We start from the raw sequence: 55,693 nt of genomic DNA, 5'->3' as shown, positions 1-55,693 counted from the left end.
ATAATGCTTCGTCTTTTATTAGTCATCGCGCCCCCCCCCTCTCAGACCTCCTCTTTGTTTTACCCGCCGCCAGCGGAAGTGTTTAAAAAAACACGCCCCCCTCCCGGCCGCCCGCCAGGGCGGGCGCGGCGCCCCCGGCGGGCAGGCCCGCCGCCAGCTTCAGCAGGGTTCTGCGTTGCATCATCGCCATCGTCACACCTGCGCCAGGGCCTGGTCCAGATCGGCGATCAGGTCGTCGATGTGTTCGATGCCGATCGACAGGCGCACGGTTTCCTCGCGCACGCCGGCCTTTTGCAGCTCTTCGGGATTGAGCTGGCGGTGCGTGGTGGACGCCGGGTGCGTGGCCAGCGACTTGGCGTCGCCGATGTTGACCAGGCGGGTGAACAGCTGCAGCGCGTCCTGGAAGCGCGCGCCGGCCTCGCGGCCGCCCTTCACGCCGAAGGTGAACAGGCCCGGCGCCTTACCGCCCAGGTACTTCTGCACCAGGGCGTGGTCGGCGTGGTCCGGCAGGCCGGCGTAGTTGACCCATTCGACCTTGGGATGCTCGCGCAGGAAGCCGGCGACCTTGACCGCGTTCTCGACGATGCGGTCCACCCGCAGCGCCAGCGTCTCGATGCCCTGCAGGATCTGGAAGGAATTGAACGGCGAGATCGCCGCGCCGGTATTGCGCAGCGGCACCACGCGGGCGCGGCCGATATAGGCGGCCGGGCCGAAGGCCTCGGTATAGACCACGCCGTGATAGCTGATGTCGGGTTCGTTCAGGCGCTTGAAGCGGGCCTTGTGCTCGGCCCAGGGGAACTTGCCCGAGTCGATGATGGCGCCGCCCAGGCTGGTGCCATGGCCGCCCAGGTACTTGGTCAGCGACTGCACCACGATGTCCGCGCCGTGCTCGATCGGACGCAGCAGGTACGGCGATGGCACGGTGTTGTCGACGATCAGCGGCAGGCCGTGGCGGTGCGCCAGCTCGGCCAGCGCGGCGATGTCGGTGATGTTGCCCAGCGGGTTGCCGACGGACTCGGCGAAGATCGCCTTGGTGCGTTCGTTGATCTGCTTCTCGAACGAGCCGATATCGCGCGGATCGGCGAAGCGCGTGGTGATGCCGTACTGCGGTAGCGTGTGGGCGAACAGGTTGTAGGTGCCGCCGTACAGCGTGCTGGACGAGACGATGTTGTCGCCCGCCTCGGCGATGGTCAGGATCGCGTAGGTCACGGCGGCCTGGCCCGAGGCCAGCGCCAGCGCGGCGATGCCGCCTTCCAGCGCCGCGACGCGCTGTTCCAGCACGTCGGTGGTCGGGTTCATGATGCGGGTGTAGATATTGCCCGCGACCTTCAGGTCGAACAGGTCGGCGCCGTGCTGCGTGTCGTCGAACGCGTAGGCCACGGTCTGGTAGATCGGCACCGCCACCGCGCGGGTGGTGGGGTCGGGCCGGTAGCCGCCATGCACGGCCACGGTTTCCAGACGCCAATTGGGTTTCTTGCTGTCGCTCATCTGCTTCTCCTCGGAACGATTGCGTTGATGCGAAAGGTTTTCCTGGTGTGCTGTCCCGTAGGTACGTCCGCATGACGAAATTCATCCATAGACGTCAGGGCTAGGCGCAAACCGCAGTGATACCCGTAGGTATCACGAGGATTTGCAACGACGCCATGGCGGCTAGGGGTGGATTTCGTGCGGGCGTATCTGCGGGACAGCACACTAGACCCATCCGCGCGCGGCGCGCAGGATGCGGTCCACATCCTCGTGGTTGTTATAGGCGCCCAATGACAGGCGCACGTAACCATACTCCACAATGCTGGCCACCACCCCGGCCTCGGCCAGATGGGCCAGCGCGGCCGCCGGATCGGGCAGGCGCAGCGCCGTGGTGGTGCTGCGCATGGACGCGTCGGCCGGCGACACCACGTCCAGGCCCAGGCCGCGCAGGCCGTCGGCCAGCGCGCGCGACAATTCCAGCGCCCAGGGCTCGATGCGCGCCGGGTCGGCCTGCTCGATCAGGTCCAGCGCCCCGGCCCAGCCGGCGATGCCGGGGTAATTCAGATTGCCGGTCTCCAGCCGCCGCGCGTCCTGGCGGTCGGGCGCGGCGACGCACCACTCGGGTCCGGACTTGTCCAGCGACAGGCCGCCGGACGGCCCCAGGTACGGCGGATCCAGCGCGTCCAGCAGCGCCGGCGACAGATGCAGGAAGCCCACGCCCAGCGGGCCGAGCAGGCCCTTGTGCGCGCCGCAGGCGAACGCGTCCACGCCCCAGTCGTCGACCCGCGCGCGCAGCAGGCCGGCGCCCTGTATGCCGTCCACCACCAGCCAGATGTCCCGGGCCGCGCAGCGCCGGCCCAGTTCCGCGATGTCGCTGCGCAGGCCCGTGGCGTACTGCACCCAGGACAGCGCGACCAGCCGCGTGCGCGCATCCACGCGCGCCCAGATATCGTCCACGGTATAGCGATGTCCGCCCGACGAGGCCACGCGCACGTCCACGCCGCGCCGGCGCAGGCTCAGCCACGGCAGCGCGTTCGAAGGATGCTCCTGGTCGTCCACGACCAGGTTGTCGCCTTCCCGCCAGGGCAGGCCCTGGGCCACGGTGTTCAGCCCCTCCGTCGTGTTCTTGGTAAAGGCCAGCCGGCGCGCGTCGCCGCCGATCAGCCGGGCCAGGCGCGCGCGCAGCGCGTCGGCATCGGCCAGCCAGCCCGGCTTGTCGCTGCGCGCATGGGCGATGCCGTCGAAGAAATCGGCCACCGCCGAGGCCACCTTGGGCGACAGCGGACTGGTGTAGGCGATGTTGGCGTAGACGCGGTCCCGCGTGATGGGAAAGAACTGCCTGAACTCATCCTGCCAACGCATGCGCCATCTGCTCCACAACAAGAAAGGACCGGCGCCAGCGCCGGCGGGCCCGCCACGGGGAACGAGCCTCGGATGCTGGGAATTGTAGGGACGTGAACACGATAACGATAAGGCTTAGTGCTCATATCCATATGACGAGACAGTCGCTCGGTTCCCGCGTGGCCACACCTAGAATGCATGCCTTTCTTGCATACGACGAATACAGGGCAGGCATGAAGGCACGACGCATCGGCATCAATTTCCTCATCAAGGCCACCACGGGCGCGGCGGCGGCGCTGGCCATGGCCGGCGCGGCGCAGGCCGGCCCCACGGTGGACGCCATCAAGAAGCGTGGCGAGCTGGTCTGCGGCGTGAGCCAGGGCTCGGCCGGCCTGTCCATCGCCGACGCGCAGGGCCGCTGGACCGGCCTGGACGCCGACCTGTGCCGCGCGCTGGCCGCCGCCGTGCTGGGCGACGCGTCCAAGACCCGCTTCGTGCCGCTCAGTTCGCAGCAACGCTTTCCGGCGCTGCAAAGCGGCGAGATCGACGTATTGAACCGCAACACCACCATCACCTCGGGCCGCGACGCCGGCCTGGGCATCGTCTCGGCGGGCATCGTGTTCTACGACGGCCAGGGCTTCATGGTGCCGAAGAAACTGGGCGTCAAGAGCGCCGCCGAACTGGACGGCGCACAGGTCTGCGTGCAGCCGGGCACCGTCAACGAACAGAACCTGGTCGATTACTTCAAGAAGCGCAAGCTGTCGTACCGGCCGGTGGTGATCGAGAACCTGGTGGAGCTGGAACAAGCGTTCTACGCGGGCCGCTGCGATGTCTACCTGTCGGACGCGTCCACGCTGGCCGCCAGCCGCGCCGCGCGCGCCGCCAATCCGGACGACTTCGTCATCCTGCCCGAGCGCATCAACAAGTCGCCGCTCGGCCCCTTCGTGCGCCAGGACGATCCGAACTGGAGCGCCATCGTGCGCTGGACCGTCAACGCGCTGGTGGCCGCCGAGGAACTGGGCGTCACCGCCGCCAACGCCGACAGCCAGGCGCAGGGCGCGGACGCGCAGGTGCGCCGCCTGCTGGGCGCGGAGCCCGGCATCGGCAAGAGCTTCGGCCTGGACGAGCAATGGGCGCGCAACGCCATCAAGGCCGTGGGCAACTACGGCGAGGTCTGGAACCGCAACCTGGGCGCGGCCACGCCGCTGAAGCTGGAGCGCGGGCTGAACGCGCAATGGAACCAGGGCGGCCTGCTGTACTCGCCGCCGTTCCAATGACGCGCGCTGGCGCCGTCCGGCGCGCGCCTTCGGCGCGAATCGGACGCGGCGCGCCATGAGCGCGCTCGCCCTGCCGGCCGCGCCGCGCCGCTGGCCCGCCGCGCTGGCCTGGATCCTGGGCCTGGGCGGGCTGGCCGCGCTGCTGGCCCTGCAGATCGAATCCGTGCAGGCCGCGCGCGGCGTGCACGGCGGCTTCGGCTTCCTGTTCCAGGCCTCGGGCTTTCGCATCTCGGAAAGCCTGCTCGATGTGCTGCCCGAGGATCCCTACTGGATGTCGCTGGCGGCCGGCCTGGTCAACACGCTGACGGTGGCGCTGGCCGCCCTGCCCCTGGCCACGCTGCTGGGCGTGGCGCTGGGCCTGGCGCGCCTGTCGCCCGATCCGGTGGCGTCGCGGCTGGCGGCCGTCCTCATCGCGCCGCTGCGCAACACCCCGGTGCTGTTGCAGCTCTTCGTCTGGTACGGCCTGCTGCTGCGCCTGCCCGACGCGCGCCAGGCCTGGGAGCCGCTGCCGTCGGTGCTGCTGTCCAATCGCGGACTGGCGCTGCCGGCGCTGCACGGCTGGCTGCCACAAGCGGCCTGCCTGCTCGTCGCCCTGTTGATCGCGGGCTGGGCGATTCGACGCCGGCGGCTCGCGACGGACGGCCCCCCGCATCGTGGACGCGTTCTGCTCGTCCGCGTCACGCCCTGGCTGGCGCTGGCCGGCCTGCTGCTCGCCTGGACCCTCCTGCCCGCGCCCATCGTCGAACTGCCAGTCCGGCGCGGACTGGGCCTGCAAGGCGGCTGGCAGCCCAGCATCGAATTCGCCACGCTGGTGATCGGCCTGTCGGTGTTCCATGCCGCCTATATCGCCGACATCGTGCGCGCATCGGTGCGCGCGGTGCCGGCGGGGCTGGTCGAGGCCGGACAGGCGCTGGCGCTGTCGCGCCTGGACATCCTGCGCCTGGTCGTCGCGCCCAACGCCGCGCGCGTGGCGCTGCCGCCTTACGCCAACCAGTGCCTGGCGCTGATCAAGAACAGCACGCTGGCCATCGCCATCGGCTACCAGGACCTGATGGCCGTCATCAACACCGCCATCACGCAGACCGGCCTGGCGCTGGAAGGCATCTCGCTGGCGCTGGCGGCCTATCTGGGCCTGGCCCTGGCGCTGGGCGGCGCGCTGTCCGCGTGGAACGCCCGCAGCGCCCGGCATGGTCCTGGCGATCTGCACGGCGCGCGCCTGGGCGAACGCCCCGCGCTGCTTGCCGCCCTGGCGGGGCAAGGCGGCGGGCCCTGGGCGCGCCGCCTGGCCAGGACGGCCGTGCTGCTGGCGGCGCTGCTCGCCGCCGGCTCGCTCGCCGACTGGGCCTTGCTCAACGCCGTCTGGCGCGGCGACGCGGCGGCCTGCGCGCAAGCCGCCGGCGCCTGCTGGGCCGCCGTGGGCGAGAGCCTGCCATTGCTGTTGTTCGGCGCGATGCAGCCGGCGCATCGCGGCCCCGCCCTGGTCGCCTGCGCCGCGCTGCTGCTGGCGGTCGCTGTGGCGCTGGGCGCGGGCCGGCTGTCCGGACGGGTACGCGCCGGCGTCGGCATCGCCGCGCTGGCGCTCGCCGCCGGCGCGCTGTCCGGCTGGCCCTGGGGCGGCGAGGCCATCGGCCCGCTGCGCTGGGGCGGCCTGCTGGTCACGCTGATCCTGGCGATCGCGGCGCTGCTGGCCGCCGTGCCGCTCGCGGCCGGTCTGGCGCTGCTGCGCCGCTCGTCCAGCCCCGCCGGCTCGTTCGCCGCCGCCACGCTGATCGAGACCGTGCGCGGCGTGCCGCTGGTGACGCAACTGCTGTTCGCGTCCTTCGTGCTGCCCATGCTGCTGGGCGGCGGCGTGTCCAAGTTCAGCATGGCGCTGGCCGCGCTGACGCTGCACACCGCCTGCCTGCTGGCCGAGGTGCTGCGCGGCGCGCTGCAGGCCATCCCGCCGGGCCAGATGGCGGCGGCGCGCGCGCTGGGCATGGGCTCCGCCCTGGCCTACCAGGCCGTGATCTGGCCGCAGGCCCGGCGCATCGCCGCGCCGGCCGCGCTGGGCGTGTTCGTGGGCGCGGTCAAGGATACCTCGCTGGTCAGCATCATCGGCGTGTTCGACGTGCTGGGTGCGGCCAAGGCCGTGGTGGCCGGCACGGCCTGGCGGCCCTATCACGTCGAGGTCTACCTGGCGGTGGCCGCGCTGTACTTCGCGGCCAGCCTGGCGCTGTCGCGGGTGGCGCGGGCGATGGAAACGGGACGGCTCTGAACGGCCGGCCTCAGAAGCGCTCGTCGAGGATCGCCGGCAACACCAGTTCCCGCACGAAAGAGGCATCGGACAGGCTGAGCAGCGCGCGCACCATCGCCACCACATCGTGCACCGGCGCCAGCGTGCCCTCGCCGCGCCGGCTGGCCTCATCGCGCGCCACCGCCAGCCCGTCCTCGGTGTTCAGGTAGCCCAGCTGCAGGCAGGTGACCGCCAGCCGCTGCGCCCGGAAACGCTCGCGCAGCGCGTCGGCGATACCCGACAGCGCCGCCTTGGACGCGCCGAACGCCACTTCGGGCCGGCCGCTGCGCGGCAGTCCCGAGGTCGAGCCGGTCAGCACCAGCTGCGGCTTGGCGCGCCCCAGCAGGCGCGGGATCAGCCGTTGCAGCAGCAGGATCGTGCCGGTGATGTTGATGTCCAGCAGCCGCGCGATCTGTTGCGGCGAATCGGCCAGGAAGTCGTAGTCGTCGGTGAAGGCCTTGTCTTCCCACACGCCGACGTTGTAGAGAATGGCATCCAGCTCGGCCGGCGCCTGCTCGGCGATGCGCGCGGCGGCGGCCTCGGGGTCGGACAGGTCGGCCTCGATCCAGCGCAGCGCGCAGGACGGCGCCACCGTCAGGTCCGTGGGCGTCTTGCGCGACACGCCGATGATCATTTCCGCATCCTGCCCCAGCCCTTCGGCCAGGGCGCGGCCCAGGCCCTTGCTGGCGCCCACGATCAATATCTTCATGCTGTGCTCCGTTGCTGTGTCGGCCCGAGGATATAGCACGACTGGCGGCGCGGACGCGTCAAGCCCCCGCGCCACTGTCGGTCATGCGAACCGACCGTCCCAGGCTCAGGCTTGCGGCCTCCCCAGCGCGCCCAGCTTGTCCAGCCAGGCCGGGCGCGGCGAGGCGTCCAGCCAGTTCTTCACGATCAGGCCGAGCTCGGTGTCGCCGGAGATCCGCAGGCGGCGCTGGAAGAACAAAGTGTCGGCGTCCATGTCCGCGCGCATCAGCGCCAGGAAGTCGGCCAGCCTGGCGCCCAGTTCCAGCTCGGCCGGCGCGCCGTCCCACACGGGCCGGAACGCGCCGCCGCGCACGGCGAAGCAGCTGCGCAGGCCAAGGTCCTCGACGGTGATGGCGAAGCGCCGGCCGTCCAGCTCGGCCGGCGGCGCCAGCCATCTGAGGCGACGCGCCAGCTCCAGCCCGGCGGTGAAATGCAGCGACACGAGCGGCGCCGGCAGCTTGCGGCCCAGCCGGGCCAGCAGCGCGGGCGGCGCGGGCAGGCTCAGGTTCATGCCGGCTCCCGCAACAGATCGATGCCCGCGTGGCCGTAGTAGTAGCCGTTGCAGCGCTCCATGCCGGCGGGCGGCGCGACCTCGGCCCGCTGCGCGCCGTGGCGCGTGGCATCCAGCGCCGCGATGGCGGCCTGCGTGCCGGTCGATTGCGGGCTGACGCGCAGCACGCCCGCGCCCATCACGGCCAGCTCCATCGCCTGGTCCAGCAGGTCCAGACAGGCCGCCGACTGCACCTGGATACCGTTGATGGCCAGGAAGTCGCGCGATTCGCGCGTGCGCAGGTCCAGGCCGTCGGGATGCTCGATGCAGCGGAAGCCGCAGTCGTCCTTCTTCAGCCGGAAATGGCGGGCGGTGAAGCAGCGCGCCGAGAAGGCCAGCGCCATGCGGCCCCACACCATGACCTCGCACTCCAGCGCGGCGGGTTTTTCCGCCAGCAGGCGCGCCAGCGTGGCGCTGTCCATTTCCAGCGGCGCGACGAAGCGTACCGCGCCTCGGCTGGCCAGCCAGTCCAGCGTGCCGCCGTGATAGGCATTCATGTGCGGCCCGGCCACGAAGGGACGGCCGGCCAGGTGGCGCATCGCGCCGACCTCGCCGGCCTCGATCAGGAAGTCCTGCTGTTCGCACAGCTTGCGCAGCGCGCTGGCCTCGGAGCCGGTCTCGATCAGGGTGCGGCCCGACAGCACCACGGTCTTGCCGGTGGCGCGCAGGTCGCGCGCCAGGTCCAGCCAGTCCTCGGCGCGCAATTCGCGGCGGCGGCTGCACACCGTCTCGCCCACGTAGATGATGTCGGCCGGGCCATCGGCCAGGTCGGCGTAGAAGTCCAGCGTCTGCTGGCGCGGCCAGTAATACAGCAAGGGGCCGACGGAGATGCCAAATGCCGGGGTTGCGTTCATTTCCATGGACGTTCGAATGCGCCTTGGGTGACTTGGGAGCCCTCGGCATGGCGCGCCAGCATGGCGTTCCATTCGGGGCGCGGAGAGAAGCGCGCGGCGTCGGCGTGCGCGCTGTCCAGCGCGGCGCGCAGCGTGGACACCACCTGCGTCACATAGGCCGGGCTGCGCTGCCGCCCTTCGATCTTGACGGCGGACACGCCCATCTCGGCCAGCCGGGGCAAGAGGCCGATGGCGTTCAGGCTGGTGGGTTCCTCCAGCGCGTGATCGTCGGCGCCATCGACCTTGAAGCGGCCCTTGCACAGCGTCGGATAGGCGGCCGGCTCGCCCGGCTCGTAGCGGTCGATCAGGATGCCGTTCAGGCGCGCGTCCATGCGGCCCTTTTCCTCCACCCAGCGCACCGCGTGCGCGGGCGAACAGACGCCCTTGTTGTTGGGGGAATCGCCGGTGGCGTAGGACGACAGCAGGCAGCGGCCCTCGGCCATCACGCACAGGCTGCCGAAGCCGAACACCTCGACCTCGACGCTGACCTGTCCGCAGATGCGGGCGATCTCGGCCAGCGTCAGCACACGCGGCAGCACCACGCGCTTGATGCCGAACTGCTCCTTCATCAGCTCAATGGCGTCGGCGTGCGTGGCCGAGCCCTGCACCGACAGGTGCAGCCGCAGGTCGGGATAGCGGTCGCTGGCATAGCCCAGCAGGCCCGCGTCGGCCATGATCACGGCGTCCGCGCCCAGCGAATGGGCCGCGTCCACGGCCGCGCGCCATTCCTCGCCGCGCCCGGCCTGCACGAACGTGTTGATGGCGAAAAGGACCTGTCGCCCGCGCGCATGGGCCAGCTCGACGCCGGCGCGGATGTCGTTTTCGGTGAAGTTCAGCCCGGCGAAGTTGCGGGCATTGGTGGCGTTCTTGAGGCCCAGGTAGACCGTGTCCGCGCCCGCCTCGATAGCGGATTTGAGCGCGGCCAGGCTGCCGGCCGGAGCCACCAGTTCCATGGGTGAGGTTCGCGTTTGCATGCCGGCCAGTCTAGGGGCCGGTGCCGGGCGCGGCCTTGTCGCAGATCAAACGGCGGCGGGCCGACGTTTGCGGCGGATCAGCCCGTCGGCGCGCGCGCGCGCCGCGCGCTCATTCCTCGACGTGCAGCCCGTGTTCCACCGCGTACACGGCGACCTGCACGCGGCTGGTGAGATTGAGCTTCTTCAGCACATTCTGCACATGGATCTTGACCGTGCTTTCGCTGACGTCCAGCTCGCGCGCGATGACCTTGTTGCTGGCGCCGCGCGCCAGGTACTGCACGATCTGCGTCTCGCGCGCGGTCAGCCTGTGGCGCTCGCCCTGCCCCGCCGGCTGCGCGCCAGCCTGGGCCTGGCCACGGAACTGCTCGACCAGCTTGGCGGTCATGCTCTGCGCGATGACCGGCTCGCCGCCCGCCGCGCGGCGGATCGCGCTGGTCAGCGCCTCGGCGTCGATGTTCTTGACCAGATAGCCGCGCGCGCCGTCGCGCAGCGCCTGCCCCAGCTCGTCGGCCTCTTCCGACACGGTCAGGATGATGACCGCACAGGACGGCAGGTCCTGCACCAGCAGTTGCAGCGTTTCCAGGCCGGACAGGCCCGGCAGGTTCAGGTCCAGCAGCACCACGTCGGGCTTGAGTTCCTTGGCCCGCTTCAGGCCCTCGACGCCGTCGCCGGCCTCGGCCACGATCTCGAAATCGGACTGGCGCTGCAACAGCAGGCGCAGGCCCGAGCGGAACAGCGTGTGGTCGTCGACAAGAAGGATTCGGATGGACATGGTATTGCGTCGTTCAGTTATGGAAAGCACCGGCGTGCAGCGCTTCGGGGGTGGGCTACCCCTCCCCTTAGGCGGCCTGGCGTTCGGCGCCGGGCAGGGTCAAGAGGACTCGCGTGCCCTGGCCGGGCCGCGATTCGAGTTTTATGACGGCGCGCAGGCGCGCCGCGCGTTCGCGCATGATGTGCAGGCCGACATGCGCCTCGCCGCACGCGGCCACTTCCTCGGCGTCATAGCCCTGCCCGTCGTCGCTGATGCTGAGCACGAAATCGCGCCCGTCCTCGACCTCGACGCGCACGCGCGCGGCCTCGGAATGCTTGCGCACGTTGGACAGCGCTTCCTGCAGGATGAACAGCACCTGCAGCTGCTGGTCCGGCGCCAGCGGCGCGCCCTGGCGCTCGCCCACGGCCAGCTCGGTATCCATGCCGGTCTGGCGGCGGAAGCGGTCCACGGTGTCCTCGATCGCCACGTATAGATCGCCCTGCGACAGCTTGCTGCGGAAATTGGTCAACAGCTCGCGCACGTCCTGGTAGCTTTCATCCACGCCGGTACGCAGCAGCGGCAGGATTTCCTCGACCTCGGCAGCGTCGCCGCGCTTGACCGCCCCGTCCAGCATCTGCAATTGCAGGTTCAGGAAATTCAGGCCCTGCGCCAGGCTGTCGTGCAGCCCCTGCGCCACCAGGCCGCGCTCCTGCACCACCGCCAGCTGCCGCGCCTGGGCGCTCAGGCGACGGTTGTCCAGCGCCACGCCCAGATGCTGTCCCAGCGTTTCAAGCAGCTGCGATTCGGAAGGCGCGAGCTTGCGCTGGCTGCGGAAATGCAGCGAATACGAGCCCAGCACCTCGTCGCGCGCCACGATGCGGAACACCGCCACGCTGGCAAAACCCTCGCGCTGGCAGTTCAGGTCCAGGCTGGGCGGCGCGTGGCGGAAGTCCTGGATCACGATCACCCCGGCCTTGCGGGTGGCGACGCCGCAATAACAGTCGTCCACGCGCATGCAGTGTTCGGATTCCACCAGCGCTTCCGACAGGCCCACCGACACCATCAGGTTGAGCTTTTCATTGTTCGGGTCGAGCGCGCGGATGCTGCCGCCCTCGGCGTCGAATTGCAGCATGACGCGCCGCAGGAAACCGTCGCACAGCGCCTCGATCTCGTTGGGCTGGTTGAGGAAGGCCGCCATGTCGTAGAGCGCGCCGATGTCGCGGTTCTGCGCCGCCAGCTGGGCCGTCTTCTGCTCCACCCGCTGCTCCAGGCCGGTGTACAGCCCTTGCAGCTCGTCGGCCATGCGGTTGAAGCCGCGCGCCAGCACGCCGAACTCGTCGCGGCTTTCCACCGGCAGCCGGGTGCTGAACTCGCGCGCCGCCATGCGCTGCAGGCCGTCGCGCAGGCGCAGCACGGGCGAGATGATCCACAGGTACAGCAGATAGATCATGGCCAGCGTGCCGGCGCTGGCGATCGCCGCCAGCACGCCCTGCGACAGCCGCAGCATCGTGGTCTTGCCGGCGTTGTCCTGCTCGATCATGCGCACCAGCGTGTCGGCCTTGGCCACGAACTCCGGCAGCGTCTCCAGGTAGTAGGCGGCGTCGGGCCTGCCCAGGGCGCGCATGGCCGAGGGCTTCATGATCTCGCGCCAGTAGCCGGCCACCTCGCTCCACTGCTTGCGGATGTCGGCATCGTTGGGAATGAACAGCGGCCTGGCCGGATTGCCCCTGGCCAGCCGCGCGATGGTCTCGTCCATGAGCAGGATCTGCTCATCGGTGCGCACCTTGCGGCCTTCCTGCGGCCGCATCAGCTCCACCGCCACGCGGTTGGCGCGCATGCGCAGGCTGCCGGTATCGTTGATGGCCGCGCCCGCGCCTTCCAGCTGCCAGGACAGCCACAGCGTCCAGCTGATCATGGACAGCACCACCACCAACGCGGCCAGCGAGGTGGCGATGATGCGCGTGGACAGGCGATGCCGGGGTGACGGCAGGCCGCCGGGGTCGGTTCTGGAATCGATAGGGGTCATGAATGTCTTGCTTGCCGGGCCGGCATGGCGCCAGTGTAGTCCTTCGGCGGCCGGTTACAGGTTGGCCCTGTTCCTGCCCCGGCGGGGGAAAAACCTAGGCTTTCCCCGGCGCCAGCCCCAGCGTGCTGCAAATGAACGCCGCCACCGCGTCCGGCTCGTTCAGCGGCAGGCATGGCAGCGTCGTATCTGGCGCCGCGTCCGTGACCACGGCCAGGAAACCGCCGTCCTCGGCGTGCAGCGCCGGCTTGCCCAGCGCCGGCCGGTAGACCTCGAGGCGCGGGATGGCGGCCTGCTTGAAGCCCTCCACCAGCACCAGGTCGGCCGGCGCCAGCCGTTCGAGCTGCTGCGCCAGCGTGGGCTCGGGCCCGCCGCGCAGCTCGTGCACGATGGCGTAGCGGTACGGCGAGGCCACCATCACCTCGTGCGCGCCGGCCTGGCGAAAACGCGCGCTGTCCTTGCCGGGCGGCTCCATCTCGAAATCGTGATGGCTGTGCTTGATCACGCTGACCGCCAGCCCGCGCGCACGCAGCAGCGGCAGCATGGCTTCGATCAGGGTGGTCTTGCCGCTGCCGGAACGGCCGGCGATGCCGAAGACTGGGGTCATGCAAGCTCCGTGAACAGGGGGCAGACGATGGGCAGGAAGCCGTCCGCGCGCTGCGAGTATGCCAGCAAAGCGCCCGCCACCAGGTCGAAATACCAGCCATGCAGGGTCAGCGTGCCGGCCTCCAGCGCCCGCCGCACGCAGGGCAGCGACTCCAGGTTGCGCAGCGAGATCAGGATGGACGCCTGTTCGCAGGCGCGCCGGCGGTCGGCGTCCGGGGCGTCCGGCATCTGGTTCAGCACGCGCTGGCGGGCCGGCTCGGCGATATCCATCCAGCGGTTCAGGTAGTCCGGCTCGCCGGCCGTGCCGGCGGGTCGCTCCATCAGCGCCCGGATGCCGCCGCAATGCGCGTGGCCCAGCACGATGATGCGGCCGACCTTGAGCTGGTCCACCGCGAACTGGATCGCGGCCAGCACGCCGTGATGGCCCTGGTCGCGGTCGGCCGGCGGCACCAGGTTGGCGACGTTGCGCACGGTGAAGATGTCGCCGGGATCGCAGCCCAGCAGCATGGCCGGGTCCACCCGCGAATCGCAGCAGCCGATCAGCAGCGTGCTGGGATGCTGGCCATCGCGCAGGTTGCGGTAGAGCGACGGCGCGGCCTCGTAGTACTGGTACTGGAAGCGCTGGAACCCGTCGATGAAGCGTTCGATATCGCGCATCTCAGCCTCCCGTCTGCGCCATGAAGCGCAGCACGCGCTCGGGCCGGGCGTTGAAGTCGTGCCGCTCCGGCTTGGCAGCGATGCCGGCCAACAGCGCGCCGCGCAGCTCGGCGTCGCTGGCGCCGGCGCGCAGCATGCGGCCCAGCGGGACCTGGTCTTCCTGGCCCAGGCACAGGTAGAGCGTGCCGTCCGCGCCCAGCCGCACGCGGTTGCAGGCGGCGCAGAAGTGGCGCGACATGGGCGTGATCACGCCCAGCACATGGGTCCGGCCATCGGCGGTCCAGTAGCGCGCCGGGCCGGCGCCGCCGGCCGCCAGCGCCGGCACCAGGCCATGACGGGCCGCCAGCCGCGCGCCCAGCGCGTTCAGGTCGACATGCTCATGGGCGCGGCCGCAGTCGCCCATGGGCATGGGCTCGATCAGGCGCAGCACGAAGCCTTGTTCGCGGGCATAGGCCAGCAACCGCTCGACCTCGTCCTCGGGCGTGGCGGCATGCACCACGCTGTTGAGCTTGACCGGCGCGAAGCCGGCCTCGCGCGCGGCGCGCAGCCCGTCCAGCACGTCGGCCAGGCAGTCGCGCCCGGTGATGGCCTGGAAGCCGGCGGCGTCCAGCGTGTCCAGGCTGACATTCAGGCGCTGCACGCCGGCCTGGCGCAGCGAGCGCGCATGGCGCGCCAGCCGCGTGCCGTTGGTGGACAGCGACAGGTCGCGCAGGCCCGGCATGGCCGCGATGGCCGCCGCCAGCCCGGCGACGCCGCCGCGCGTCAGCGGCTCGCCGCCAGTCAGGCGCACCTTGCGCACGCCGTTGTCGACGAACAGGCGCACCAGCCGCACCATTTCCTCGTGGCTGAGCCAGTTGGCCGGAATCTCGGCGCCCTTGTAGTCCTTGGGCAGGCAGTAGGTACAGCGCAAATCGCAGCGGTCGGTGACGGAGACGCGCAGATAGTCGATGCGGCGGCCATGGCCGTCGACCAGACCGGCGCCCGCGCGCGCCGACGCGGGCGAGGACGGGGCGCCGGGCGCGACGGCAGAGGCACTGACGGATGCAGCAGCGGATTCAGAAACAGACTCAAGAACAGACGGGGGCTTCATGGCGCGCTCCCGCCGCCGAACACGCGCTCGGGCTCGCCATCGTCCAGGTCGATGCCCTCGACGCTGGCGCGCCCCACCAGCAGCTTGAGGTACTGGCGCCAGGCCGTGTCCCGGCTCACCGAGGACAAGGCATGGGCGATCTGCTGCGCCACCTGCTCATAGGCCAGCATGCGCCCTTCGATGCGGCGCGTGACGCGCACGATGTGCAGGCCGTGGCGGGTTTCCAGCAGCTGCGGCAGCAGGCCGCCGGCGGGCAAGGCGAACACGGCGCGCTCGAACTCCGGCACCGTGTCGCCGCGCCCGAGCTGGCCCAGGCTGCCGCCGACCGCGGCCGACGGACAGTTGGACTGCTCGCGCGCCACCTCGGCGAAGCGCGACGGATCGGCCATCAGCTCGTCCAGCACCACCTTGGCGTGGGCGCGCAGCATGTCCAGGTTCACGCCGGGCGTGACCTGGAACAGGATATGGTCGGCCTCGATCAGCTCGCCCACCATGAAGCGCTCGGGATGGGTCTGGTAGAAGCGGCGGCAGGCGGCCTCGTCGGCCTCCGGCGCCCTCGCCTCGCTGGCCAGCAGCGCGCCGATGGCGACTTCCTCGTCCTCGGCGTCCAGCCCCTGCCGGCCGGCCTCGTCCAGCAGCACCCGGCGCAGCACCAGCGCGGTGATGGCGCTGCGCATCGGGTTGCTGGCGTCGGCGTGGCGCGGCAATTCGCGTTCAAGATCGGCGTCGTTCAGTTCGACGCCATTGACGATGACAGGCATGTTCGACTCCTTCGTGTTCCGGGACGCGGCTCAGCGCGGACGCACCAGCTGCCAGGCGCGGCCCAGGTAGCCCAGCGAGGCAAAGCCGCTCCAGACGTGCACCAGCCGGGTGAAGGGAAAGATCACGAACAGCGTGAGCCCCATGAACAGGTGCGCCTTGAACACCGGCGAGACGCCGGCGATGTGGCTGGCGGCGTCGCCCTGGAAGGTGACGATGTGCTGCGCCCAGGTCATCAGGCTGACCATCACCTCGCCGTCCATGTGGCCGGCGGACAGCGCGATGGTCGACAGGCCCAGCAGCAGCGTGACCAGGATCCAGAGCAGCAGCAGCTTGTCGCCCGGCTTGGTGGTGGCGGCGATGCGCGGATCGCTCATGCGGCGGTGGATCAGGATCAACAGGCCGATCAGGCAGAGCCCGCCCATCACGCCGCCGGCCACCATGGCGACCATCTGCTTGAGCGAATGCGACACGCCCAGCGTGTCCCAGACCACCACCGGCGTCAGCAGGCCGACGGCGTGGCCGAAGAACAGGCCCAGGATGCCGACGTGGAACAGGATGTTGCCCAGCCGCAGGCGGCCGTGGTGCAGCAGCTGCGAGCTGTCGGTCTTCCAGGTGTACTGCTCGCGCTCGAAGCGGACCAGGCTGCCCAGAAGAAAGACGGTCAAGGCAATGTAGGGATAGATGCCGAAGAAGAACTGGTTCAGGGTATTCATGATGCGTGTTCCTGGCAGCGGTCAGCGGGCGGCCGTCCCGCGGGGGTAGAAATGCACCGCGTGCGCGCCGCCCTGGGCGGCCGGGCGCAGCAGCGGCTCGATGCCGTCCGGGCCGGCGCCGAAGGTCTCCATGGCCTCGTCCATGTCGCGCACCGGCGCCTCGGTCTGCTCGCGCGGCGTCACGGCGGACAGGTCGCGCAGCACGGCGAAGATGCAGGCATAGGGGCTGTCGCCCCGCGCCAGCCGCGAACCGATGGCGGCCAGCACGTGGATGGCCTCGTCCAGCAGCGCCTGGGCCTGGTCGGCGTCGATCACGCCCAGGAACTCCAGGAACAGCGGCACGTGGTCCGGCAGTTCCGACACCACGGGTTCAAAGCCATGGTCGCGGTAGGTCTGCAGCAGGTCCACCATGGCCTGGCCCCGGTCGCGGCTTTCGCCGTGCACATGCTCGAACAGGTGCAGCGAGTGCGAGCGGTTGCGGTCGAAGGTGGCGACGTAGGTTTCCTGCAGCGGGATCAGGTCCTGCCCGCCCAGCCAGGCGGTCAGGGGCTCCAGCGTCTCGCCGGCCCAGGGGTGGTCGGCCAGCGCGGCGTCGATCTCGGGCAAGGCGTCCAGCAGTTCCTGCTCGGGGTAGCTGAGCAGCGCGGAAAGCAGTCGGTACAAGCTCATCGTGTTCTCCTTTGCTCAGGCCGCGGCGGCCTTCTTGCGGGACTTGGGCATGTCGATGAAGATCTCGCTGCCCTGCGGCTTCTTGCCGAACAGCGAGCCCTCGGACACGCCGCCGGAGCAGCCGTTGCCGAAGGTGAAGCCGCAGCTGCCCTTCTCGTTGAAGCTGTCCTCGACCATTTCCTTGTGGCTGCTCGGCACCACGAAGCGGTCCTCGTAGTCGGCGATGGCCATGATGCGGTACATGTCCTGCACGGTGGCGTCGTCCAGGCCGACCCGGGCCAGCAGCTCGCTGTCCAGTTCGCCGTGCACGGTCTCCGAGCGCTTGTAGGCGCGCATGGCCAGCATGCGCTCCAGCGCCAGCAGCACCGGCTCTTCCTTGCCCGCCGTCAGCAGGTTGGCCAGGTAGCGCACGGGGATGCGCAGGCTGGACACGTCCGGGATCATGGCGCTCTTGCCCACGGTGCGGGTCGGCATCTTGCCGGACTCGGCGGCCGTCTGGATCGGCGACAGCGGCGGGATGTACCAGACCATGGGCAGCGTGCGGTATTCCGGGTGCAGCGGGAAGGCCACGCGCCATTGCACGGCCATCTTGTAGACCGGCGACTTGCGGGCGGCCTCCAGCCAGGACTCGGGAATGCCCTGTTCGCGCGCGGCGGCGATCACCTCGGGCGAGTGCGGATCCAGGAACAGGTCCAGCTGCGACTGGTACAGGTCCTGCTCGCTGGCCACGGCGGCGGCGCGCTCGATCTGGTCGGCGTCGTACAGCATCACGCCCAGGTAGCGGATCCGGCCCACGCAGGTCTCGGAGCACACGGTCGGCTGGCCGGCCTCGATGCGCGGATAGCAGAAGGTGCACTTCTCGGCCTTGCCGCTCTGCCAGTTGTAGTAGATCTTCTTGTACGGGCAGCCGGAGATGCACATGCGCCAGCCCCGGCACTTGTCCTGGTCCACCAGCACGATGCCGTCGTCCTCGCGCTTGTAGATCGAGCCGGACGGGCAGCTGGCGACACAGGCCGGGTTCAGGCAGTGCTCGCACAGGCGCGGCAGGTACATCATGAAGGTGTTCTCGAAGGTCGAGTACATCTCCTTCTGCACGCCCTCGAACAGCTGGTCGCGGCTGCGCGCGCTGAATTCGCCGCCCAGGTCGTCTTCCCAGTTCGGGCCCCAATGGATCTTGTCCATCTTCTTGCCGGTCAGCACCGACACCGGACGCGCGGTCGGCGGCGTCTGCGACAGCGGCGCGTTCTTCAGGTGCTCGTAGTCGTAGGTGAAGGGCTCGTAGTAGTCGTCGATCTGCGGCAGGTTCGGGTTGGCGAACAGATTGGCCAGGATGCGCAGCTTGCCGCCCTGGCGCGGTTCCAGCTTGCCGCTGGCCGTGCGGTTCCAGCCGCCCTTCCACTTGCCCTGGTTCTCCCATTCCTTGGGATAGCCGATGCCGGGCTTGGTTTCCACGTTGTTGAACCAGGCGTACTCGACGCCGTCGCGGCTGGTCCAGACGTTCTTGCAGGTGACCGAGCAGGTATGGCAGCCGATGCACTTGTCCAGGTTCAGCACCATGCCGATTTGGGCGCGTATCCTCATGATTGCTTCTCTTCTTGTTGCGTTTCAACCAACGGGCCTTCCAGCCAGTCCACTTTCTTCATCTTGCGCAGCACCACGAATTCATCGCGGTTGGCGCCCACGGTGCCGTAGTAGTTGAAGCCGTAGGCCTGCTGCGCATAGCCGCCGATCATGTGGGTGGGCTTGAGCACGGTGCGGGTGACGGAGTTGTGGATGCCGCCGCGCTTGCCGCTGGTCTCCGCGCCCGGCACGTTCACGATCTTTTCCTGGGCGTGGTACATCAGGCACATGCCCACCGGCACGCGCTGGCTCACCACCACCCGCGCGGTCAGCGTGCCGTTGACGTTGAAGACCTCGACCCAGTCGTTGTCCACCAGGCCGGCCTGCTTGGCCTCGGCCTCGGAGATCCACACGTGGGGGCCGCCCCGGCTCAAGGTCAGCATGCGCAGGTTGTCCGAGTAGGTGCTGTGGATGCCCCACTTCTGGTGCGGCGTCAGCCAGTTCAGCACCAGCTCCTTCTCGCCGTTCGGATAGCGGCCCAGCATGGGCGCCACCGTCTTGGTGTCGATGGCCGGCTTGTAGACGCAGAAGCCCTCGCCGAAGTCCAGCATCCAGCGGTGATCCTGGTAGAACTGCTGGCGGCCGGTCAGGGTGCGCCATGGGATCAGCTCATGCACGTTGGTGTAGCCGGCGTTGTAGCTGACCTCCTCGCTTTCCAGGCCCGACCAGGTCGGCGCCGAAATGATCTTGCGCGGCTGCGCCTGGATATCGCGGAAGCGGATCTTGTCGTGCTCGCGGCCGATCGCCAGGTGGGCGTGCTCGCGGCCGGTGATCTTGCTCAACGCCTCCCAGGCCTTGACCGACACATGGCCGTTGGTCTCGGGCGCGAAGGTCAGGATCATCTCGGCGGCGTCGATGGCGGTGTCCAGGCGCGGACGCCCCTGGCTCACGCCCGGCTCGCTGACGCTGTCGTTGATGCCGGCCAGCTCGTGCACTTCGTGCTCGGTGTTCCAGTTGATGCCCTTGCCGCCGTTGCCCAGCTTGTCCAGCAAGGGGCCGACGGAGGTGAACTTGCGGTAGATGTCGTTGTAGTCGCGCTCGACCACGACCATGTTGGGCGCGGTCTTGCCCGGCACCAGGTCGCACTCGCCCAGCTTCCAGTCCTTGGGCTCGAAGGCCTGGCCCAGTTCTCCCGGGGTGTCGTGCATCAGGGGAGCCAGCACCAGGTCGCGGCGCTTGCCCAGGTAGGGGCCGCCGATCTCGCTGAAGCGCTTGGCCAGCAGCTTGTAGATCTCCCAGTCCGTCTTGCTTTCCCACAGCGGCTGCACCGCCTCGCTGAGCGGGTGGATGAACGGATGCATGTCGGACGTGTTGAGGTCGTCCTTCTCGTACCAGGTGGCGGTCGGCAGCACGATGTCGCCGTACAGGCAGGTCGTGCTCATGCGGAAGTCCAGCACCGTCAGCAGGTCCAGCTTGCCCTCGGCGGCGTCGTCCTCATAGGCGACCTCGACCGGCTTGATGGCGTCGGCCTCGTCGCCGAACACGGCGTTCTGCGTGCCCAGCAGGTACTTCAGGAAGTACTCGTGGCCCTTGCCGCTGGAGCCCAGGATGTTGGAGCGCCACACGAACATGTTGCGCGGGAAGTTGGCCGGATCGTCCGGGTTCTCGCAGGCCATCTGCAGCGCGCCCGACTTCAGGCCCTCGACGGCGTGCGCCACCGGGTCCTTGCCGGCGGCCTCGGCCTCGGCCACCAGGTCCAGCGGATTGGTGCGCAGCTGCGGCGCCGACGGCAGCCAGCCCATGCGCTCGGCGCGGGCGTTCAGGTCGATCATGCTGAGTTCGCCGTACTTGCCGCGGTCGGCGGTGGGGCCCAGCACTTCCTGCACGTTCAGCTTCTCATGGCGCCACTGGCTGGTGTGGGCGTAGAAGAACGAAGTGCCGTTCATCTGGCGCGGCGGGCGCGCCCAGTCCGAGGCGAAGGCCAGCGGCGCCCAGCCGAACTGCGGCCGCAGCTTTTCCTGGCCCACGTAGTGCGCCCAGCCGCCGCCGCTCTTGCCCACGCAGCCGCACATCATCAGCATGTTGATGATGCCGCGGTAGATCATGTCCATGTGGTACCAGTGGTTCAGGCCGGCGCCGACGATCACCATGGACTTGCCCTGGGTGTCGTGCGCGTTCTGCGCGAACTCGCGCGCCACCTGGATCACCTGGGCGCGCGGCACCGAGGTGTGCTTTTCCTGCCAGGCCGGGGTGTAGGGCACGTCGTCGTCATAGGACGTGGCGACATTGCCGCCGCCCAGGCCGCGATCCAGGCCGTAGTTGGCCATCTGCAGGTCGTACACGGTGGCGACCAGCGCGTCCGTGCCGTCGGCCAGGCGGATGCGGCGGGCCGGCACGTTGCGCGTCAGCAGCTCGTCGTGCTCGCCGCCGAAGTACGGGAAGCCCACGCCCACGACCGCGTCGGCCTGGTCGATCAGGGACAGGCGCGGCGTGATGTCGCGGCCGCTGCCGCCATCGCGCGCTTCCAGATTCCAGCGGCCGACCTTCTCGCCGCCGTTGACCGCGCCCTCGCCCCAGCGGAAACCGATGCTGCCGTTGGGCGCGACCAGGTCGCCGCTGTCCTCGTCATAGACCAGCGTCTTCCAGTCGGGATTGTTCTGCTCGCCCAGCGCGCCATCCAGGTGCGAGGCGCGCAGGAAATGGTCGGGCACATGGCGGCCGTCGCGCTCCTTGAGCAGCACCAGCATGGGCATGTCGGTGTAGCGGCGCACGTAGTCGCGGAAGTAGTCCGAGGCGCCGGACAGGTGGAATTCCTTCAGGATCACATGGCCCATGGCCATGGCCAGCGCGGCGTCGGTGCCCTGCTTGGGCGCCAGCCAGATGTCGCCGAACTTGACCATTTCGCCGAAGTCGCTGGACACGGCCACGGTCTTGGTGCCCTTGTAGCGGACCTCGGTGTAGAAGTGCGCGTCGGGCGTGCGGGTCTGCGGCACGTTCGAGCCCCAGACCATCAGGTAGGTGGAGTTGTACCAGTCGGCCGATTCCGGCACGTCGGTCTGCTCGCCCCAGACCTGGGGGCTGGCCGGCGGCAGGTCGCAGTACCAGTCGTAGAAGCTCAGGCAGGCGCCGCCCAGGAGGCTCAGGTAGCGCGCGCCGGCGGCGTAGCTGACCATGGACATGGCCGGGATCGGCGAGAAGCCGATCAGGCGGTCAGGGCCGAACTTCTTGATGGTGTAGGCGTTCGCGGCGGCGATGATCTCGGTGGCCGTGTCCCAGTCAGCGCGCACGAAGCCGCCCAGGCCGCGCACGGCCTTGTAGCGCTTGGCGCGGACCGGATCCTGGCTGATCCATTCCCAGGCCGCGATCGGGTCCATGGTCTTGCGGGCCTCGCGCCACATCTCGATCAGGCGGCCCCGGATCATCGGGTACTTCACGCGCTGGGCCGAGTAGACATACCAGCTGTAGGACGCGCCTCTCGGACAGCCGCGAGGCTCGTGGTTGGGCAGGTCCGGGCGCGTGCGCGGGTAGTCGGTCTGCTGCGTTTCCCAGGTGATCAGGCCGTTCTTGACGTAGACCTTCCACGAGCAGGAACCGGTGCAGTTCACGCCGTGGGTCGAGCGCACGACCTTGTCGTGCTGCCAGCGCGCGCGGTAGGCGTTCTCCCAGCGGCGGTCCTCGTTGACCGTCTCGCCGTGCCCGTCCGCGAAGGTGGACTTCACCCTGGACATGAACTTCAGGCGATCCAGAAAATGACTCATTGTTGCTCTCCAAGAGCGCCGGCCCGGCCGGCGCATGCTGCTTGCTCTGCTTACGAATCCACTTTAGGCCCGGGGCGCCGCGCCCGCCATTGCCCGCAGGCACAGGTCGGGCACGGCAGAATGACTAGTCACCCCGGTCATTGCTCAGCACGGCACCGGCGCGTTGCGGCGCGCGTACTGCCACCAGGTGATCAGCACGCAGGTGGCGTAGAAGGCGATGAAGCAATAGAGCGCCGCCTGCGCGCCGCCGGTCAGCTCCAGCGAGGTGCCGAAGCTGCGCGGGATGAAGAAGCCGCCATAGGCGCCGATCGCGCCCGAGAAGCCCAGCACCGCCGCCGATTCCTTGGCGGCCTCGGCCAGCGCCTGCTTGCGCCCGGCCTCGCCACGGCCTTCGGCGGCCAGGGTGCGTTCGCGCAGGAAGATGACCGGGATCATGCGGAAGGTCGAGCCGTTGCCCACGCCGGTCAGCGCGAACAGCACGATGAACATGGCCAGGAAGCCGTTGAAGTCGCCGCCCTGCCCGTTCACCGGCATGAACATCATCACGCCCAGCACCGCCGCGATCATGCCGACGAAGGTGAACAGCGTGACGCGCGCGCCGCCCAGCTTGTCGGACACCCAGCCGCCCAGCGGCCGCGTCAGCGAACCCACCAGCGGCCCCAGGAAGGCATAGGCGGTGGGATCGACCTGCGGGAACAGCGTCTTGGTCAGCATGGCGAAGCCGGCCGAGAAACCGATGAAGGAGCCGAAGGTGCCCACGTACAGCCAGCACATCAGCCAGTTGTGCTTGCGCTTGAAGATCACCGCCTGGTCGGCGAAGGACGCGCGCGCGTCGGCGATGTCGTTCATGCCGAACCAGGCCGCCAGCGAGGCCAGCGCGATCGGCAGGACCCAGATGAAGCCGGCGTTCTGCAGCCAGATGTTGGTCGCCGCGCCCTTGACCATCGCCTGCTGCGGATCGCCGCCCAGCGCGCCGAACATGCCGGCCGAGATCGCCACCGGCACGGCGAACTGCACCAGCGACACGCCCAGGTTGCCGATGCCGGCGTTCAGGCCGGTGGCCAGCCCCTTCTTTTCCTTGGGAAAGAAGAAGCTGATGTTGGCCATGCTGGAGCTGAAGTTGCCGCCGCCCAGGCCGCACAGCAGCGCCAGGATCAGCAGCGTCGGATAGGAGGTGGACGGATCGCGCAGCGCGAAGCCCATGCCCAGCGCCGGGATCAGCAGCGAGGCCGTCGAGATGGCGGTCCACTTGCGGCCGCCGAACACCGGCACCAGGAAGGAATAGAAGATGCGCAGCGTGGCGCCCGACAGCGCGGGCAGCGCCGTCAGCCAGAACATCTGGTTCTTGGACAGCATGAAGCCGGCGCGGTCCAGGTTGACCACCACCACGCTCCACAGCATCCAGATGCTGAAGGCCAGCATCAGCGCGGGGATGGAGATCCACAGGTTGCGGTTGGCGATGCGCGCGCCGGTCTGTTGCCAGAAGCCGGGATTCTCCGGCTCCCAGCGCTGCAGGACATGAGTGGACATAGGGTTCTCGCTAGAAGGGAGGAATCAGGCCGGCTGGCGCCGGGCGATGGCCGCGCTTTCGGGCCGGAAACTGAAGTGCATGAAGATGAGCGACACGCAGACCGTGCCGTACAGCAGCATGAAGGCGCTGGAGCGCACGCCGGTCAGGTCCAGCAGCACGCCGAACAGGATGGGCAGGATGAAGCCGCCCAGGCCGCCGGCCAGGCCGACGATGCCGGACACCGCGCCGATGTTCTGGCCGAACTCGTCCGAGATGAACTTGAAGACCGAGGCCTTGCCGACGGCCATGGCGATGCCGACCACGAACAGCAGCACGGTGAAGGGGATGGGACCGAGCGCGATCTCGAAGCTGCGCGGGCCGGCGGCGGTCATGATGGTGAACTGCGTCTGCGGGTAGCTGAGCAGGAAGAACGCGACCCAGCACACCCACATCACCCACCAGGTGGTCTTGTAGGCGCCGTAGCGGTCCGAGATCCAGCCCCCCACCGCGCGCAGCACGCCGCCCGGCAGCGAAAAGCAGGCCGCCAGCAGCGCCGCCAGCTTCATGTCGAAGCCGTATTCGCCGATGTAGTACTTGGTCATCCACAGCGCCAGCGCCACATAGCCGCCGAACACCACCGAGTAGTACTGGCAGTAGCGCCACACGCGCGGGTCCTTGAGCATGGCGAACTGGGCCTTCAGGCTGGCGCCGCCCGTGACGCGGTGCGCCGGATCGGACGACGAGAACAGCCAGAACAGCACCGCCGTCACCAGCAGCGCCACCGCGTACACCTGCGGCACGATGACCCAGGCGCCGCCGGCGGCCGCGATCAGCGCCGGCGCCACGAACTTGGTGATGGCCGAGCCGGAGTTGCCGGCGCCGAACACGCCCATGGCCAGGCCCTGCTTGTTGCGCGGAAACCAGCGCGCCACATAGGGCGTGCCGACCGAGAACGAGCCGCCCGTCAGGCCGACGAACAGCGCCAGCACCAGGAAGTGCCAGTACTCGGTGGCGTAGGACAGCAGCCAGATCGGCACCACGGCCAGCAGCATCAGCACGAAGAACACCGGACGGCCGCCGTAGCGGTCGGTCCAGATGCCCAGCGGCACGCGCACCAGCGAGCCGGTCAGCACCGGCATGGCGGCCAGCAGGCCGAATTCCGTCTCGGACAGGCCGAGCTGCTGCTTGATGGGGATGCCCAGCACCGCGAAGATCATCCATACCGCGAAGCAGATGGTGAAGGCGAAGGTGCTGGAGACCAGCACGCGCATGGGCGCGCCGGGCCGGGTATGACTGGGTGATGCTGTCATGGTCGTTCTCGCTTTGCTGACGGATCTATCCGACGAATACATGCGCTCAGACTAGGGACACCCCGCCGCGCGCGCCATTCGCCGGCCGACCATCCGGCCGCGCCGATGTGACTAGTCACCCCTTGCCCGGAAGTCAGGTTTGCGCCAGATCAAATCCACGCGCTGGCGCGGCTTGCGGGCCGGCATTAATATGCATTTGAAATACACCTTAAAAGCCGGCCCCGCCGGTTCCATGCACAGGGCGCCCCACGGCGCGTGTCCACCATGAGCAGCCTGCTTTCCATCGACGAACCTGTCCGCGCGCCCGCCCGGCCCCGCCCGCAATGGCGCGCCTTCACCGAAATGGGTTTCCGCCCGCTGTACCTGGCCGGCTGTGCCTGGGCCATGATCTCGGTGCTGCTCTGGGTCCACGCGCCTTCGCTGCTGCGCGGCGAATTGAACGGGCTGGCCTGGCACGCGCATGAGATGCTGTGGGGCTTCGTCGCCACCATCGCCGTGGGCTTCCTGCTCACGGCCGGCGCCAACTGGACCGGCCGCAATCCGCTGCGCGGCAACGCGCTGGCCGCGCTGTGCCTGGTGTGGCTGGCCGCGCGCGCGGGCTACCTGGTTCCCGGCCGTCCGGCCTTCCTGCTGGCGGGCATCGCCGACCTGGTCTTCTTTCTGTGGGGCGCGGCGGCGCTGGGGCGCTCGGTCTGGCTGACGCGCAACAAGCGCAACTACGGCGTGCCCTTGCTGCTGGCCGCGCTGGCATCCGCCCATGTGCTGTACCTGACGGCCGCCGTCTCCGGCGACTACCTGGGCCTGATGCGCTACTTCAATGCCGGCCTGCTCAGCATGGCCGTGCTGACCCTGCTGATCGCCCGCCGCGTGCTGCCCTTCTTCGCCAAGCGCGCCGTGGCCGGCCTGGATATTCCGCCGCATACCAGGAGCGGCCACTGGCAGCTCGCGGCCGGCGTGGCCGCCATCGTGCTGCTGCTGGCCGGCGCGCCCAAGGGCGCCGCGCTGGCGCTGGCCGCCAGCGGCCTGATCGCGCTGGTCCAGTGGCTGGCCTGGAAACCCTGGGCCGCGCGGCGCGTGCCGCTGCTGTGGATCCTGTACGCCGGCTACCTGGGCCTGAGCGTCGGGCTGCTGGTCGGCGCGGCGCAACTGGCCGGCCTGGTCGTGCGCGTGGCCTGGCCCGCGCATGTGATCGGCGTGGCCGGCTTCTCGGTCATGATCCTGGGCATGGTCACGCGCACCGCGCTGGGCCACCTGGGCCGTCCGCTGCAGACCGACCGCAGCATGGTGCTGAGCTACGCGCTCATCATCCTGGCCGCGCTGCTGCGGCTGGCGGCGCTGCTGCCGTCGAACGCCGTGACGGGTCTGCTGCACGCCTCGGCCACGGCCTGGGCGCTGGCCCTGGCGCTGTATTTGTGGCGTTTTTTCCCGATGATGATCCGGCCGCGCGCGGATGCGGGTGGGCAGGCGGCGCCGGTGTTGCGGATCAAGCCGGTGGTGGCGCCGCGCGGGTGAACGCAGGGGTTCGCGCCGCTACCCGCGCTTCAATCCAGGCCTCCCCCTTCGGCCGCTCAGCCGTCTCGCGCTCGACAGTACGCTACCGTCCCGCGCCGATGCCGGCAACGGCGGCCGCCCCGGCATCGGCCCGCGCCAGCGCCGGCAAAGGCAGGCCCCGCCCCCACCCCTGCGCCAGCGCCTGGATGCCTTGCAGCGGATCGCTGGCGCGCACGCGCGCGTCGCGCTCCCGGCAAGCCTGCGGGTCGGTGATGAACAGCTCGCGCGCGAAGTACCTTGCCTGCCGCGTGATGGCCTCCGTCTTCTCCCGCCGCAATCCGCCGAACCGTTCCAGCGTCTGCTCCAGTTCCGCGCCGGGCCCCATGGCCGGATCCTCCAGGCAGCGCGCCAGATGCCAGGCATCCTCCAGCGCCTGGCAGGCGCCCTGCCCCGACGTGGGCAAGGGCGCGTGCGCGGCATCGCCCACCAGCAGCACATTGCCGCGATGCCAGCGGGCCAGCGGCTCCAGGTCGTGCACCGCGATCAGGCGCAGGGCCCGAGGCGGCGTGGCATCGATGACCGCGCCGATGGGATCGGGCCAGCGCTCGAACAGTCGGCGCACCTTGCGCCACTCGCCGTCCCGCGCGGCGGCCGCCCAGGCCCGCGCCTGCTCCAGCGTCTGCGCCTGCGCGCCCGCCCAATAGGCCTTGCGCCGCCCCAGCGCCACGATGCCGACGCGCTCGCCATGCCCCCAGTAATCGTGGATCGAGGCGCCGTCCACCAGGTCGCGCGCGCTTTCGGCCACGCCGATCCAGTTGACGAAGCCTTGATAGACCGGCGCGTTGCCGCCCGCCACGTGGGCCCGCGCCACCGAGGACATGCGTCCGTCCGCGCCGATGACCAGGTCCGGGCTCAAGCGCCCGCCGTCCGCGAAGTGCACGACGGCCCGGCCATCCGGATCGTTGGCGATGGCCGTGGCCTCGCGGCCGAACGCCACCGCCACGCCCGCTTCTCGCGCCCGCCGGAGCAGCACCGCTTGCAGGTCCGTGCGCAGGATGGCGCAAGTGGGATACCCCATCAGGCGATCCAGCGGCCCGATCTCCTGGCCGCCCAGCGACCTGCCCTGGGCGTCGTAGCGATGCATGGCGGCGGGCGTGCCGCCCAGCGCCAGCGCCTCGTCCAGCAATCCCAGATCCGCCAGTACGAAGCCGGCATTCGGCCACAGCGTCACGCCCGCCCCCATCGTGGCCGGCGCCGGGCGGCGCTCGTAGACCCGGGGTTCATGTCCGCGGCGCGCCAGCGCCAGAGCCGAGGCCAACCCCGCCACGCCGCCACCCAGAATCGCGATATCCATGCTTGCCATCTCCCGTACAGACGCGCTCTTGCGCAAAGCCGTCATGCTAGATTGCGCCACCTGTGATAACCAGAGTGCGAAAATGCAGTTCTCAATGACCTGAAACGGGATAATCCATGCCCAGCAAGCTGGACCTGAACACGGTGCGCGTCTATGCGGCCGTGGTCGATGAACAGAGCTTCGCCGGCGCGGCGCGCCAGCTCCAGTTGCCGGCCTCCAACGTCAGCCGCCACGTCGCCGCGCTGGAACGCAGCCTGGGCGTGCGCCTGCTGGAACGCAGCACCCGCCACCTGCGCATGACCGAGGCCGGCCGCCTGCTCTATCAACGCGCCAAGCCCCTGCTGGACACGCTGGCCGCCACCGCCGAGGAACTGGGCGCCGGCGAACAGGCATTGCGCGGGCCGCTGCGCATGTGCATGCCCGGGGAAGCGCCGCTGTTGCTGGGCCAGATCATCGCGGAGTTCTGCGCCAGCCATCCCGGCGTCGAGCTGCAATGCGACACCCGCATGGCCGGCGAACAGGCGTTGCGCGAGGACATGGACCTGGCCATCGTGTTCCATCGCGGCGACCAGGAAGACAGCACGCTGGTCACGCGCGAATTGGCCAGCCTGCCCAGCCTGGTCGTCGCCGCGCCCGGGCTGATCGCCCGCAGCGGCATGCCCACGCGCACGGCGCAGCTCAAGACACTGCCCTGCATCACGACCTTGAGCGCCTTGCAAGGACAGCCCTGGCGGTTCGTCGACGCCGCGGGACGGATGGTGAAGGTGCCGGTGCGCAGCCGCTACCGCGTCAACAGCGGCGCGCTGGCGCTGGCGGGCGCGCGCCAGGGAATCGGATACGCGATCCTGGCGGCCGGTCCCTGCCAGGAGGATCTGGCGGCGGGCCGGCTGGTGGAAGTACCTCTGGAATTGCGGCCGGCGCCCTTGCAGCTGCTGGCCGTGTACGGCCATCGGCATTCGGCCAGCGCGCGTATTCGTACCCTGCTGGACCTGATCAAGCGGCGCTTGGATGAGATGGCGCCGGCCAAGGCCTGAGCGCCGCCCCGCCCTATTGCACCCGCACGGGCATGCTGCAATCCGAGAAAAAGACCTCGCAGGTGCCGCCGCTGTCACGGTTGCACTGATTGAGCGCCTGCTCCGTGGCTTGCTCCAGCGTGGCCGCGAACTTGGCGACCGCCCAGTTATTGCCCCAGACGATGACGCCGCATTGATTGGCGTAGGAGATTTCCAGCTTGCAGGCGCCGCCGCCCTTCTGCCGGCAGATCGCCACGGCATCGTCTTCCGCCTGCCGCCGGCCGGGCCGGCTGCCCGCGACCCCGGTCTTGCCCGAGACGGGATCGAAGGCGATCGCCCCCCAGCGCTCCTCCCAGCGAACGGGCGGGGGAGCCGGCTGCTGCGGCGGCTGGGCGCCGCCGGGAACTTGGTAGAGGCCGGGAATGGGAATGCACTGGGCGGTGCCCAGCGCGGCCATGGTGTATCCGTCGGGACAGCCTTGCTCGGCCGCCGCCGGACGCATGGCGGCCAGCGCAAGGGCGAAAACGGCGAATGCCAGGACGAGAAAACGCTTCATCGGGATGCCCTTGTGATGGTCGATGGGTCGTGCTGCGCGGATACTAGCAATCAGCGCGGCCAGCGGCAATATGCGCCGCCGGGCATCCCGGCCCGGCTGGACGGGCGGGTCCGTGGATCCGTCCTGGCGAGCGCGCCAAGCGTCGGCGCCTACCAGGGAAATGGCGGTTCGATCCTGAACTCCAGGCCGGCCTCGGCAAGCGTCTCCTGCATCGGCGCGACCTCGTAGGCGAGCCCGGTGAACACCAGCCCTTCCGGCGCTTGCAGCAGTGTTCGCGCCTGCGGCATCGCAACGCCCGCCAGGCTCGCCACCGCCCGCAGATGCGCGTTGTTGTCGACGTCGCCCGCGATCACGGTCACTCGGTAGGAAGTCGCATCGTTCAGGAAGTCCGGCAGGCAGGTGGTGACCACGGCCCAGGAGCATAGTGTGCAGAACATGCCCTGGCTGGCGCCTTCGCGCCGGACTTCCAGTTGTCCGCCGCAGTCCGGGCAGATGGAGTCGGAAATGCTCATCGTGCTGTCTTTCCTGGGAAGAACCTGCGCCAGGGGTCCGGGCTGGCCGCAACGCCGTCGTACGCCAGTGCGCCGACCCCCGACCTGGAACGAAAGACAACTATCCCTCATCTCCGAGCCTGATGCAAAGGCATCATGACTCCCCTTGCTGCCGCCCCCCTTTCCCGTGACAACCGCGCGCCATCACCCCATCACCCTCCCTCCCGCCACATCCAGCGTCACCCCGGTGATCCACCCCGACGCCGACGACAGCAGGAACAAGGCCGCCGCCGCCACATCATCCACTTCCCCCAACCTTCCCAACGGAAACGCCGGCAGCATGGCGCGACGCTGCGCATCCGGCATGCGCAAGGCCGTCCTCTCGGTCAGCACCGCCGACGGCGACAGGCAGTTGACCCGCACGCCGGCCGGCCCCGCCTCCACCGCGGCGTGCCGCGTCAGCATGATGACCCCAGCCTTGGCCGCGCCGTAGCCCGCCGGCGCGCCCGAGGCCACGCGGCCGCCGGCCGAGGCCATTGTCACCGCGCTGCCCGCGCCGCGCGCGATCATGCCCGGCAGGAAGCATTGCAGCGTGAAGAACGTGGACGTCAGGTTGTTGTCGAGGCTGGAGCGCCAGTCCTGCTCGCTGATCTCGCCCAGGGGCTGCGGCCGGCCCGTGCCGCCGCCGGCGAAGGCCGCCAGCAGGTCCGGCTCGCCCCAGGCCTGGCGCAGTTCCCCGGCCATGCGCCGCGTGTCCGCCAGGCTGGCGCAATCGGCGGGCGCCGCCATGGCCTGGCCGCCGGCGTCCCGGATCGAGGCGACCACGGCCTGGATCGCCGCCTCGTCGCGGCCGTTGACGGCCACCTTCGCGCCGCTGGCCGCCAGGGCCCGGCACGTCGCCGCGCCGATGCCGCGCGAGCCGCCGGTCACCAGCGCGACCTTGCCGCGCAGGTCGGGATAGTGGGTGATCGTGGATGGAAGGGTCGTCATGGCCTGCGCTCCGATGTAGGGAAAGACGCAGCGTAGAAGCCGCCATGGCTATACTCAATTCATCGTTTTTTCGCTGATCCATAAATTTATTTATGTCATATCTGCTCTATCTGCGCAGCTTCGTCAGCGTCTACCGGCACAGTTCCATCTCGCGCGCGGCGTCCACGCTATCGCTGACCCAGCCCGCCGTGTCGCGCCATGTGAAGCTGCTGGAAGCCCATCTGGGCGCGACGCTGTTCACCCGGCTGCCGCGCGGGCTGGCGCCCACGCCCGCCGCGATCGAGCTGGAACGGCAGGCCGGTCCGCACCTGGACGTGCTGGAAGGTATGCTCGACGCGCGGGGCGAAGGCGGCGCGCTGGCCGGCGTCGCGCATGTCGGCGCCACCAGCGGCTTCATCGCGCTGCTGCTGCCGGCGCTGGCCGGCCTGCACCGCCGCGGCCTGCGCGTGGACCTGCGCGCCATGCCGCCGCCCGCCCTGCTGTCGGCGCTGGCCGAGCGCGTGATCGACGTGGCGGTGACGCCCGCGCGCATTCCGCACAAGGGCGTGGAATACCAGCTGCTGCATGAATGCCCGCAACAGCTGGTGTGCGCGCCCCAGTGGAGCGGCAGGCTGCCGAAAAGCGCCGCGCCCCGGGGCCTGCCGCTGATCGACCAGCAAGGCCCCGCCGCGCCGCTGGCGCCCTACTGGAAGCAGGTCTACGGGCGCGATCCCGACGCGCCGGCGCTGGTCCTGCCCGACTATCAGGCGGCGCTGGACGCGGCCCGCGCCGGCGCCGGGCTGGCCGTGGCGCCCGAATGCCTGTGCCGCGACGCCTTGCAGGCCGGGCAACTGGTCGCCGCGCCGCAGGCCCGACGTCCGCCGTCCTTCGCGCTGTACGCCGCGCGCCCCAAGGGGCCGCTGTCCGAACGCGCGCGCTACTGCCTGGAACGGCTGGCCGAGGCGGCGGCGCGCTGGTAGCGCCGGTCTTGCTGACAGGTCGCTGATACGACAACGAGAATAATTATTATTAATATAGAATCACGCCTGTCAGCCATCCCGAGCACCGGCAGTCCAGATGTCTCCGCTTCCGGCCCAGCGCCGGCTTCCTCGCCCTTTTCCCCTTACCCGCCGCGCGGCCGTCGCGCTGTCCGCGCTGCTGCTGACGATCGCGCTTGCCCTTGTGTGGCTCACGAGCGCACGCCAGCCCGCCGCGCCGCGCCCCGGCTTCGGCTTCGGCAAGGAAGCCGTGCCGGTCAGCGTGGCGCCGGCCACCAGCGGCCCCTTGCGCCTGGACCTGCATGCGCTGGGCACGATCACGCCGCTGGCGCGGGTCGTGCTGCGCGCCCAGGTCGACGGTGAACTTCAGGCGCTGCATTTCACGGAAGGCCAGGAGGTCCGCCCCGGCCAGTTGCTGGCCCAGATCGATCCGCGTCCCTACCATGCCGCGCTGGCCGTCGCCGAAGGCGAGCTGGCCCGCAGCCAGGCGCTGCAGGCGAACGCCGACATGGACCTGCGCCGCTACCGCGCGCTGGCGCGCAACGACGCCGTGGCCGGACAGAAACTGGACGCCGCCGAGGCCCAGGCGCGCATGACGGCCGCCCAGGTCGCGCGCGACCAGGCACGCGTGGACGAGGCCCGCCGCCAGCTCGCATTGACGCGCATCACCGCGCCGCAAGGCGGCCGTATCGGCCTGCGGCGGGTGGACGCCGGCAACCATGTGCGCGCCTCGGACGCCGACGGCCTGACCACGCTGGTGCAGACCCGCCCTATATCCGCCGTTTTCAGCATCCCGGAAACCCGGCTCGACGCGCTGCGCCGGGCGCAGGCCGGCGGCGCCGCGCTGCGCGTGCAGGCCTGGGACGCGGACGAACGGCGCATCGTCGCCGAAGGCACGCTGCAGGCGCTGGACAACCGTATCCAGGCCGCGACCGGCACCGTCAAGCTGCGCGCCCATTTCGACAACGCGGACGAGGCGCTGTTTCCGAACCAGTTCGTCAACATCCGGCTGGCCGTGGTGCAGCGGGAGGACGTGGTCTCCATTCCCTCGGCGGCCGTGCAGCATGGCGCCGAGGGCGCCTTCGTCTTCGTCATCGGCCAGGACCTGCGCGCCGCGCGCCGCGTGCTGGCGCTGGGCGCGGCCAACGCCGGCCGGGTCGAAGTCGCCTCGGGCCTGGCGCCCGCCGAGCGCGTGGTGGTGGAAGGCATAGACCGCCTGCATGATGGCAGCGAAGTGCTGATCGTCGAACAGCCCGGCTGAGGACGGCAAGCGCCATCTCGCCGCCTGCCTTTTTTCGCCGCCCTTTTTCGCCGCCCCATTCCCTTGCCCGCATGAGCCTCTCCCGCCCCTTCATCCAGCGCCCGGTCGCCACGTCCTTCCTGATGATCGCCCTGCTGCTGTCGGGCATCCTGGCGTGGCGGCTGTTGCCGGTGGCGGCGCTGCCGCAGGTGGACTACCCCATCATCCAGGTCTCGACGCAGTATCCGGGCGCCAGTCCCGCGATCACCGCGCGCGCCGTGACCGCGCCGCTGGAGCGGCGCTTCGGCCAGATTCCGGGCCTGAAGCAGATGTCCTCGTCCAGCGGCGGCGGCGTGTCGGTGATCACGCTGCAATTCTCGCTGGACGTGTCGCTGGGCGTGGCCGAGCAGGAAGTGCAGGCCGCCATCAGCGCCAGCGGCGCGCTGCTGCCGTCGGACCTGCCCGCCCCGCCGGTCTACCGCAAGGTCAACCCGGCCGACGTGCCCATCCTGACGCTGGCCGTGACCTCGGAATCGCTGCCGCTGCCGGCGGTCTACGACCTGGTCGACACGCGCATGACCCAGCGGCTGGCGCAGCTGTCGGGCGTGGGCATGGTCAGCCTGGCGGGCGGCCAGCGCCCGGCGGTGCGGGTGCAGGCCAATCCCATGGCGCTGGCCGCGCGCGGGCTGCAGCTGTCCGACGTGCAGCAGGCGATCGCCAGGGCCAACTCCAACCAGCCCAAGGGCAGCTTCGACGGCCCGGTGCGCTCCGTCATCATGGACGCCAACGACCAATTGAAGAGCGCGGCCGAGTACCGCGAGCTGATCGTGGCCTGGCGCGACGGCGCGCCGCTGCGGCTGGGCGAGGTTGCCACCGTGGAGGACGGCGCCGAGGACCGCTACCTGGCCGCCTGGGTCGACCGCCAGCCGGCCGTGCTGGTCAACATCCAGCGCCAGCCCGGCGCCAACGTGATCGCGGTGGCCGACCAGGTCAAGGCGCTACTGCCGCAGCTCACGGCCAGCCTGCCGGCGGCGGTAAGCGTCAGCGTGCTGACCGACCGCACCGACAGCATCCGCGCCTCCGTGCGCGGGGTGCAGCGCGAGCTGGTCTTCGCCGTGGCGCTGGTGGTGCTGGTGACCTTCCTGTTCCTGCGCAACCTGCCGGCCACGCTGATCCCCAGCCTGGCGGTGCCGTTGTCGCTGATCGGCACCTTCGGCTTCATGCACCTGGCCGGCTTCTCGACCAACAACCTGACGCTGATGGCGCTGACCATCGGCGCCGGCTTCGTGGTGGACGACGCCATCGTCATGCTGGAGAACATCGCGCGCTATCGCGAACAGGGCCACAGCCCCATGAGCGCCGCGCTCAAGGGCGCGGGCCAGATCGGCTTCACGCTGGTGTCGCTGACGCTGTCGCTGATCGCCGTGCTGATCCCGCTGCTGTTCATGGAGGACGTGGTGGGCCGGCTGTTCCGCGAATTCGCGGTGACGCTGGCGGTGGCCATCCTGATCTCGCTGGCGGTATCGCTGACGCTCACGCCCATGATGTGCGCGCGGCTGCTGCCCGCGCACCCGCCGCGTCCGCCCGGCCTGCTGGACCGCCTGCAGGCGCGCTATGCGGACTGGCTCGACCTGACGCTGCGCCACCGCCGCCTGACGCTGGCCGCCATGCTGGCCACCGTGGCCCTGACCGGCCTGCTCTATCTGATCGTGCCCAAGGGCTTCTTTCCCGTGCAGGACGGCGGCGTGCTGCAGGGCGTGACCCAGTCGGCGCAGAGTTCGTCCTTCGACGCCATGGCGCGCCGCCAGCAGGCGCTGGCCAACGCCCTGCTGGCCGATCCCGACGTGCAAAGCCTGTCGTCCTTCATCGGCGTGGACGGCATGAACAGCACGCTCAACACCGGCCGGCTGCTGATCAATCTGAAGCCCTGGTCCGAGCGCGGCTCGGCGCTGCCGGCCATCATGGCGCGGCTGGACGAGCGCGCGCGCGAGGCGGGCGGCATCTCGCTGTACCTGCAGCCGGTGCAGGAACTGAATATCGAGGACCGCGTCAGCCGGGGCCAGTACCAGTTCAGCCTGACCTCGCCGGATGGCGCGCTGCTGTCGCGCTGGACCGCCGCGCTGCTTGAACGGCTGCGCCAGTCGCCGGCCATCGCCGGCATTTCCTCGGACCTGCAGGACGGCGGACGCCAGGCCTATCTGCAGGTCTCGCGCGACGACGCCGCGCGCCTGGGGCTGACCATGGACGACGTGGCGCAGGCGCTCTACAACGCCTTCGGCCAGCGCCAGGTCGCCACGCTCTTCACCCAGTCGAACCAGTACCGCGTGGTGCTGGAGGTGGACCGCCGCCTGGCCGCCAGCCCCGCCGCGCTCGAACGCATCTACCTGAAAAGCGCGGACGGCCAGGCCATTCCGCTGTCGGCGCTGGCCACGGTCAGCGAGCGCGCCACGCCGCTGGCCGTGAACCATCTGTCGCAGTTCCCCGCCGCCAATCTCTCGTTCAGCCTGCCGCCGGACGGCTCGCTGGGCGAGGCCATCGCCGCCATCGAGGCCGCGCGCGCAGACATCGCCATGCCGCCCAGCGTCGAGCTGCGCCTGCAGGGCGCGGCGGCGGCCTTCCAGGCCTCGCTGTCGAACACGCTGTGGCTGATGCTGGCGGCCGTGGTGACCATGTACCTGGTGCTGGGCATGCTCTATGAAAGCGCCATCCACCCGGTCACCATCCTGTCCACCCTGCCCTCGGCGGCGGTGGGCGCGCTGCTGGCGCTGCTCCTGACCGGCAGGCCGCTGGACCTGATCGCCGTCATCGGCATCATCCTGCTGATCGGGCTGGTCAAGAAGAACGGCATCATGATGGTGGACTTCGCGCTGGAGGCCGAGCGCTCGCGCGGCCTGCCGCCCGAGGCCGCGATCCGCGAGGCCGCGCTGCTGCGGCTGCGGCCGATCCTGATGACCACGCTGGCGGCGCTGTTCGGCGCGGTGCCGCTGATGCTGGCCACGGGCTCGGGCGCGGAACTGCGCCAGCCGCTGGGCTGGGTCATGGTGGGCGGGCTGCTGGTCAGCCAGGTGCTGACGCTGTTCACCACGCCCGCCGTGTACCTGTTCTTCCACCGCCTGGGCCGCCGCGCCGCGCCCGCCACGTCCTCGCCTGAATCCGCGGGCGGCGAAACGCCATGATCCGCGCGCTGCTGCACCGCCCCGTCGCCTGCGTGTTCCTGGCGCTGGCGCTGACGCTGCTTGGCGCCGTGGCCTGGCGGCTGCTGCCGGTGGCGCCGCTGCCGCAGGTGGATTTCCCCACCATCGAGGTGCGCGCCAGCCTGCCGGGCGCCAGCCCCGAGAGCATGGCCAGCACGGTGGCCGCGCCGCTGGAGCGCGCGCTGGGCGGCATCGCCGGCGTCAGCGCCATGACCTCTTCCAGCAACCAGGGCGCCACCCGCGTGCAGCTGCAGTTCGACCTGGATCGCGACATCCACGAGGCCGCGCGCGACGTGCAGGCCGCCATCAACGCGGCGCGCGCCGACCTGCCCTCGGGCATGCCGGGCAATCCCACCTACCGCAAGGTCAACCCGTCGCAGGCGCCCATCATGGCGCTGGCGATCAGCTCGCCGACGCGGCCGGCCGGCGATCTCTACGACCTGGCCTCGACCGTGCTGGCGCAAAAGATCTCGCAGGTCCAGGGCGTGGGCGAGGTCACGCTGGGCGGCAGCTCGCTGCCGGCCGTGCGGGTGCAGGTCAATCCGAATGCGCTGGCGCACTATGGCATCGCGCTGGACGAGGTGCGCCAGGCCATCGCCGGCGCGGCGCCGATGCGGCCGCAAGGCCTGATCGAGGCGCCCGGACGCCGCTGGGAAGTGGCGACGCAGGAGCAGCCGCGCAAGGCCGCCGACTACGACGGCCTGGTGCTGCGGCACCAGGACGGCGCGGTGACCCGGCTGTCGCAGGTGGCGCGCGTCAGCGACTCGGTCGAGAACCGCTACAGCAGCGGTTTCCACAACCGCAACCCGGCGGTGGTGCTGACCATCAGCCGCCAGCCCGGCGCCAACATCATCGAGACCATCGCCGCCATCGAGGAAGTGCTACCCGGCCTGCGCGCGCTGATGCCGGCCGATGTGGACCTGACCGTGGTGCTGGACCGCTCGCCCGGCATCCACGCCACGCTGCGCGAGGCCCATGTCACGCTGGCGCTGGCCGCCGGGCTGGTGATCCTGGTGGTCTGGCTGTTCCTGGGCAGCGCGCGGGCCGCCGCCATCCCCAGCGTGGCCATCCCGGTCAGCCTGGTGGCCACCTTCGCCGTCATGTACCTGTGGGGCTTCTCGCTGAACAACCTGTCGCTGATGGCGCTGATCGTGGCCGCCGGGCTGGTGGTCGACGACGCCATCGTGGTGCTGGAGAATATCTCGCGCCACCTGGAACGCGGCCTGTCGCCGCAACGCGCCGCGTTGCGCGGCCTGCGCGAGGTCGGTTTCACGCTGGCCGCCATGACGCTGGCGCTGTCGGTGGTGTTCGTGTCGATCCTCTTCATGGGCGGGCTGGTCGAGCGGCTGTTCCGCGAGTTCTCGATCACGCTGGTCGCGGCCACGCTGATCTCGCTGCTGGTGTCGGTCGCCATCATTCCCGGCCTGTGCGCGCGCTGGCTCAGGCCGCCCGCGCCCAAGCCGCCGGACGAACGCAAGCCCGGGCTGGCCGCCGTCCGGCGGCTGTTCACGCGCCTGCATGACGCCTATGGCCGCAGCCTCTGGCGCGTGCTGGGCCATGCTCGCGCCACGCTGTTGCTGCTGGCCGCCGTGATCGGCTTGAACATCTACCTGTACGCCCAGTCGCCCAAGGGTTTCCTGCCGGTGCAGGACACCGGCCAGCTGATGGGCTTCGTGCGCGGCGACGACGGTTTTTCGTTCCAGGTGATGCAGCCCAAGATAGACCAGTACCGCCAGCTGGTGCTGCGTCATCCGGCGGTGCGGGACGTCATAGGCTACAACGGCGGCAGCCTGGGCATCAGCAATTCGCTATTCCTGATCCGTCTCAAGCCGGCCGCCGAGCGCAAGGAATCGTCCAGCCAGGTCATCGACTGGCTGCGCGCCAACGCGCCGCCCGTGCCGGGCGGCATGTTCTTCCTGAACGTGGACCAGGACCTGCGCATGCCCGGCGGCTTCGGCAATTCGGGCGACCACGAACTTGCCATCATGGCCAGCGACGTGCCGGCGCTGCGTGAGTGGTCGCGCGCCATCTCGCGCGCGCTGCGCGAGGTGCCCGAACTGCGGGACGTGGACGCCGTCGGCGACGCCGCCACCCAGCAGGTGGTGATCGACATCGACCGCGCCGCCGCCCGCCGCCTGGGCGTGGACATGGACACGGTCAGCAGCGTGCTCAGCAACTCCTTCAGCCAGCGCCAGGTCGCCACGCTGTACGACCCGATGAACCAGTACCGCGTGGTGCTGGAGCTGGATCCGCGCTACACCGAGGATCCGGACGTGCTGGAGCAGGTGCATGTGATCGCCGCGGACGGCGCGCGCGTGCCGCTGACGGCCTTCGCCAGCTACCGCCATGGGCTGGTCAACGACCGCGTCTTCCACGACGGGCTGTTCGCCGCCGTGGGCATCGGTTTCTCGCTGTCGCCGGGCCTGTCGCTGGAACAGGGCCTGGCGGCCATCGACGCCGCCATGGCGCAACTGATGGTGCCGTCCCACATCCAGGTGCGGCTGGGCGGCGATGCGCGCAGCTTCCAGAAAAGCCTGCAGGACCAGCCCTGGCTGATCCTGGCCGTGCTGGTCGCGATCTATCTGGTGCTGGGCATCCTGTACGAGAGCCCGCTGCACCCGCTGACCATCCTGTCCACCCTGCCCTCGGCCGGCGTGGGCGCGCTGCTGGCGCTGCGCCTGGCGGGGCTGGAATTCAGCCTGATCGCGCTGCTGGGCCTGTTCCTGCTGGTCGGCGTGGTGATGAAGAACGCCATCCTGATGATCGATTTCGCCATCGGCCTGCAGCGCCGCCAGGGACTGGCGCCCGAGCAGGCCATCCACCGCGCCGCCATGCTGCGCCTGCGCCCCATCGTCATGACCAACCTGGCCGGGCTGCTCGGCGCGCTGCCGCTGGTGCTGGGCATGGGCGAAGGCTCGGAACTGCGCCGTCCGCTGGGCATCGCCATCGTCGGCGGACTGATGATCAGCCAGTTCCTGACGCTCTACACCACGCCGATCGTGTATCTGGCGCTGGAGCGGCTGCGCGGGCGCCTGCGCCGCGCGCCGACGCCCGCGGCGGCTTCCGGGCGAAAGTGACGGGACGGCCAGGCGCGACGAGTGTGGCCGTGCCGAGGGGCCCGCCTGACGAGCCGGTTCAGTCCGCGCCCACGCCCAGCTGATACAGCGCGTACAGCGGCACGCCGGCCAGCGCGCGAAACAGCGGCCCCAACACCGAGTACGGCAGGCCATAGCCTTCCATCATCTTGTGCGCGGCGATCAGCCGCAGGCGCGGATGCGCCGCCGCCAGCTGGGCCTGCTTGCGCGGTCCCCAGTGGAACTGGGCGCCCGTATGCTTGACCGAGCTGTGCAACTTCGCGCGCCCGGCCACCAGCCAGCACATGGCGTCGAAGGCAAGTTCCGAGCCGGGCGGCGCGTGCTGGCCGAACAGGCGCAGCAGCGCCTGCATCTGCTCGGGCTTCAGATACATCGCCACGCCCTCCGCCATCAGGAATACCGGCGCGCCGGCGCCGTCCAGCGGCAGGCCCAGCGCGGGCCACCATTGCGGGTCGGCCAGATCCAGTTCGCGCAGCGCATGGCGTTCCATGGCCGGCGGCAGCAGCTCACGACGCAGCGCCAGCACTGGCGGCAGGTCGGCATCGATCATGCGCGCCCGCCCGTTGTCCAGCCACTGGAAATAGTCGCTCAGTCCGCAGCCCAGGTTCACCACCAGCCCGTCCGGCACGCGCGCCAGGAAGGCGCTCGCCAGCTCCCTGAAACGCCGCGTGCGCGCCAGGATGCCGTACACGCTGTGGCGGTCCCGCAGCCAGCGCGCGCCGTCGTCGCCCATGCACAGCAGCATGCGGCCCGCGTGCGCGTCCTGCACCGCCAGCTCGGGAAACAGCGTATCGCCCAGTGCGCGCGCCGCCAACGGGATGCGCAGCGTTTCACTGACATCCGACAGGCGCTCGCGCCTGTCCGGAGCCGGGGCGGCCGCCGGTCGTGGGTTTTTCGCGATCGATTCCTGCATGTACTGCTCCCGTCCAAAGTCGGATGCAAGCAGTATAAATAGGAATTATTCTCTTTTGTGAAATTCGTGGCGGGATCGCCGCCCCGGTGTCACGCCGCGCGGCGTGACCGCTCCAGGTACTGCGTCACCGCCTCCTGGTCCCCCGCGAACACGATGCGCGAGGCCTTCTGCTGGCGCTGGTAGACATACATGGGATCGTAGTATTCCGACAGCAGCCCCTCGATCCATCCCAGGTGTCCCGCCACGCCCAGGCCCAGCGCCTGGCCGCGCAGCGCCTCGTCCATGATGGCCGCGAGACGCTTGTGGCGCTCGCCGCCCAGCCGCCTGGCGATGTTGTCCAGGCTCTGGCGCAGCCGTTGCGCGAACAGGGCCTGGCCCTGCTCCGGGCCGTGGGCCGCCGCGAATTCGGCGCTCAGGTCGATCACGTAGTCGCGCAGGATGCGCTGCTTGCGGTTCTCCAGGCTGTCCTCCAGCCACACCAGGCCATGGCGCTGCATGCCCTGGTACAGCGCGGGCGGCAGGCTGCAGCTGCCCACGGCCTGGCCCTCGTCCTCGACCACGAAGCGCGCGTGGCCGGCGGCGCGTTTTCTCAGGATGTCGATCGCCAGCGCGTTGTCGAAATTGATCTGCGTGGGCTGGCCGCTCACGCGCTTGCCGAAGCTGGAGCCGCGATGATTGGCGTGCCCTTCCAGGTCCAGCGCGTCGTCCAGCCGGTGCAGCACCTCGGTCTTGCCGGTGCCGGTCATGCCGCCCAGCACCAGGAAGCCGCATTCGGCGATGGCGCGGTCCAGCGTGTCCAGCAGGAAGCCGCGCATGGCCTTGTAGCCGCCGGTCACGCGCGGATAGGCGATGCCGGCCTCGTCGCGCAGCCATTGCTGCACGATCTGCGAGCGCAGGCCGCCCCGGAAACAATACAGGTAGCCGTCCGGATGCGCCTGCGCGAACGCGGCCCAGGCGTCGAGGCGGGCTGCCTTGACGGCGCCGCCGACCAGGCGGTGCCCCAGCTCGATGGCGGCCTGCTGGCCGCGCTGCTTGTAGCAGATGCCCACCAGCTCGCGCTCTTCGTCCGTCATCAGCGGCAGGTTCGCGACGCCGGGAAACGCGCCCTTGGCGAACTCGACGGGCGCGCGGGCGTCCATCATGGGCACGTTGTGGAGGAAAAGATCGCGGTAGTTGCTGGTGTCTGCGCGCATGGCCGTCAAACCGCGCGCGACGATGCGGGCGGACAGGGAAACCTGGGGATTCTAAACCAGACGCCCGGCCCGCCCTTGCGCCGCGCCATCCTGAGCGCGGCCGGCCCGGCACCGGCGCGCGCGCAGCCGCTCAAGCCTCGTAGCGCTTGCCCGCCGCCAGCAGTTCCGGCGTGCCGATCATCGCGTTCAGGCCGTCGAAGTCCAGCATGCGGTCGCGCCAGGGGGCCGTGGTGCCGTGCTGGCGCAGGCTGCCGTAGTAGCCCGCCAGCGTGTGGGCCACGGCGCGCGCCGTGCCGCCCGGAAAGATGACGATGCCGAATCCCAGCGCGGCCAGTTCCTGGGCGCTTTGCACCGGCGTCTTGCCGCCCTCGACCATGTTGGCCAGCAGCGGCGCGCGATCGGCGAAGCGACCGCAGGCCGCCCGCATCTGTTCGCCGCTGCGCAGGGCCTCGATGAACAAGGCATCCGCGCCCGCCTCCAGATAGCGCTCGGCCCGATCCAGCGCGGCGTCCAGCCCCTCCGAGGCCAGCGCGTCGGTGCGCGCCAGGATCAGGGTCTCGCGCGACTGGCGCGCGTCCACGGCGGCGCGCAGCTTGCCGCACATCTCGGCGGCCGGCACCACGGACTTGCCGTCCAGGTGGCCGCAGCGCTTGGGAAAGGTCTGGTCCTCCAGCTGGATCATGGCCGCGCCGGCCCGCTCCAGCCCGCGCACCGTGCGCTGCACGTTCAGGGCATTGCCGAAACCGGTGTCGGCGTCGACGATGATGCGCGCCCGGACCCGCTCGGCGATGCGCGCCAGCGCGTCCTCGACCTCGCTGTACGTGGTCAGGCCCACATCGGAACGGCCCAGCCGCGTATAGGCGATGGACGCGCCGGACAGGTACAGGGCCTGGAAACCGGCCTGCTCGGCGGCCAGCGCCGACAAGGCGTCGTACACGCCCGGCGCGAGGACCGGGCCCTGGGCCAGCTGTTTACTCAAGGTGTTCATGCCTGGATGCCTCCATGAACGTGGATGCCTGTATGAAAGTCATGCGCATGCCTGTGGCCGCCCGGCGCTACGGAGTCGGCTCATCGGCCAGCGCCATGCCCGCGATCCCGGCGGCTGTCGCGGCGGCGATATGGCCGCCCGCGATGGCGCTGAGCAGGCCGTTGCCCGACAGATAGCCCGCCACGTCGTTGCCCGACACGCCGCGCGCCGCGCCGCCCGCCGCCATCAGGTTTGGAAACAGGCCGCCGTCCGCCCGCCGCACGCGGCAACGCGCGTCGATGTCCAGCCCGCCCTGGGTATGGAACAGCGCGCCGGTGACCTTGACCGCGTGATACGGCGCGGACAAGGCGCGCGTGAAGCAGCGCCCATGGACGTCCGGCGCATCCCTTGCCACCGACCGCAGCGTGTCGGCCAGCGCCCGCGCATCGCAACCGATCAGCGCGGCCAGCGCCGGCACGTCGTCGGCCGTGCGCAGCGCGCCCGCCGCGCGCGCCGCCTGGAAATCGGGAAAGTCCCGCACCAGCGCCAGCGCCTGGTCATCGAACACGTTCCAGGCCACGCCGTCCGGCTGCGCGAGCACGCGCACCGCCGCTTCCGAATAGCCCTGGGTCTCGTCATGAAAGCGCCGGCCCAGGCGATTGACCTGCACGCCGCCATCCATGATCACGGCCCAGGACACCAGCGCGCCCTGCGGCGTGGCCCAGGAGCCGTGCCCCTGGTAGGCCCCCATGTCGGCCAGGCCCGCGCCCAGCTCCCGTCCCCAGCGCACCGCGCTGCCGTCGTTGCCGGCGTGGCCGCCATAGACCGCGTCCGCCATGGCCGGCAGATGCTCGCGCACCATGGCGGCATTGCCGCCAAAACCGTTGCAGGCCAGGATGAGCGCGTCGCAGCCGATATGCTCGCGCGTCCCGTCCGGCCGTTCGCAGGCCACGGCCGTGATACGACCCAGCCCGTCGTGCCGCAGCTCGCGCGCCAGCGTGCGCGTCAGCACCAGCGCGCCCGCGTCCGCCGCCGCCTGTCCCAGCGCGGCCATCAGCGCCTGGCCCGAGCGCTGGCGCAGCGTGTGCATGCGAGGGGCGCGATGGCCGGGATACAGGAAGCCGTCCAGCAGCTCGAAGCACAGCCCGGCCCGTTCCAGCGCGTCGATGGCGGCCGGCGCGGCCCGGGCATAGGCTTGCACCAGATGCGCGGCGGCGGCGCCGCCGGTCTTGGCCTGGATGTCGGCGGCGAAGTCCTCAACGCTGTCCGCCACGCCAGCGGCGCGCTGCACGCGCGAGCCTGCCGCCGGGATGAAGCCCGACGACAGCGCGGTGGACCCGCCCGGCACGGCGTCGCGCTCGATCACCACGCATTCCACGCCCGCCCGCGCCAGCCGGATGGCGGCGGTCAGGCCGCAGGCGCCGCCGCCGATGATGAGCACGGGCAGCGACAGCTCCGGCTCGGCTTGCGCTTCGGGCTCGCTCATCGGGCGAGCCCCGCGATGAAGTCCTCGCAGGCGCGCAGCTCCGCCACGCTGCGCAGGTCGGCCAGCGCGGCATCGTGCAACGCCGGCGTCGGCGCGGCGCAGCCGTCGGCCAGCACCGTGACGTGGTAGTCGCGCATGTGGGCGTCGCGCGCCGTGCTAGCCACGCCGCCGTTGGTCACGATGCCGCAGATGGCCACGCGCTCGATGCCGGCGCGCCGCAGCACCCAGTCCAGCTGCGTATTGAAAAAGGCCGAATAGGCGACCTTCCAGACGGCCACATCGACCAGACCGTCCAGCTCGGCCACGCAGGCGTGGCCCGGGCCGCCGGCGGCGAAATCGCCGCGCCCCAGGAACGGCCGCAGCCGGCGCAGATGCGGCGAGATCATCGGCTCGCCGGCCGCGTCGGGCCACAGCGTGAACTGGCTGGCGGCGACGAAGCCGCCGGCGGCCTTCAGGGCGCGCGCCACCGACGCCACGCGGGGCGGCAGCGCGCGCGCCTCGGCCGAGACCGCGCCGCCTCGGTCATAGGCGCCGCCGGGCGCGAGGAAGTCGTTCTGCAGGTCGATGACGATCAAGGCGGTGGATCGGGCGTCGGACATGGTGTGCTCCTGTTTCATCGCCGGACCGTTCCGGGATGGAAGATGCTGCCCCCGCAGGGGCGCCGGGCATCGTGTGGATGCGTCATGGCTGGCGGCGGATCAGCAGATTGCCCAGGCGGTCGACACGGCCGACGAAGCCGGGCTCGATCCAGATCGTGGTGTCGGGCTGTTCCAGGATGGCCGGGCCGGCCACTTCCGCGTCGACGGGCAGCGCCAGTCGCTCGTAGCGCGCCGCGTCCCACCATTGCCCGGCGTGATAGACGGCCTGCGCACCCAGCGGCGCGGGCATCGCGCCGCCGACCGGCGCCAGCACCGCCAGGTCGAACTTTGGCCGCATGCCGATGCGCGCATAGCGCAGGTTCAGCACGCGCACCGGCATGCCGTCCAGGCTGCGGCCGTAGGCGCGACGATAAGCGGTCTCGAAGGCGGCGGCGATGCCCGCGCGCGTCAGCGCCTGGCGCTCGACCGGCACGTTCACCGTATGGCTCTGGCCGGCGTACAGCATGTCCAGCTCGATGCGCTCGCGCACGCCCTCGAAGGCCACGCCGGCCGAGTCCAGCCGCTGCTGGCAGCTGTCGGCCAGGGCCTCGACGCGGCGCGTCAGGTCGGCCTCGTCCAGGCCCGCCAGCGTGGTGTTCAGCGTCTGCACGCTGTCGTGGCGCATGTCGGCCATGACGCAGCCCAGCGCCGAGGTCACGCCCGGAAAGCGCGGCACGATGCCCTGCAGGCAGCCGACCTCGCGCATCAGCGCGCAGACGTGCAGCGCGCCGCCGCCGCCAAAGGGCATGTAGGCGAACTTGCGCGGATCGTGGCCGCGCTCGATGGACACCACGCGGATCGCGCCGGCCATCTTGGCGTTGGCCACCGTCAGGATGGCCTCGGCCGCCGCGTGCGGGTCCAGGCCCAGCGGCCGGCCCACGTGCTCGTCGATGGCCGCGCGCGCGCGTTCGCCGTCCATCCGCGCCAGCAGCCCGCCGCCCAGCGGCCGGTCGGCCGCGATGCGGCCCAGCAGCACATTGGCGTCGGTGACGGTGGGCCGCGTGTTGCCCCGGCCATAGCAGGCCGGCCCCGGGTTGCTGCCTGCCGATTCCGGACCGACCTGCAGCAGGCCGCCGGCATCCACGCTGGCGATCGAACCGCCGCCCGCGCCTATGGTCTCGATCTGTATCATCGGCGCGCGCACCACCATGCCGAACTCGATCGCGGTCTGCGCCGCCAGCGAGACCTCGCCGCCAGCCACCAGCGACACGTCGAAGGAGGTGCCGCCCATGTCGCCCGTGACCACGTCCGGCAGGCCGGCCGCGCGCGCGATGGCGGCGCAGGCGATGACGCCCGCCGCCGGGCCGGACAGCGCCGTGCGCACCGGCACGTCGCAGGCGGTTTCGCGCGACATCACGCCGCCGTTGCTCTGCACCACCAGCAGCTCGCCCGCGAATCCGTGACCACGCAGGTCTTGTTGCAGCCGGGTCAGGTAGTTGCCCACCACCGGTTGCAGGGCGGCGTTGAGCGTGGCCGTCGAGCAGCGCTCGAACTCGCGGATCTCGGGCAGCACCTCGGTCGCGGCGGTGACGTGGCCGTTGGGCCAGATCTCGCGCACCCGCGCCACGGCGCGGGCCTCGTTGGCCGGATTGGCATAGGCATTGACGAAGAACACGCAGACCGCCTCGCAGCCGCGCGCCAGCAGCTCGCGCGCCGCCGCCTCGACCTGGTCCAGGTTGACCTCGGTATGGATCGCGCCGTCGGCCAGCACGCGCTCGTCGACCTCCAGCCGCAGGTCGCGCGGCACCACGGGCTCGTAGCCGCCGCGCAGGCCCCAGGTCTGCGGCCGGTCGCGCCGGCGCATCTCCAGCACGTCGCGAAAGCCCGCCGTGGTGATGATGCCGGTGCGTGCCACCTTGCGTTCCAGCAGCGCATTGGTGCCGACCGTGGTGCCGTGCACGATGGTGGCGATGGCGCCCGCGCCCTCGGCCGCGCGGCCGATACCGTTCATGAAGCCGCGCGCTTCCTCGCCGCGCGTGGAAGGCACCTTGATCACGCGCGCCTCGCCGGTATGCTCATCGAGCACGAACAGGTCCGTGAACGTGCCGCCCACGTCCACGCCCACCACCAGGGATTGTTGCGTCGTCGCCATCGTCATGCCCTTCCCTTTTCCCGCGCGGCGTCCGCGCCGCTCACATAGCCCATGTCGCGGTCGCGCTGGCGCGCCGCCTCGCTGCGCTGCTCCGGCGGTCCGTAGCCGCCGCCGCCCGGCGTTTCCAGCCGCACCCGTTCGCCGCGCTTGAGCGCGATGCCCAGCATCTTGGAGGTCATGGGCGGCGCCAGCCACTGCCCGTCCTGCTGATAGCGGAACACGTTCGATGCCGCCGGCTCGCCGCCGGCCACGCCCTTGGGGCTGCTGCGGCCGCGCTCGCCGAAGATGAAGGCCTCGGCGCTGTCTTCCAGCAATTCGATTTCGTAGATGGCGCCCAGGCCGCCGCGATGCCTGCCGTCGCCGGCCGAGTTGGGCCGCAGCGCCCATTGGGTGAAGCGCACCGGATAGGCGGCCTCCAGGATCTCCAGCGGCGGAATCGTCGCCGTGGAGATCGGCGCGTTGCCGTGGCTCAGGCCGTCGCCCGCGCTATGGCCGCCGTGGCCGCCGCCGAAGAAGCTGAACATGACCCAGCGCTGCCCCTGGCGCGCCGCGTCGCTGCGGTAGCCGGCGATGGACAGCGCGTTGATGGTGCCGTAGGCCTGGGCCGGCGCGCGCCCGGGCGCGGCCTGGGCCACGGCGCAGAAGATCACGTCGATCATGCGCAGGATGGTCTCGGTATAGCCGCCCACCGGGCGCGGCCGTTCCGCCGAGATCAACAGGCCGTCGGGCAGCGTCACCGTCACCGCGTCCAGCACGCCGGCATTGGCCGGCACGTCCGGAAATACGTGCTTGAGCGCCACGTAGCAGGCGGCCACGGCGGTGGCGCGCGAGATATTGACCGGGCCGGCGCAGGCCGGCGAGGTCTCGGAGAAATCCAGTTCCAGCCGTTCACCGCTCACGCGCAGCCGCAGGGCGATGGTCAGCTCGGCGTCCTTGACGCCGTCGTTGTCCAGCGTGTCGCGGTAGCGGTACTCGCCGTCCGGCAGGCTGGCCACGTGGGCCAGCATCAGGCGCCGGGCGCGCTCGCGCAGCGTGTCCAGCGCGGCCCGCACGGTGTCGTCGCCGTACTCCTGCAACAGGTCGTCGAGCCGGCCCGCGCCCAGTTCCAGCGCGGCCAGCTGGCCGTTCAGGTCGCCCCACAGGCTGTCGGGCAGGCGCGAATTGGCCTTCAGGATGGCCAGCACGTCCTCGTCCAGCACGCCGCCGCGCACCATGCGCACCGGCGGGATCTGCACCGCCTCCTGCCAGCACTCGGTCGCGGCCGGGTTGTAGTTGCCGGGCACCGCGCCGCCCACGTCATGCCAGTGCGCGGCCGAGGCCAGGTAGCAATACAGCTCGCCGCCCCGGAACACCGGGCGCACCAGCTTGAAGTCGTTGGCGTGGGTGCCGCCGTCGTAGGGATCGTTCAGGATCCACACGTCGCCGTCCCGCATGCCGCCACGCGCCTGGGCGGCGCGGGCGGCGGCCTGGACCGCGAAGGACATGGCGCCCACGAACACCGGCAGGCCGGACTTGCCCTGCACCAGCGTGGCGCCGCTGGCGGCGTCGTACAGGCCGTGGCAGGCGTCGTGCGCCTCGGCGATGATGGGATTGAAGGCGCTGCGGTACAGGGTCGCGTCCATTTCGTCGGCGATCTGTTCCAGCCGGCCGTTGAGCACGGCCAGGGTGACGGGGTCTAGCATGATGGCAGTTCCGGTTCGTCAGGATTCGTTGGCATTGCCCGGAGCCAGCCCGGCTTGCGGCCGGGCCCCCTTTTGCAGCGCCTTCAGTTGATTGAGCAGGCCGCCCGCCCGCACCATGTCCAGCAGGAAGTCCGGCAGCGGCTCGCAAGCCAGCGCCTCGCCGTCCTGGCGATGGATGCGGCCGGCGTCCGGGTCCAGGCTGACGCGTTCGCCTTCGGCCAGCCGGGCGGCATGCGGGCAGGTCAGCAACAGCAGGCCGACGTTGAAGGCGTTGCGGAAGTACAGGCCGTTGTAGGACGGCGCCACCACCGCCGCCACGCCCAGCCGGACCAGGGCGGCCGCGGCCTGTTCGCGCGAGGAACCGATGCCGAAGTTGGGCCCGGCCACCAGCACGTCGCCGGGCCGCACGCCGGCGGCGAAGTCCGGCCGCACGCGCTGCAGGCAATGGCGCGCGATCTCGTCGATGCCGAACTTCATGTAGGCGCCCGGGGCCAGCGCATCGGTGTCGATGTCTGCGCCCACCCGCCAGACGCGGCCATGCTGGCTCATTGCAGCACCTCCCTGGGATCGATGATGCGGCCCGCGGCCGCCGCGGCGGCCACGCTGTAGGGCGAGGCCAGGTAGACCTGGGCGGTCTCCGAGCCCATGCGCCCCTTGAAATTGCGCGCCGTGGTCGAGATGACCGTGGCGCCGTCGGGAATCGAGCCGCCATAGCCGGCACAGGCGCCGCAAGACGTGGGCAGCAGCTGCGCGCCCGCCTCCAGCAGCGTCTGCAGCACGCCCTCGCGCTCGGCATCTTTCTGGTCGCGCAGGCTGGCGGGCGCCACCATCAGCTTGACGCCCGCCGCCACGCGGCGGCCGCGCAGCACGGCGGCGGCGGCGCGCAGATCGTCCAGCTTGGCGCCGGTGCAGGCGCCGATGTAGGCCGCCTGCACCGCCACGCCCGCGTAGGCGTCCACGTCCGCCGCATTGGCGGGGCTGTGCGGGGCGGCCACCTGCGGCGCCAGCGCGGCGGCGTCGAAATCGTGCCACTCGGCGTCGGCGCCGGGGTCGCTCTGCCAGTGCGCGATATCGAGCGGTCCCCGCACGCCGGCCTCGCGCAGCCAGGCCTCGGTGGTGGCGTCGGGCGCCACCAGGCCGACCTGCGAACCCAGCTCGGCGCTCATGTTGGACAGCGTCATGCGCTCCTGCATGGACAGCGCGCGCACCGCCTCGCCGCAGAACTCCACGGCCTGGTAGCGGCCGCCGTTCATGCCCAGGCGGCCGATCATGCGCAGCATCATGTCCTTGGCGGTCACGCCCGCGCCCAGCCGGCCGTTCCAGCGCATCATCAGCGTGCGCGGCACGCGCACCCAGATGCCGCCGGTGACGGCCACGCCCAGCATCTCGGTGCTGCCGATGCCGAACATGTAGGCGCCGAAGGCGCCGCCGGTGGGCGAATGCGAATCGCCGCCGACGCAGAACATGCCGGGCCGCAGATGCCCGCCCTGCGGCAGCACCACGTGGCAGATGCCCTGACTGTCGTAGACATTCGGCAGTTGCTCGCGCACGGCCCATTCCCGCGCGATGCGCACGATGCGGCGCGATTCCTCGTCGGACTCCGGCACGTAGTGGTCGATCACCAGCACCACCTTGGCGGGATCCCACAGCCTGGCGCCGACCTCGCGCAACATCGGTTCGAGCCGGCGCGGGCCGCTGGAGTCATGGAACATGGCCAGGTCGACGCGGCAGGTGACGATCTCGCCCTCGGCCACCGTCTCGCGCCCGCAGGCGGCGGCGATCAGCTTCTGGGCCAGGGTCTGCGGGACGGCATCCCCGCCCTCGCCCGCCCGGACCACGGCGCGCAAGGCGGCGGAGGGACTGATCGGATCCATGGCTACATCCCCAGATAGGCGCGGCGCACGTCGTCGCTGGCCATCAATTCGGCGCAGGATCCGCTGTGGCGGATCGCGCCCTCTTCCAGCACATAGGCGCGCTGCCCGGTTTCCAGCGACTGGCCCACGTTCTGCTCCACCAGCAGGATGGACAGCCCGGCGCGGTGCAGGCGGGCAATCAGCGCGAACAGTTCCTCGACCATCAGCGGCGACAGCCCGAGCGAAGGCTCGTCCAGGATCAGCAGCCGAGGCTCGGCCATCAGGCCCCGGCCGATGGCCAGCATCTGCTGTTCGCCGCCGGACATGGAGCCGGCCAGCTGGCCCAGGCGCTCGCGCAGACGGGGAAAGGTGTCCAGCACCTGTTCCAGATTGGCCGCGCGCCGGGCGCGCGCCCGCGCATAGGAGCCCAGCTCCAGGTTCTCGCGCACGCTCAGGTTGGGAAATACCCGCCGCCCCTCCGGCACCTGGATCAGGCCGGCGCGCACCACGTCGCGGTAGTGGCGGCCGGTCAGGTCCGAGCCGTCGAAGCGCACGCTGCCGCCCCAGGGCCTGACCAGTCCGCACAGGGTATTGTTGAGCGTGGACTTGCCCGCGCCATTGCTGCCCAGCAGCACCACGATCTCGCCCTGGCCCACGCTCAGGTCCACGCCGCGCAGCACTTCCGTGCGGCCGTAGCCGGCACGCAGGCCTTGCACTTCCAGCAAGCCGCTCATCGTCCCGCCTCCGCCCGTCCCGCGCCGCCCTGCCCGGCCAGGCGCGCGGCCGCGCCATGCCCCAGGTAGGCCTCCACCACCGCCGCGTCGCGCGTCACCTGCGCCGGCGTGCCCTGGGCGATGAGCCGGCCCTGCGCCAGCACCCAGACCTGCTCGGCCAGGCTCATGACCGCGCGCATCACGTGCTCGATCATCAGCACGGTCACGCCATCCGCCGCCAGCTGCCGCACCACGGGAATCATCTCGTCGATCTCGGCCGGATTCAGGCCCGCCAGCACCTCGTCCAGCAACAGCAACCGGGGCCGGGTGGCCAGCGCGCGCGCCAGCTCCAGGCGCTTGCGGCCGCACACGGTCAGGTCGGCGGCGGGCTTGTCCAGCTGCGCGCCCAGGTTGACGCGGCGCGCGATGGCCTCGGCGGCTTCCAGCGCGTCGGCCCGCCCCGGCAGGCGCAGGTGCGCGCCGACGGCGATGTTCTCGCGCACGGTCTGCGCGCCGAAAGGCTGCACGATCTGGAAGGTGCGCGCCATGCCCAGCCGCGCGGCGCGCTGCGGCGCCATGCCGGTGATGTCCCGGCCGTCGAACAGCACCTTGCCCTGATCCGGGCGCAGAAAGCCCGACAGCAGGCCGAACAGCGTGGTCTTGCCCGCGCCGTTGGGACCGACCAGCGCGCTGATGCTGCCGGCCGGCACCGCCAGGCTGACGTCCTGCACGGCCTTCAGGCCGCCGAAGCTGATGGATAGCGCCTGTGCTTGCAGCAGCATGTCATTTCTCCAGCGCGCGGCGCGCGGGCCGCTTGAACAGCCGCGCCGCCGATTGGCCGCAGCCGCTGATGCCGCGCGGGGCGAAGGTCACTATCAGGATCAGCACCACGCCGTAGATCACCATGCTGATGCCGGGCAGCTCGCCGAACAGGTTGCGCGTCAGGTCGGCCAGCGCGTGCAGCGCCAGCGCGCCCAGCACCGGTCCCCACAACGTGCCCATGCCGCCGACGATGGCGCCCACCAGCGCCTCGACCGACACGGCCGGGCCGAAGGCGATGGCCGGGTCGATGTACTGAAACACCTGCACATAGAAGGCGCCGGCCGCGCTCATGAAGGCCGCCGACAGCGCGATGCCGCCCAGCTTCACGCGCAGCGGATCGACGCCGATGGCGCGCGCCGCGTCCTCGTTGTCGCGTACGGCCTGCAGATAGGCGCCGAAGCGCGAGCGGCGCAGCCAGGCCGTGACGGCCAGCGCCAGCAGCACGAAGGCCAGGATCAGGTAGATGTAGCCGTGGCGGCTGGGGAACTGCATATTGGCCGCGACTTCGCGCAAGGGCAGCATCAGGCCGACGCCGCCGCCGGTGAATGACACGCTGGTCGCCACGATGCGCAGCACCTCGGCGAAGGCCAGCGTGACCAGCGCGAAGTAGGAGCCGCGCAGCCCGTAGCGGAACGTCAGCCCGCCCACGGCCAGCCCCGCCGCCATGCCCAGCGCGATCGCACAGGGCAAGGTAAGCCAGGGATTCCAGCCCAGCGACAGCTGGCCCAGCGCCTGGGCATAGGCGCCCACGCCGAAGAACAGCGCATGGCCGAAGGACAGCTGGCCGCCGTAGCCGCCCAGGATGTTCCAGGCCTGCGACAGCAGCGCCGCGTACAGCGACATCATGATGAAGGTCAGCAGCACGCCCGATTGCGTGACGCCGGTGACGGCGACCACGGCCAGTCCGAACAGGATAATGGCGCCGGCGTCTTTCAGGCCCGTGTTCATGCTTTCCCCCCGAACAGCCCCTGCGGGCGGAACAGCAATACCAGGATGAAGATGGCGAAGATGCCCATCTGGCCCAGCGAATCCCCCAGGAACAGCCCGCCCAGCGACTCCACCACGCCGATCAGCAATCCGCCGGCCAGCGCGCCGGCGAAGCTGCCCATGCCGCCCAGCACCACGATGGTGAAGGCCACCAGCACGAAGCCGCCGCCGACCTGCGGATTGACGTAGTACGCCGGCAGCAGGAAACAGGCGGCCGCGCCCAGGCAGGCCATGCCGATGCCGAACGACAGCGCGTAGACCCGTTCCACGTCGATGCCCATGAGCCGGGCGCCCTGCTTCTCGCGCGCCACCGCGCGGATGGCGCGGCCCAGGTCGGTGCCCCGGATCAGCCACAGCAGGCAGGCGGCCACGGCCAGCGCGCCGCCGAACGCGATCAGCTTGGGCAGCGCGATCAGCGCCGGCCCGATCTCGACCGTCGACAGCGCATAGGGCGTGTCGATGCTGCGCGTGTCGGACTTGAACCAGACCAGCGCCAGGTTCTCCAGCACGATGGACAGCCCCAGCGTGACCAGCAGGATGTTCTCGTCCTTGCCATGGCTGGCGCGGTTGATCACCAGCCGCTGCAGCAGGTAGCCCAGCGCGAACATGCCCGCCATCACCAGCGGCAGCGCCGCGTAGGGATCCAGGCCCAGCCGCTGGTTGAGCAGGTAGACCGCGTACAGCGCCACCATCAGCGCCGCGCCATGGGCGAAGTTGATGATGTGCAGCACGCCGTAGATCAGGGTCAGGCCCAGCGCCACCAGCGCATACACGGCGCCGGTGGTCAGGCCGTTGAGCACGGCGCTGAACAGGATGGCGGGATCCAGCGGCATCGCGTCAGGCCTTCACGGGGAACTGCGCGTCCGCCTGCCGGTACTCGGGCGGGATGATGACCTGGATGTCGCCGCCCAGGACCTGCGTCAGCAAGGGCCGCGCGCCGGTGTTCTGGCCGTCGACGAAACGGGTCGGGCCGTAGGGCATCAGATGGTCGGAGAACGCGCTGGCCGCCAGCGCCTCGATGATGGCGGCGCGGTCGGCCGATTTCGCCCGTTCCAGCGCGTCCGCCAGCAGGAACATGCTGGTGTACGTCATGAACACTTCGTAGCTGAAGTAGGCGCCCTTCTGCTCCACCCGCGCCTTCAGCGGCGCCACTCGCGCGTCCTTGGGGTTGAACCAGTGGTTGCAGTCGATGATGCCGTGGGCCACATCGGGATATTCCTTGAGGAACTTGTAGCTCGACGCCGCCCCGCCCAGCACCGAATAGATCGCCTTGGGCTGCACCTTCTGCTGCTTCATGGCGCGCAGCAGCAGCGCGTATTCGTTGTAGTAGTTGGCCGGGATCACGATGTCCGGATTGACCGAGCGCATGCGCAGCACGATGTTGTTGAAGTCGCGCGTCGGGTTCGGGTGCTTGATGACCTCATTCACCTCGAAGCCGTGCTCGGGCAGCGACTTGGACAGCAGTGCCGCCGTGCCCGCGCCGAACAGCGAGTCCTCGTGCACGATCATGACCGTGCGCGCCGGCTTGCCGGCGGCCTGGTTCAGCGCCGCCAGGTCCTGGATGGCGCGCTCGGTACAGCTGCGGTAGCCCGGCCCGAAGCGAAAGGTGTTCTTCAGCCCGCGCTCGACGATCTGGTCGGCCACGCCCACGTCGACCACATGGGGCAGCCCGTGGCGCGCGGCGGTCTGCGTGGTCGCCAGGCAGATCGCCGAGGCATAGGCGCCGACCACGGCGGACACGCCGGCCGCCGCCATCTTCTCGACCTCGGCCGAGCCCGCTTCGGGACGCGACTGCGCGTCGCCCAGCACCGCTTCCAGCGGCGCGCCGCCCAGCGACTTGATGCCGCCAGCCTTGTTGATGTCCTCGATGGCCAGCAGCGCGCCCAGCCGGCATTGCTGGCCCGAGTAGGCTAGCGCGCCCGTCACCGGATGCAGCACGCCGACCTTCACGGCGGGCGCGGACTGGCCGCGCGCGATCCAGGGCGCGGACAACAGGGCCGCGGCGGCGGCGGATTGGGTCAGGAAATGACGGCGCGTGTTCATGGCGAATCTCCGGGATGGGATCAATGGAATTGGGCCGACAGCTCTTCGCTGACCCAGACCTTGGCGTCGATGCCGCCGACGCGCGAGAGTTGCAACTGATATTGGTAGCGATCGGGCCGGTACAGGCCCTGCAGCAGCTGCACCGGACGTTCCTTGACGTCGCGCACCAGGCGCGTCACGGCCAGCAGGGCCGAGCCCACGGCCACGTCCAGATGCGGCGCGACCTGCGCATCGGCCAGCCGGGCGCTGATGGTCTGCGTGGCGCCGCCGAACTCGACGCCGGCCGACTCCAGCAGCATCAGCAAGGGCTGGCGCTCCAGGTCCTCGCGCGTGAAGGCGGCGACGGCCAGCGGCACATAAGTAGTGATGTAGGACAAGGGGCCGGCCTCGGTGCTGCGCACCCGCAGGCTCTTGATCACCGGCTCGCCCGGCGCGATCTCCAGCGCCTCGGCCACCGCCGGCGGCGCGCCGACCTGGACGCAGTCCAGCACGCGCACGGCGGTGCGCAGGCCCATGTTGACGATGTTCTCCATCAGGCCGGTCAGCTGCGCCTTCTGCGCCGCGCGCGGGCGCGGCGCGGTAGCCGACGCGGCCGGCGCGCTGCGCGGCCAGGTGCCCAGTCCGGGCCGGCGCGACACCAGCCCGTCGGCCACCAGCATCTCCATCGCCTTGCGGATGGTGATGCGGGCCACGCGGAACTGCGCGGCCAGCGCGTGCTCGCCCGGCACGCCGTCCACGTCGTAGCGCCCTTCCTGCAACTGCTCGCGCAGCACAAGGTAGATCTGGTGGTACTTCGGCAGCGGCATCGCGGTATCCATGCCGCGAACTCTAGAAGTGTCCTAATGTATGGTCAATAGAACAAATGCGCGTATGGGTTGTTCCATCGGGAAAATACCGAGACCACGGACCAACCCGACCCCGGTTGCAGACCGACGGGCCCGGGCCGGCGACCGCCGGCCCGGGCGGCTTCAGG

Annotated in this window: 45 protein-coding genes; 8 read left to right on the top strand and 37 right to left on the bottom strand. The window is 70.4% G+C overall.

Features of this window, described 5'->3' with window-relative positions; translation table 11 throughout:
- Positions 1-192: 192 nt before the first annotated feature.
- Together AC6LJ9_RS15790 and AC6LJ9_RS15785 are read right to left on the bottom strand one after the other, a co-directional pair.
- On the bottom strand, positions 193-1,488 hold the full coding sequence (locus AC6LJ9_RS15790; protein ID WP_212314644.1) for an O-acetylhomoserine aminocarboxypropyltransferase/cysteine synthase family protein: 1,296 nt from the start codon (positions 1,486-1,488) through the stop codon (positions 193-195).
- A 204-nt stretch (positions 1,489-1,692) separates the two neighbouring features.
- Positions 1,693-2,829, bottom strand: coding sequence for an aminotransferase class V-fold PLP-dependent enzyme (locus AC6LJ9_RS15785; RefSeq protein ID WP_498148291.1), 1,137 nt, complete (start codon positions 2,827-2,829; stop codon positions 1,693-1,695).
- Positions 2,830-3,041: 212 nt separating this feature from the next.
- Between AC6LJ9_RS15785 and AC6LJ9_RS15780 the strand changes: the two genes are divergently transcribed.
- Together AC6LJ9_RS15780 and AC6LJ9_RS15775 are read left to right on the top strand one after the other, a co-directional pair.
- Positions 3,042-4,085 carry an amino acid ABC transporter substrate-binding protein gene (locus AC6LJ9_RS15780; protein WP_498148290.1) on the top strand — a complete coding sequence of 348 codons (1,044 nt, stop codon included), beginning with the start codon at positions 3,042-3,044 and terminating at the stop codon, positions 4,083-4,085.
- A 55-nt stretch (positions 4,086-4,140) separates the two neighbouring features.
- On the top strand, positions 4,141-6,339 hold the full coding sequence (locus AC6LJ9_RS15775; protein WP_498148289.1) for an ABC transporter permease subunit: 2,199 nt from the start codon (positions 4,141-4,143) through the stop codon (positions 6,337-6,339).
- A gap of 10 nt (positions 6,340-6,349) precedes the next feature.
- Here AC6LJ9_RS15775 and AC6LJ9_RS15770 read toward each other — a convergent pair whose 3' ends face one another.
- The 16 genes from AC6LJ9_RS15770 to AC6LJ9_RS15695 form a co-directional block, all read right to left on the bottom strand.
- The gene (locus AC6LJ9_RS15770) at positions 6,350-7,066 is read right to left on the bottom strand and encodes an SDR family NAD(P)-dependent oxidoreductase (RefSeq protein WP_498148288.1); all 717 of its coding nucleotides are present in this window, start codon (positions 7,064-7,066) and stop codon (positions 6,350-6,352) included.
- 105 nt (positions 7,067-7,171) lie between these two features.
- Positions 7,172-7,615, bottom strand: a complete 444-nt coding sequence (gene ubiT / locus AC6LJ9_RS15765; RefSeq protein WP_498148287.1) for a ubiquinone anaerobic biosynthesis accessory factor UbiT — start codon at positions 7,613-7,615, stop codon at positions 7,172-7,174.
- A complete protein-coding gene (locus tag AC6LJ9_RS15760; RefSeq protein ID WP_498148293.1) occupies positions 7,612-8,508 on the bottom strand; it encodes a U32 family peptidase in 897 nt (298 codons plus the stop codon). The genes ubiT and AC6LJ9_RS15760 overlap by 4 nt, the downstream gene beginning before the upstream one ends.
- On the bottom strand, positions 8,505-9,521 hold the full coding sequence (ubiU, locus tag AC6LJ9_RS15755; RefSeq protein ID WP_498148286.1) for a ubiquinone anaerobic biosynthesis protein UbiU: 1,017 nt from the start codon (positions 9,519-9,521) through the stop codon (positions 8,505-8,507). Before ubiU ends, AC6LJ9_RS15760 begins: the two co-directional genes overlap by 4 nt.
- 109 nt (positions 9,522-9,630) lie before the next feature.
- Positions 9,631-10,293 (bottom strand): response regulator, encoded by a 663-nt coding sequence (locus AC6LJ9_RS15750; RefSeq protein WP_498148285.1) that lies wholly within the window; start codon positions 10,291-10,293, stop codon positions 9,631-9,633.
- A gap of 67 nt (positions 10,294-10,360) precedes the next feature.
- Positions 10,361-12,298, bottom strand: coding sequence for a type IV pili methyl-accepting chemotaxis transducer N-terminal domain-containing protein (locus tag AC6LJ9_RS15745; protein ID WP_498148284.1), 1,938 nt, complete (start codon positions 12,296-12,298; stop codon positions 10,361-10,363).
- A 94-nt stretch (positions 12,299-12,392) separates the two neighbouring features.
- Entirely contained in the window at positions 12,393-12,902 is a 510-nt protein-coding gene (mobB, locus tag AC6LJ9_RS15740; RefSeq protein ID WP_498148283.1) for a molybdopterin-guanine dinucleotide biosynthesis protein B, read from the bottom strand.
- The gene (locus tag AC6LJ9_RS15735; protein ID WP_498148282.1) at positions 12,899-13,558 is read right to left on the bottom strand and encodes a carbonic anhydrase; all 660 of its coding nucleotides are present in this window, start codon (positions 13,556-13,558) and stop codon (positions 12,899-12,901) included. Before AC6LJ9_RS15735 ends, mobB begins: the two co-directional genes overlap by 4 nt.
- A gap of 1 nt (position 13,559) precedes the next feature.
- The gene (gene moaA / locus AC6LJ9_RS15730) at positions 13,560-14,648 is read right to left on the bottom strand and encodes a GTP 3',8-cyclase MoaA (protein ID WP_498148281.1); all 1,089 of its coding nucleotides are present in this window, start codon (positions 14,646-14,648) and stop codon (positions 13,560-13,562) included.
- Positions 14,645-15,409, bottom strand: a complete 765-nt coding sequence (locus AC6LJ9_RS15725; protein ID WP_498148280.1) for a peptidylprolyl isomerase — start codon at positions 15,407-15,409, stop codon at positions 14,645-14,647. Before AC6LJ9_RS15725 ends, moaA begins: the two co-directional genes overlap by 4 nt.
- 30 nt (positions 15,410-15,439) lie before the next feature.
- Positions 15,440-16,123, bottom strand: a complete 684-nt coding sequence (narI, locus tag AC6LJ9_RS15720) for a respiratory nitrate reductase subunit gamma (RefSeq protein WP_103274268.1) — start codon at positions 16,121-16,123, stop codon at positions 15,440-15,442.
- A gap of 21 nt (positions 16,124-16,144) precedes the next feature.
- The gene (gene narJ, locus AC6LJ9_RS15715; protein ID WP_498148279.1) at positions 16,145-16,792 is read right to left on the bottom strand and encodes a nitrate reductase molybdenum cofactor assembly chaperone; all 648 of its coding nucleotides are present in this window, start codon (positions 16,790-16,792) and stop codon (positions 16,145-16,147) included.
- 15 nt (positions 16,793-16,807) lie between these two features.
- A complete protein-coding gene (narH, locus tag AC6LJ9_RS15710) occupies positions 16,808-18,373 on the bottom strand; it encodes a nitrate reductase subunit beta (protein ID WP_212314616.1) in 1,566 nt (521 codons plus the stop codon).
- On the bottom strand, positions 18,370-22,110 hold the full coding sequence (locus AC6LJ9_RS15705; RefSeq protein ID WP_498148278.1) for a nitrate reductase subunit alpha: 3,741 nt from the start codon (positions 22,108-22,110) through the stop codon (positions 18,370-18,372). The genes narH and AC6LJ9_RS15705 overlap by 4 nt, the downstream gene beginning before the upstream one ends.
- Positions 22,111-22,254: 144 nt before the next feature.
- Positions 22,255-23,640 carry a NarK family nitrate/nitrite MFS transporter gene (locus tag AC6LJ9_RS15700; protein ID WP_498148277.1) on the bottom strand — a complete coding sequence of 462 codons (1,386 nt, stop codon included), beginning with the start codon at positions 23,638-23,640 and terminating at the stop codon, positions 22,255-22,257.
- A 24-nt stretch (positions 23,641-23,664) separates the two neighbouring features.
- Entirely contained in the window at positions 23,665-24,930 is a 1,266-nt protein-coding gene (locus tag AC6LJ9_RS15695; RefSeq protein ID WP_369869677.1) for an MFS transporter, read from the bottom strand.
- Between the two features lie 264 nt (positions 24,931-25,194).
- On the opposite strand from AC6LJ9_RS15695, the gene AC6LJ9_RS15690 reads away from it, so the two are divergent.
- Positions 25,195-26,442 carry an NnrS family protein gene (locus tag AC6LJ9_RS15690; protein WP_498148276.1) on the top strand — a complete coding sequence of 416 codons (1,248 nt, stop codon included), beginning with the start codon at positions 25,195-25,197 and terminating at the stop codon, positions 26,440-26,442.
- Between the two features lie 82 nt (positions 26,443-26,524).
- Here the strand turns inward: AC6LJ9_RS15690 and AC6LJ9_RS15685 are convergent, their stop codons facing one another.
- Entirely contained in the window at positions 26,525-27,775 is a 1,251-nt protein-coding gene (locus AC6LJ9_RS15685; RefSeq protein ID WP_498148275.1) for an FAD-dependent oxidoreductase, read from the bottom strand.
- A 116-nt stretch (positions 27,776-27,891) separates the two neighbouring features.
- On the opposite strand from AC6LJ9_RS15685, the gene AC6LJ9_RS15680 reads away from it, so the two are divergent.
- Complete coding sequence (locus tag AC6LJ9_RS15680) at positions 27,892-28,809, top strand: LysR family transcriptional regulator (protein WP_498148274.1); 918 nt, start codon at positions 27,892-27,894, stop codon at positions 28,807-28,809.
- 13 nt (positions 28,810-28,822) lie between these two features.
- On the opposite strand, the gene AC6LJ9_RS15675 is transcribed toward AC6LJ9_RS15680, so the two are convergent.
- The 3 genes from AC6LJ9_RS15675 to AC6LJ9_RS15665 form a co-directional block, all read right to left on the bottom strand.
- Positions 28,823-29,413: a DUF4189 domain-containing protein gene (locus AC6LJ9_RS15675; RefSeq protein ID WP_498148273.1), complete on the bottom strand. Its 591-nt coding sequence runs from the start codon at positions 29,411-29,413 to the stop codon at positions 28,823-28,825.
- A gap of 80 nt (positions 29,414-29,493) precedes the next feature.
- Positions 29,494-29,856 carry a hypothetical protein gene (locus AC6LJ9_RS15670; protein ID WP_498148272.1) on the bottom strand — a complete coding sequence of 121 codons (363 nt, stop codon included), beginning with the start codon at positions 29,854-29,856 and terminating at the stop codon, positions 29,494-29,496.
- 183 nt (positions 29,857-30,039) lie between these two features.
- The gene (locus AC6LJ9_RS15665) at positions 30,040-30,825 is read right to left on the bottom strand and encodes an SDR family NAD(P)-dependent oxidoreductase (protein WP_498148271.1); all 786 of its coding nucleotides are present in this window, start codon (positions 30,823-30,825) and stop codon (positions 30,040-30,042) included.
- A 92-nt stretch (positions 30,826-30,917) separates the two neighbouring features.
- On the opposite strand from AC6LJ9_RS15665, the gene AC6LJ9_RS15660 reads away from it, so the two are divergent.
- The 4 genes from AC6LJ9_RS15660 to AC6LJ9_RS15645 all read left to right on the top strand — a co-directional run bounded on the left by AC6LJ9_RS15660 (position 30,918) and on the right by AC6LJ9_RS15645 (position 39,313).
- Positions 30,918-31,784, top strand: coding sequence for a LysR family transcriptional regulator (locus tag AC6LJ9_RS15660; protein ID WP_498148270.1), 867 nt, complete (start codon positions 30,918-30,920; stop codon positions 31,782-31,784).
- Positions 31,785-31,881: 97 nt separating this feature from the next.
- Positions 31,882-33,063, top strand: coding sequence for an efflux RND transporter periplasmic adaptor subunit (locus AC6LJ9_RS15655; RefSeq protein ID WP_498148269.1), 1,182 nt, complete (start codon positions 31,882-31,884; stop codon positions 33,061-33,063).
- Between the two features lie 71 nt (positions 33,064-33,134).
- On the top strand, positions 33,135-36,218 hold the full coding sequence (locus AC6LJ9_RS15650) for a multidrug efflux RND transporter permease subunit (protein WP_498148268.1): 3,084 nt from the start codon (positions 33,135-33,137) through the stop codon (positions 36,216-36,218).
- Positions 36,215-39,313, top strand: a complete 3,099-nt coding sequence (locus tag AC6LJ9_RS15645) for an efflux RND transporter permease subunit (protein WP_498148267.1) — start codon at positions 36,215-36,217, stop codon at positions 39,311-39,313. Before AC6LJ9_RS15650 ends, AC6LJ9_RS15645 begins: the two co-directional genes overlap by 4 nt.
- Positions 39,314-39,371: 58 nt before the next feature.
- Here the strand turns inward: AC6LJ9_RS15645 and AC6LJ9_RS15640 are convergent, their stop codons facing one another.
- The 15 genes from AC6LJ9_RS15640 to AC6LJ9_RS15570 all read right to left on the bottom strand — a co-directional run bounded on the left by AC6LJ9_RS15640 (position 39,372) and on the right by AC6LJ9_RS15570 (position 55,538).
- Positions 39,372-40,244, bottom strand: coding sequence for a class I SAM-dependent methyltransferase (locus AC6LJ9_RS15640; RefSeq protein ID WP_498148266.1), 873 nt, complete (start codon positions 40,242-40,244; stop codon positions 39,372-39,374).
- A gap of 89 nt (positions 40,245-40,333) precedes the next feature.
- Entirely contained in the window at positions 40,334-41,437 is a 1,104-nt protein-coding gene (gene mnmH / locus AC6LJ9_RS15635; protein WP_498148265.1) for a tRNA 2-selenouridine(34) synthase MnmH, read from the bottom strand.
- 130 nt (positions 41,438-41,567) lie between these two features.
- Positions 41,568-42,425, bottom strand: coding sequence for an isocitrate lyase/PEP mutase family protein (locus AC6LJ9_RS15630; protein ID WP_498148264.1), 858 nt, complete (start codon positions 42,423-42,425; stop codon positions 41,568-41,570).
- Between the two features lie 67 nt (positions 42,426-42,492).
- Positions 42,493-43,890 (bottom strand): FAD-dependent oxidoreductase, encoded by a 1,398-nt coding sequence (locus AC6LJ9_RS15625; RefSeq protein ID WP_498148263.1) that lies wholly within the window; start codon positions 43,888-43,890, stop codon positions 42,493-42,495.
- Complete coding sequence (locus AC6LJ9_RS15620) at positions 43,887-44,489, bottom strand: cysteine hydrolase family protein (protein ID WP_498148262.1); 603 nt, start codon at positions 44,487-44,489, stop codon at positions 43,887-43,889. The genes AC6LJ9_RS15625 and AC6LJ9_RS15620 overlap by 4 nt, the downstream gene beginning before the upstream one ends.
- 82 nt (positions 44,490-44,571) lie before the next feature.
- Positions 44,572-46,620 carry a hydantoinase/oxoprolinase family protein gene (locus AC6LJ9_RS15615; protein WP_498148292.1) on the bottom strand — a complete coding sequence of 683 codons (2,049 nt, stop codon included), beginning with the start codon at positions 46,618-46,620 and terminating at the stop codon, positions 44,572-44,574.
- Between the two features lie 2 nt (positions 46,621-46,622).
- Positions 46,623-48,302: a hydantoinase B/oxoprolinase family protein gene (locus AC6LJ9_RS15610; protein WP_498148261.1), complete on the bottom strand. Its 1,680-nt coding sequence runs from the start codon at positions 48,300-48,302 to the stop codon at positions 46,623-46,625.
- An 18-nt stretch (positions 48,303-48,320) separates the two neighbouring features.
- On the bottom strand, positions 48,321-48,851 hold the full coding sequence (locus AC6LJ9_RS15605; protein ID WP_498148260.1) for a LeuD/DmdB family oxidoreductase small subunit: 531 nt from the start codon (positions 48,849-48,851) through the stop codon (positions 48,321-48,323).
- Positions 48,848-50,176, bottom strand: a complete 1,329-nt coding sequence (locus AC6LJ9_RS15600; protein ID WP_498148259.1) for a 3-isopropylmalate dehydratase large subunit — start codon at positions 50,174-50,176, stop codon at positions 48,848-48,850. The genes AC6LJ9_RS15605 and AC6LJ9_RS15600 overlap by 4 nt, the downstream gene beginning before the upstream one ends.
- 2 nt (positions 50,177-50,178) lie before the next feature.
- A complete protein-coding gene (locus tag AC6LJ9_RS15595) occupies positions 50,179-50,889 on the bottom strand; it encodes an ABC transporter ATP-binding protein (RefSeq protein ID WP_498148258.1) in 711 nt (236 codons plus the stop codon).
- On the bottom strand, positions 50,886-51,650 hold the full coding sequence (locus AC6LJ9_RS15590) for an ABC transporter ATP-binding protein (protein WP_498148257.1): 765 nt from the start codon (positions 51,648-51,650) through the stop codon (positions 50,886-50,888). The genes AC6LJ9_RS15595 and AC6LJ9_RS15590 overlap by 4 nt, the downstream gene beginning before the upstream one ends.
- 1 nt (position 51,651) lies before the next feature.
- A complete protein-coding gene (locus AC6LJ9_RS15585) occupies positions 51,652-52,638 on the bottom strand; it encodes a branched-chain amino acid ABC transporter permease (RefSeq protein WP_498148256.1) in 987 nt (328 codons plus the stop codon).
- Positions 52,635-53,510, bottom strand: coding sequence for a branched-chain amino acid ABC transporter permease (locus AC6LJ9_RS15580; protein ID WP_103274238.1), 876 nt, complete (start codon positions 53,508-53,510; stop codon positions 52,635-52,637). The genes AC6LJ9_RS15585 and AC6LJ9_RS15580 overlap by 4 nt, the downstream gene beginning before the upstream one ends.
- A 4-nt stretch (positions 53,511-53,514) precedes the next feature.
- Entirely contained in the window at positions 53,515-54,720 is a 1,206-nt protein-coding gene (locus tag AC6LJ9_RS15575) for an ABC transporter substrate-binding protein (RefSeq protein ID WP_498148255.1), read from the bottom strand.
- A 20-nt stretch (positions 54,721-54,740) separates the two neighbouring features.
- A complete protein-coding gene (locus AC6LJ9_RS15570) occupies positions 54,741-55,538 on the bottom strand; it encodes a GntR family transcriptional regulator (protein WP_498148254.1) in 798 nt (265 codons plus the stop codon).
- Between the last annotated feature and the right edge of the window lie 155 nt (positions 55,539-55,693).

Source organism: Achromobacter sp. 1011811831, assembly GCF_059760905.1.
This window is presented reverse-complemented; position numbering and strand designations above follow the sequence as displayed.

What these genes read in the sequence shown, in the direction of transcription:
- AC6LJ9_RS15790 (WP_212314644.1), bottom strand. Translation starts at nt 1,488, where the DNA reads ATGAGCGACAGCAAGAAACCCAATTGGCGTCTGGAAACCGTGGCCGTG.
- AC6LJ9_RS15785 (WP_498148291.1), bottom strand. Translation starts at nt 2,829, where the DNA reads ATGCGTTGGCAGGATGAGTTCAGGCAGTTCTTTCCCATCACGCGGGAC.
- AC6LJ9_RS15780 (WP_498148290.1), top strand. Translation starts at nt 3,042, where the DNA reads ATGAAGGCACGACGCATCGGCATCAATTTCCTCATCAAGGCCACCACG.
- AC6LJ9_RS15775 (WP_498148289.1), top strand. Translation starts at nt 4,141, where the DNA reads ATGAGCGCGCTCGCCCTGCCGGCCGCGCCGCGCCGCTGGCCCGCCGCG.
- AC6LJ9_RS15770 (WP_498148288.1), bottom strand. Translation starts at nt 7,066, where the DNA reads ATGAAGATATTGATCGTGGGCGCCAGCAAGGGCCTGGGCCGCGCCCTG.
- ubiT (WP_498148287.1), bottom strand. Translation starts at nt 7,615, where the DNA reads ATGAACCTGAGCCTGCCCGCGCCGCCCGCGCTGCTGGCCCGGCTGGGC.
- AC6LJ9_RS15760 (WP_498148293.1), bottom strand. Translation starts at nt 8,508, where the DNA reads ATGAACGCAACCCCGGCATTTGGCATCTCCGTCGGCCCCTTGCTGTAT.
- ubiU (WP_498148286.1), bottom strand. Translation starts at nt 9,521, where the DNA reads ATGCAAACGCGAACCTCACCCATGGAACTGGTGGCTCCGGCCGGCAGC.
- AC6LJ9_RS15750 (WP_498148285.1), bottom strand. Translation starts at nt 10,293, where the DNA reads ATGTCCATCCGAATCCTTCTTGTCGACGACCACACGCTGTTCCGCTCG.
- AC6LJ9_RS15745 (WP_498148284.1), bottom strand. Translation starts at nt 12,298, where the DNA reads ATGACCCCTATCGATTCCAGAACCGACCCCGGCGGCCTGCCGTCACCC.
- mobB (WP_498148283.1), bottom strand. Translation starts at nt 12,902, where the DNA reads ATGACCCCAGTCTTCGGCATCGCCGGCCGTTCCGGCAGCGGCAAGACC.
- AC6LJ9_RS15735 (WP_498148282.1), bottom strand. Translation starts at nt 13,558, where the DNA reads ATGCGCGATATCGAACGCTTCATCGACGGGTTCCAGCGCTTCCAGTAC.
- moaA (WP_498148281.1), bottom strand. Translation starts at nt 14,648, where the DNA reads ATGAAGCCCCCGTCTGTTCTTGAGTCTGTTTCTGAATCCGCTGCTGCA.
- AC6LJ9_RS15725 (WP_498148280.1), bottom strand. Translation starts at nt 15,409, where the DNA reads ATGCCTGTCATCGTCAATGGCGTCGAACTGAACGACGCCGATCTTGAA.
- narI (WP_103274268.1), bottom strand. Translation starts at nt 16,123, where the DNA reads ATGAATACCCTGAACCAGTTCTTCTTCGGCATCTATCCCTACATTGCC.
- narJ (WP_498148279.1), bottom strand. Translation starts at nt 16,792, where the DNA reads ATGAGCTTGTACCGACTGCTTTCCGCGCTGCTCAGCTACCCCGAGCAG.
- narH (WP_212314616.1), bottom strand. Translation starts at nt 18,373, where the DNA reads ATGAGGATACGCGCCCAAATCGGCATGGTGCTGAACCTGGACAAGTGC.
- AC6LJ9_RS15705 (WP_498148278.1), bottom strand. Translation starts at nt 22,110, where the DNA reads ATGAGTCATTTTCTGGATCGCCTGAAGTTCATGTCCAGGGTGAAGTCC.
- AC6LJ9_RS15700 (WP_498148277.1), bottom strand. Translation starts at nt 23,640, where the DNA reads ATGTCCACTCATGTCCTGCAGCGCTGGGAGCCGGAGAATCCCGGCTTC.
- AC6LJ9_RS15695 (WP_369869677.1), bottom strand. Translation starts at nt 24,930, where the DNA reads ATGACAGCATCACCCAGTCATACCCGGCCCGGCGCGCCCATGCGCGTG.
- AC6LJ9_RS15690 (WP_498148276.1), top strand. Translation starts at nt 25,195, where the DNA reads ATGAGCAGCCTGCTTTCCATCGACGAACCTGTCCGCGCGCCCGCCCGG.
- AC6LJ9_RS15685 (WP_498148275.1), bottom strand. Translation starts at nt 27,775, where the DNA reads ATGGATATCGCGATTCTGGGTGGCGGCGTGGCGGGGTTGGCCTCGGCT.
- AC6LJ9_RS15680 (WP_498148274.1), top strand. Translation starts at nt 27,892, where the DNA reads ATGCCCAGCAAGCTGGACCTGAACACGGTGCGCGTCTATGCGGCCGTG.
- AC6LJ9_RS15670 (WP_498148272.1), bottom strand. Translation starts at nt 29,856, where the DNA reads ATGAGCATTTCCGACTCCATCTGCCCGGACTGCGGCGGACAACTGGAA.
- AC6LJ9_RS15665 (WP_498148271.1), bottom strand. Translation starts at nt 30,825, where the DNA reads ATGACGACCCTTCCATCCACGATCACCCACTATCCCGACCTGCGCGGC.
- AC6LJ9_RS15660 (WP_498148270.1), top strand. Translation starts at nt 30,918, where the DNA reads ATGTCATATCTGCTCTATCTGCGCAGCTTCGTCAGCGTCTACCGGCAC.
- AC6LJ9_RS15655 (WP_498148269.1), top strand. Translation starts at nt 31,882, where the DNA reads ATGTCTCCGCTTCCGGCCCAGCGCCGGCTTCCTCGCCCTTTTCCCCTT.
- AC6LJ9_RS15650 (WP_498148268.1), top strand. Translation starts at nt 33,135, where the DNA reads ATGAGCCTCTCCCGCCCCTTCATCCAGCGCCCGGTCGCCACGTCCTTC.
- AC6LJ9_RS15645 (WP_498148267.1), top strand. Translation starts at nt 36,215, where the DNA reads ATGATCCGCGCGCTGCTGCACCGCCCCGTCGCCTGCGTGTTCCTGGCG.
- AC6LJ9_RS15640 (WP_498148266.1), bottom strand. Translation starts at nt 40,244, where the DNA reads ATGCAGGAATCGATCGCGAAAAACCCACGACCGGCGGCCGCCCCGGCT.
- mnmH (WP_498148265.1), bottom strand. Translation starts at nt 41,437, where the DNA reads ATGCGCGCAGACACCAGCAACTACCGCGATCTTTTCCTCCACAACGTG.
- AC6LJ9_RS15630 (WP_498148264.1), bottom strand. Translation starts at nt 42,425, where the DNA reads ATGAACACCTTGAGTAAACAGCTGGCCCAGGGCCCGGTCCTCGCGCCG.
- AC6LJ9_RS15625 (WP_498148263.1), bottom strand. Translation starts at nt 43,890, where the DNA reads ATGAGCGAGCCCGAAGCGCAAGCCGAGCCGGAGCTGTCGCTGCCCGTG.
- AC6LJ9_RS15620 (WP_498148262.1), bottom strand. Translation starts at nt 44,489, where the DNA reads ATGTCCGACGCCCGATCCACCGCCTTGATCGTCATCGACCTGCAGAAC.
- AC6LJ9_RS15615 (WP_498148292.1), bottom strand. Translation starts at nt 46,620, where the DNA reads ATGGCGACGACGCAACAATCCCTGGTGGTGGGCGTGGACGTGGGCGGC.
- AC6LJ9_RS15610 (WP_498148261.1), bottom strand. Translation starts at nt 48,302, where the DNA reads ATGCTAGACCCCGTCACCCTGGCCGTGCTCAACGGCCGGCTGGAACAG.
- AC6LJ9_RS15605 (WP_498148260.1), bottom strand. Translation starts at nt 48,851, where the DNA reads ATGAGCCAGCATGGCCGCGTCTGGCGGGTGGGCGCAGACATCGACACC.
- AC6LJ9_RS15600 (WP_498148259.1), bottom strand. Translation starts at nt 50,176, where the DNA reads ATGGATCCGATCAGTCCCTCCGCCGCCTTGCGCGCCGTGGTCCGGGCG.
- AC6LJ9_RS15595 (WP_498148258.1), bottom strand. Translation starts at nt 50,889, where the DNA reads ATGAGCGGCTTGCTGGAAGTGCAAGGCCTGCGTGCCGGCTACGGCCGC.
- AC6LJ9_RS15590 (WP_498148257.1), bottom strand. Translation starts at nt 51,650, where the DNA reads ATGCTGCTGCAAGCACAGGCGCTATCCATCAGCTTCGGCGGCCTGAAG.
- AC6LJ9_RS15585 (WP_498148256.1), bottom strand. Translation starts at nt 52,638, where the DNA reads ATGAACACGGGCCTGAAAGACGCCGGCGCCATTATCCTGTTCGGACTG.
- AC6LJ9_RS15580 (WP_103274238.1), bottom strand. Translation starts at nt 53,510, where the DNA reads ATGCCGCTGGATCCCGCCATCCTGTTCAGCGCCGTGCTCAACGGCCTG.
- AC6LJ9_RS15575 (WP_498148255.1), bottom strand. Translation starts at nt 54,720, where the DNA reads ATGAACACGCGCCGTCATTTCCTGACCCAATCCGCCGCCGCCGCGGCC.
- AC6LJ9_RS15570 (WP_498148254.1), bottom strand. Translation starts at nt 55,538, where the DNA reads ATGGATACCGCGATGCCGCTGCCGAAGTACCACCAGATCTACCTTGTG.